We start from the raw sequence: 54455 nt of genomic DNA on the forward strand, positions 1-54455 counted from the left end.
GGCCTCCAGGATCGTTCCGCTCAGGTTGCGGTTCGTTGCCGCCACCGTCACCACCTCGGCCACGTCGTCCGCCGTGGCCACGCGGCGGGACGGGATCGAAGCCGCCGTCTGCGCGAAGAACCCTTCGCGCACCTCCGCCGGGAAGCCGCTCCACCACGCCGTGTCCACCACCCCCGGCGAAACCGCGTTCACCCGCCGCGGCGCGAGCTCGACCGCCAAGGGCTTGACCAGCGCCTCCACCGCCGCGTTGAGCGCGCCGATGCCCGCCGTCCCCGGCATTGCCGCGTGCGCGCTGATCGCGCCGAGCAGCGTGATCGACCCGTCCGCGGCCAGGTGCGGCAGCACTGCCTGGATCGTGGTCAGGTGCGCCCAGAACTTCGCGTCGAACGCCCGCCGCAGCATCGCCAGGTCCAGCGACGCGATCGGGCCCATCCCTTCGGCGCCGGACAGGCTCACCACCAGCACGTCCACCGTCCCGAGTGACGCGGCCAGCGCGGCCATCGCCGCCGCGTCCCCGCCGTCGGCCTGGTGCCCCGTCAAAGACGGGTCGCCGACCGCGACGTCGTCGAGGCGCTCCTTGCCGCGCCCGGTGACGTGGACGTCGTAACCCCGCTCGCTCAGCCGCCGCGCGGTCGCCAGGCCGATGCCCGAAGTGCCGCCGGCGACAAGTGCGATGCTCATGCTCGTTCCTCATTTCGAACCGGTACGTCTCGTTTCGAAATCGACGCTACCATCGGATCCCATGACCGACCAGTCCCGTCCCGGCCGCAAGCGCAGCGAACAGAGCCGGCTGGCGATCCTCACCGCCACGCTCGACCTGGTCGCGGAGGCGGGCTACGGCACGCTCACCGTCGAGGGCATCGCCGCGCGCTCCGGCGTCGGCAAGCAGACGATCTACCGCTGGTGGCCGTCGAAGGCCGACGTCCTCCTCGACGCGCTCGCGACAAAAGCGGACCTCTTCGTGCCGATCCCCGACGAGGGGTCGTTCCGCGCCGACCTCGCCGGCTTCCTGGACAGCACGTTCGAGCTGGGCGGGAAAGCCCAGGTCGCGGACACCCTGCGCGCACTGATGGCGCAGGCGCAGCTCGACCCGGAGTTCGGCGGCCGGTTCCGCGAAGACTTCCTCAACCGGCGCCGCGAGGCGCTCGGCACCATCGTCGACCGCGCCCGCGAGCGCGGCGAGCTGCCGGCGGGAGTCAGCGCCCGCACGGTGATCGACGTCGTGTTCGGCACGCTCTGGTACCGGCTCCTCGCGACGCGGGAGCCGATCGGCCGCGGCCTGGCCGGCGAACTGGTGGCGCTACTGGCCGATCACGGCGCTTCGACGGCCGAGATCCGGTAGTGCGCCACCGACGCGTCGAGAATCTGGACCGCCTGCTCGTCCGAAGGCCCGGAGCCGCGGAAGCGCTCGAGGTCCTCATCGGACTCCCAGCGCTCGTAGACGGTGATCCGGCCGGGATCGAGCAGGTCGGCGCCCAGCGAGTACTCCAGGCAACCCGGCGCTTCCCGGGCCAGCCGGACGGCTTCGGCGCAGTCCTCGAGATAGGCGTCACGGCTCTCGGGAGCGACGGCGAGCCAGCCGGACACGATGATCATGACGGGTTGATCCGGTCGGGCTTGATCGTCAGCAGCAGCCGCGTCTGGTCGCGCCCGCCCCACCACGGGTACGGCCCGCCGAGGTAACGCTGCGCCAGCTTCTCGATGTGCTCGACGGCGCCCTCTTCGGTCATCTCCAGCACCCGGCCGCGGATCGCGAAGTAGCGCGACGGCCGCTCGCGGTCGGCGACGTTCAGCGCCACCCGCGGGTCACGCTCGATGTTGCGCTGCTTCTGGTGACCGAGGACGGTGTTGACGAGCAGGTGCGTGCCGTCGGTGTCCACCCAGGTCTGGGTGAGCTGCGGCGAGCCGTCCGGCATCAACGTCGAGAGGAAGCAGAGGCTGGGCTCGCGCAGCAGCGCGAGCAGGTCGCCGGGCAGTTCCACAGTGGTCTCCCGCTAGAGCTGGTCGGGCGCCGCGATGCCGAGCAGGGAGAGCCCGAGCGCGAGCGTGTGCGACGTCAGCGTAGTCAACCGCAGCCGGGACGCGCGCAACTCCGGGGTGGACGCCTTCAGGACCGGACATTCCTCGAAGAACCGGGAAAAAGCGACCGCCGTCTCGTAAAGGTATGTACAGAGCTTGTGCGGCGCGTAGCTGCTCGTCGCGCTCTTCAGCGCTTCGCCGAACCGAAGCAGCTTCAGCGCCAGAGCGCGCTCCGCCGGTGCTTCCAGCAGCACCTGCGTGCCGTCGGGCAGGCCGCCCGCCTTCCGGAGGATCGACTGCGTCCGCGCGTGTGCGTACTGGAGGTACACCGAGGTGTTGCCCTCCTTCGCGAGCATGCGGTCCCAAGCGAAGACGTAGTCGCGTTCGCGGTCCCCGGACAGGTCCGCGTACTTGACCGCGCCGATGCCCACGGCCCGCGCGACCTCGGCCTGGCCCGCCGCGTCGAGCTCACTGCGTTCGGCGACGACCGCGGCGGCCTGCGTCACGGCTTCGGTGAGCAGGTCGGCCAGCTTGATCGTGTCGCCGGCGCGGGTGCGCATGGTCTTGCCGTCCGCGCCGAGCACCGTGCCGAACCCGATGTGCTCGGCGTGCCCGGTCAACCAGCCCGCTTCCCGGCAGGTCGCGAACAGCATCGCGAAGTGCTGGGCCTGCGGCGTCCCGACGACGTAGAGCAGGTCGGTGGCGCCGCGTTCGGACGTCCAGTACCGGACGGTCGCGAGGTCGGTGGCGGCATACCCGTAACCGCCGTCCCGTTTGCGGACGATCAGCGGCAGCCGGTCACCTTCGCGGTTGCGGAACCCTTCGGGGAACACGCAGACCGCGCCGTCGCTGATCTCGGTCAGCCCGGCCGCTTCGAGGTCGTCGACCACCGCGGCGAGCAACGGGTTGTAGAAGCTCTCGCCGTAGATGTCCTTGTCCGTCAACGAGATCCCGAGCAGCGCGTAGACCTCGTTGAAGTGCCGCTTCGACTCCTCGACCAGCTCCCGCCAGACGGCGAGCGTCTCTTCGTCGCCGCTCTGCAGCAGCACGACGCGGTTGCGCGCGCGGGTCGCGAACGCTTTGTCGCTGTCGAACTTCCCGCGGGCTTCGCGGTAGAAGGCGTCGAGATCGGCGATCGCGCGATGCCCGGCGGAGACGTCGAGGAGGTGCTCGATGAGCATGCCGAACGGCGTGCCCCAGTCGCCGAGGTGGTTGTGCGCCAGCACTTCGTGCCCGGCGAAGCGCAGCAGGCGGGCGAGCGCGTCGCCGATCACCGACGAGCGCAGGTGCCCGACGTGCATTTCCTTCGCGACGTTCGGGCTGCTGTAGTCGAGCGCGATCGTCCGCGGTTCGGCCGCCTCCGGCACCCCGAGCCGCGGATCGCCGAGCATCGCGGCGACGCGCGTTTCCAGCCAGTCCGTGCGCAGCACGAAGTTGAGGAAACCGGGCCCGGCCACTTCGGGCGGGTCGGCGAGTCCGTCCAGCTCCAGCGCCTCCGCGATCAGCGTCGCGACTTCGCGCGGCGGCCGGCCGAGCCGTTTGCCCAGGCTCATCGCGAGGTTGCCCTGGTAGTCGACGCCGTCACGCGGCGACGCCTGGATCAGCGCCTGCTCCGGCGTCAGCTCGACGTCCAGTGCCCGGCCCGCGGCGGCGACCACGCGGCGCGCCAGCTCCTCGGTAACGTCGGCGTGCTGCACGGTGTCCCTCCTTCGGATCGGTCACGGAGCCCGCAGCGTAGCGAGCGCGACCCTCCGGTGACGACGGGGTTTACCGCAGCTCCGCGCCCTTGGTCTCCGGCAGCGTGAGGATCACGGCGAACGCGATCGCGGCGCCGGCGGCGACGTACCAGAAGTAGAGCGTGAGCGAGACGGCGCCGAACACCGTGATCAGCAGCGGGGCGGTGCCGCCGAAGACCGCGACAGTCAGGTTGTACCAGGCGCCGATCCCCAGCCCGCGCAGCTCGGTGGGGAACAGCTCGCTCATGATCGCCGGCGCGATCGACGTCATCGCCGTGTACAGCCCGAGCCCGACGCAGAACACCACGAGCAGCCCGCCGGCCGACGGTCCGATCAAAGTGGACAGTGGCACGATCACCACCGCGGTCGCCCCGGACCAGACGAGCAGCTGCGGCTTGCGCCCGACCCGGTCCGCCAGCGCCCCCATCGGGTACTGCAGCACGATGAACAACGCCGTGGCGACCGAGAGGGCGAGGAAGACGACGTCCGCGTCGGCGTGCCGGTTCTTCACCGCGAAGGACGTCAGCGCGCTGAAGAACGTGTAGTAGCACAGCGTCGAGAGCATCGAGAAGCCGACGAGCCGGCCGACGGCCTTCGGGTGGTGCGTCAGCGTGGTCAGCAACGGCCGTTCGAGCTTCTGGGCCTTGGTCTTCGTCTGCTCGAACAGCTCGGTCTCGGCGAGGCTTCGCCGCAGCCACAGCCCGACCAGGCCGAACACCCCGCCGAGCAGGAACGGCAGCCGCCAGCCCCACGACGCCAGCTGCGCCTTGTCGAGCGTCCGGGCCAGCACGAACCCGAGCACGGTCGCGATGAGCACGGCCGAACCGGTCGAGATGTAGAAGAACGCCGAGTACCGCCCGCGACGCGCCGGCGGCGCGATCTCACCCAGGTAGGCCGACGCGTTCGACACCTCACCGCCGAGCGACAGCCCCTGCGCGATCCGGGCGAGCAGCAGCAGGATCGGCGCGAGCCAGCCGACCTGCGCGAACGTCGGCAGCAGCCCGATCGCCACCGACCCGCCGGCCATCAGCAGGATGGTGAGGATCATGGCGGGCTTGCGGCCGCGCGTGTCCGCGAAGCGCCCAAGCAGCACTCCGCCGAGCGGGCGGAAGAAGAACGCGAGCGCGTAGGTGGCGAACGTGTTGATCAACGCGAGCGTGTCGTTCCCGGCCGGGAAGAACGCGCCGGCGAAGTAGATGCTGAACGTCGCGTAGATCGTCCAGTCGAACCACTCCAGCGCGTTGCCCGCGCTCGCCGCGAACAGCTTGCGCACCGGCAGCCGGTGCTGGACCTGCACGGTCATGGCAGCCTCCACGTCCCCCGAAGGTGGACGGGACTTTGCCACATTCGTTCGCGGTGCGAAAGATCCTGACTGTCCGTTCTCCTCTCAAGCGGTGCTCGCCAGCGCGAACGGCAGGACCGCCGGCGCCCCGGCCTTCCGCAGCAGGCGCGCGGCCAGCGTCATCGTCCAGCCCGTGTCGATGACGTCGTCCACCAGCAGGACCGGCCCGCCCGCCAGGACCCCGGCGAGGTCGGCCGGCATGCTCATCCGCCGCCACAGGTCGGCCAGCCGCTGCGCGCTGTTCGCCTGCCGCGGCGGCGGCCCCTCGGCGTCGAGCGCGCCGAGGAACTCCAGCTTGCCGATCTCGGCCAGCCGCGTCGCGAGGCTGTAGACGAGCTGCGGCCGCGTTTCCGACGGCACCGCCACCACCGCGACCGGCCGCTCCGACCACTGCCACCCGGCGAGCACCTGGACGCAGGCCTTGAACACCGAGTCCGGCACCTCGGTGTCCTTCGCCTGCGGCCCCACGAGCTCCCGCAGCCGGTTGCCCCAGCCGACGTCGGTCAGCCGCCCGAGCACCTGGCCCGGCTCGGCCTGGTCGTCGGCCGAGATCCGGCCGGACACCGGAACGTCCAAAGAGGACATCCCGGTGGGCCACTGCTTCCGCGGCGCGACCTCGACGCCGGGACGCTGCAGCCGTTCCCGGGTCGCCTCGGCGACGTCGTCCGCCACTGTCGTGTCCCAGTGCTGGCCGGTGCAGTTGTCGCACCGCCCGCACGGCGCCGCCTCGGGGTCGTCGAGCTGGCGGCGCAGGTACTCCATCCGGCAGCCGTCGGTCGCCAGGTACCCGAGCATCGCGTCCTGCTCGCGGTCGCGCGCCTCCGCGACCCGCTTGTAGCGCCCGCGGTCGTACTGCCAGTCCTCACCCGTGCTCGTCCAGCCGCCCTTGACGCGCCGCACCGCGCCGTCGACGTCCAGGACCTTGAGCACCATTTCCAGGCGCGAGCGGGAAAGCTCCACCGACGGCTCGAGCGCGGCCGTCGACAGTGGACGGTCGGCGTAGGAGAGCGTGTTCAGCACCTGGGTCACGCGCAGCTCGTCCGGGAAGGCGAGCGACCCGAAGTACGCCCAGATCGCCTTGTCCTCCTCGCCGGGCAGCAGCACGACCTCGGCGCGCTCGACACCACGCCCGGCGCGCCCGACCTGCTGGTAGTACGCGATCGGCGACGACGGCGCCCCGAGGTGCACGACGAACCCGAGGTCCGGTTTGTCGAACCCCATGCCCAGCGCGGACGTCGCGACCAGCGCCTTGACCCGGTTGCCGAGCAGGTCGTCCTCCGCCGCCTGCCGGTCGGCCGGGTCGGTCTTCCCGGTGTAGGCCGCCACCGGGTACCCGCGGTCCTTCAGCAGCGACGCGACGTCGTGCGCCGCCGCGACGGTGAGGGTGTAGATGATCCCGGACCCGGGCAGCTCGGCCAGGTGCTCGGCGAGCCAGGCCAGCCGCGCCTGCGACGTCGGCAGCCGGCACACCGCCAGCCGCAGGCTTTCCCGGTCGAGCGTGCCGCGCAGGACGAGCGTGTCACCGCCGGTGCCGAGGCCCAGCTGCTCGGCGACGTCGGTGACCACGCGGTCGTTCGCGGTCGCCGTGGTCGCCAGCACCGGCACGCCGTCGGGCAGGTCGCCCAGGAGCGTCCGCAGGCGCCGGTAGTCCGGCCGGAAGTCGTGCCCCCAGTCGGAGATGCAGTGCGCCTCGTCGACCACCAGCAGCCCGGTGCTCGCGGTCAGCTTCGGCAGCACGTTGTCGCGGAAGTCCGGGTTGTTCAGCCGTTCGGGGCTGACCAGCAGCACGTCGACCTCGCCGGCCGCGACCGCCGCCTGGACCTGCTCCCACTCCTGGGCGTTGGCGGAGTTCATCGTCGCCGCGTGGATCCCGGCCTTCGCCGCGGCCGAGATCTGGTTGCGCATCAGCGCGAGCAGCGGCGAGACGATCACCGTCGGCCCGCTGCCCTGTTCGCGCAGCAAGGCCGTCGCCAGGAAGTACACCGCCGACTTGCCCCAGCCGGTGCGCTGCACGACCAACGCGCGGCGCCGCTGCGCGACCAAGGCCTCGATGGCCGTCCATTGGTCTTCGCGCAGCTTCGCCGAATCGCCGGCCAGTGCTCGCAGGAGCGTTTCGGCGCGGTCGCGGAGGGCTGGGGTGGTGCCGGTGGTGTCCACGTCCCCACGTCTACCCCATGGCACCGACAGACCGGGAATCGGCGGCGTCGCGAACGGACCGTTCGTGTCGAATACCGGCCGTAATGTGACCTGAATCACAACGATTGCCCGGTCGGGCGAGGTGTGCGGCAGCACAGGACGTCGGCGCCCGCCGATGTATAGGCTCCTCACTCATGTCACCACGGCGGATCGGGGTCATGGGCGGCACGTTCGACCCCGTGCACCACGGCCACCTCGTCGCAGCGAGCGAGGTCCAGTCCCGGTTCGGGCTCGACGAGGTGATCTTCGTCCCCACCGGGCAGCCGTGGCAGAAGACCGACCGCCAGGTGACCAAGGCCGAGGACCGCTACCTGATGACGGTCATCGCGACCGCGTCCAACCCGGTCTTCTCGGTCAGCCGCGTCGACATCGACCGCGCGGGCCAGACCTACACCGTCGACACCCTGCGCGACCTCCACGCCGAGTACCCCGAAGACCAGCTGTACTTCATCACCGGCGCCGACGCGCTCGAGCAGATCCTGACCTGGCACAAGGCCGACGAGCTGTTCGACTTCGCGCACTTCATCGGCGTCACGCGGCCCGGCTACCGGCTCAACTCGCACCACCTGCCCAGCGGCAAGGTGAGCCTGGTCGAGGTGACCGCGATGGCGATCTCGTCGACCGGCTGCCGCGACCGCGTCGAACGCGGGGAGCCGGTCTGGTACCTCGTCCCCGACGGCGTCGTCCGCTACATCACCAAGAAGGATCTCTATCGGAAGAGCGACTGAAAGGCCGCTGGTCGGTGCGGGTACCCTTCTCGGGCGAACCCGATCTGTGAAGGAGCACCGTGGCAGCCACGTCCGAGGCACGAGAGCTGGCCGTAGCGGCCGCACACGCGGCGGCGGACAAGAAGGCCAGCGACGTCGTCGTGCTGGACGTGTCCGAGCAGCTCGTCATCACCGACGCCTTCGTCATCGCCTCCGCGTCCAACGAGCGCCTGGTCGGCGCGATCGTCGACAACGTCGAGGAGAAGCTGCGGGAGAGCGGGCACAAGCCGGTCCGCCGCGAAGGCGCCCGCGAGGGCCGCTGGGTCCTGCTCGACTACGTCGACGTCGTCGTGCACGTCCAGCACGTCGAGGAGCGCACGTTCTACGGCCTCGAGCGGCTGTGGAAGGACTGCCCGAGGATCGAGGTGGCGGGGCTCGAGGAGCCGGCCGCCGACGAGGACCCGGACGTCCCGTGAGCCCGCGGCGGCTCGTGCTCTGGCGCCACGGCGAGACGGACTACAACGCCGCCGGGCGGATGCAGGGTCACCTCGACTCGGCGCTGACGCCGCGCGGCTGGAACCAGGCCCGGTTCGCCGCGCCCGCGCTGGCCCGGTTCGCGCCGGACCTGGTGATCGCCTCCGACCTGCGTCGCGCCACCGACACGGCCACCGTGCTCACCGACGCGATCGGCGTCCCGCTGCGCATCGACAAGCGGCTGCGCGAGACGCACCTCGGCGAGTGGCAGGGCATGACCGGCGCGGAGGTCGACGAGGCCTACCCCGGCGAGCGCGACCGCTGGCGCAAGGACGCGACCTGGGCGCCGCCGGGCGGGGAGAACCGCCTCGACGTCGCCGACCGCGCGGGCGAAGTGGTCGCCGACCTGCAGCAGGCCAACTCCGACGCCGGCGACACCGTGCTGCTGGCCGCCCACGGCGGCCTGATCACCGCGCTCACCGCGCGGCTGGTGAACCTGCCGGTGGAGATCTGGCCGTCGCTGGGCGGGATCTCGAACTGCCACTGGGTCGAGCTCGGCCTGCGTGACGGCAAGTGGCGGCTGCACGCCTACAACGCGGGGATGCACGGCTAGCCGATGGGGCCGCGCCTGCTCGTGTTCGGCGATTCGCTGAGCTTTCACGGTCCTGAAGGACCCTGCGCCGCCGACGAACCGCGGCTGTGGCCCAACGTGGCCGCCGCGGCGCTGGGCGGCACCGCCGACCTGGTCGCCGGGATCGGCTGGACCGCCCGCGACGCGTGGTGGTCGCTGACCGGCGACCCGCGCGTCTGGGCCGACCTGCACCACGTCGACGCCGTCGTGCTGGCCGTCGGAAGCATGGACACGCTGCCGTCGCCGTTGCCGACCTACCTGCGCACGGGGCTGAAGTACCTGCGGCCGGACCCGGTCCGGCGCGTCGTGCGCAAGGCGTATCTCGCCGCGCAGCCGAAGCTGTCGGTCGCGTTCCGCGGCCGGCCGACCGTGCTGCCGGCCAAGCTCACCGTGCAGTACCTCGACACGGCCGTGGGTGCGCTGCGCGTCCTGCGGCCCGAGCTGCCGATCTTCGGCATGCTGCCGTCGGTGCACCGGGCCGCGGCCTACGGCGGGGTGCACACCGCGCGGCCCGCCGCGGCCGCCGCGCTGGCCGCGTGGGGCGCGCGAGCCGGAATCCCTTTGCTGGACCTCGAAGCCGTCGTGGGGGAGCACGTGCTCAGCGGCGAAGGCAACCCGGACGGCATGCACTGGGGCTGGCAAGGACACGCGGCGGTGGGCGACGCGATGTCCGTGTTGATGGCCCCGGTGCCGGCCCCCGGCCACGTAGGCTGACGGCGTGTCGGTCGCCGTAGTCACGGATTCCACCGCCCACCTGCCGGAGGGCTTCGCCGAACGGCACGCGGTCCGGGTGGTGCCGCTGCACGTCCTGGTCGACGGCGTGGTTTCGCTCGACGGCATCGAGACCGGTCCCGCGGCGGTCGCCGAAGCGATGAAGCAGCGCAAGATCGTCACGACGTCCCGGCCGACGCCGACGGAGTTCGTGAAGGAGTACCGGGCCGCCTTCGCCGACGGCGCCGACTCGATCGTCTCGGTGCACCTTTCGCGCGAGCTCTCGGGCACCTGGGAGGCGGCCGTGCTGGCCGCGCAGGAAGTCGGGCCGGACCGGGTGCGCGTGGTCGACTCGCGCACGACCGCGATGGGCCTCGGGTTCGCCGCCCTGCACGCCGCCGACGCCGCGGGCGCCGGGAAGGACGCGGCCGAGGTCGAAGCCGCCGCGGTCACGGCGGCCGGCTGCTCGTCGACGTTGTTCGTCGTGGAAACCCTGGACCACCTGCGCCGCGGCGGCCGGATCGGGCCGGCGGCGGCGCTGCTCGGCACGGCGCTGGCGGTGAAGCCGGTGCTGCACATGTCCGACGGCCGGATCCTGCCGCTGGAGAAGGTCCGGACCATGAACCGGGCGCTCGCGCGGCTGGTCGAGCTGGCCGCGGCCGCCGCCCAGGACGACGACGTCGAGCTGGCCGTCCACCACCTCGCGTCGCCGGAGCGGGCGGTCGCGCTGGCGAACCGGCTGGAGGAGGCGGTGCCGCGCTCGGCGGGCTGCGTGGTCTCCGAGCTGGGGGCGGTGATCGGGGCGCACACCGGCCCCGGGGTGCTGGGCGTGGTCGTCCAGCGGACGGTCCCGTCTCGTTAACGCCGGTCGGCCCGCGTGACTTCGGCCGCGCTGGGGGCGTTCCCGGGGTCGGTCAGCCACTGCGCGGCCACCCCGACCAGCAGTGAGTAGTAATGGGAGCCGACGACCCGGAGGTCGTCGGGGTCGGCGTCGGCGGGCAGGCCGCCGAACGCGTGAGCCAGCGTCGTGCGGGCCAGCTGCTGGCCCTGGGCGTTGATCTCCCGGATCTGCTCGTCGTGTTGCAGGTAGCTGACGCTCTCGAAGTTGACGAACCACAGCTCCCGGTTCGCCTCGATCGACGCGATGATCCGGCGCCAGCGCTCCTCGGGCCCGACCGGCTCGTCGGGGGCGCCCAGCGCGGAGAACAACAGCTCGCCCCACTCGGTGTTCAGCTCGATCAGCGCCCGCGTGAGCAGCTGGTCCTTCGACCCGAAGTGGTAGTTGATCGACGCCTGGTTGGCGCCCGACGCGGCGACCAGGTCGCGCACCGTCGTGCGCGCGTAGCCGGTCTTCAGGAGGCACTCGCGTGCCGCGGTCAGCAGATTTTCCCGGTGTCCCACGCGTGCTACCGTAGCATGTAAACGTTCGTTTTAAACGAACGACCATCACAGGCGAAGGGGACGTCATGACCACAGCACCCGCGGTCCGCACGCGGCAGCTGCGCTGCCGGTTCGAGGGCGAAGGAGGGCCGGTTGACGCGCTGCGCGGGATCGACCTGGACGTCGCGCGCGGCTCGTTCGTCGCGATCATGGGGCCGTCCGGCTCCGGCAAGACCACACTGCTGCACTGCGCGGCCGGCCTGCGCACCCCGACCGGCGGGACCGCCGAACTGGACGGCCACGACCTGTCCCGGCTGGGTGAGACGCGGCTCGCCGAGATCCGGCGCCGCCGCGTCGGGTTCGTGTTCCAGTCGTTCAACCTGCTGCCGGCGCTGACCGCGGCCGAGAACGTCGAGCTGCCGCTGCGGCTGGACGGGCGCCGGCCCGAACCGCGGCGCACCGCGGACCTGCTGACCCACGTCGGCCTCGGGAACCGCGCACAGCACCGGCCCGGCCAGCTCTCCGGCGGCCAGCAGCAGCGTGTCGCCGTCGCCCGCGCGCTCGTGACCGACCCCGAGGTCGTGTTCGCGGACGAACCGACCGGGGCGCTGGACATCCGCAGCGCGCGGGAGGTGCTCGGGCTGCTGCGGCGGCTCGCCGACCGCGGCCAGACGATCATCATGGTCACCCACGACCCGGTCGCCGCGTCCTTTTCGGACACCGTGCTGTTCCTCGCCGACGGCCTGGTCGTCGACCGGCTGGACCGGCCGAACGCGGCGGCCGTCGCCCACCGGATGGCAACGCTGGTCGAGTCGGCCGAGCGGGCGGCGAACGCGGCGGGGGTGCGCTGACATGGGTTCCCTGGCTCTCCGGCTGGCGCGCCACCACCGCGGCGCGGCGCTGGCCACCGGGCTCGTCGCCGTCGTCGGCATGGCCCTGGTCGTCGCGATGACCGCGTTGCTCGGCACCGGCCTGGCCACCGGCACCGCCGCGGCGGACCGGGCGTTCCTCGTCGAGTTCCCGCTGATCATGGGCGGCTGGGTGGTGGCGATCGTCGTGTTCGCGATGGTCTCCACCATCGGCGTCACGCTGGCGGCCCGGGCCGCCGAAGTCGGCGGCCTCCGGCTCATCGGGGCCACCCCGCGGCAGATGCGGGTCCTGGTTTCGGCCGAAACGCTCGCGATCTCGGCTGTCGCCGCTTTCCCGGGGCTCGGAGCCGGGTACGTCCTCGGATGGCTGCTCCTGCGGGGCGTCCGCGCGACCGGGCTGACGGACCCGGCGACGGTCTACGCGCCCGGGATCGCCCTGCCGGTCGCGGGTGTGGTCGTGGTGCTGGGCGCGGGTGTCCTGGCCGCTTGGATCGGCAGCCGGAAGCCCGCGCGGCGTAGCCCGGTCGCGGTGGCTGAGCCGTTGCCTTCTCGCCGGGCCGGCAACGGCCGGCGGGTGACGGCGATCGTCCTGCTCGTCGCCGGGATCGGGTCGGCGTCGGCGGTCCTGGGGCTGCCGGCCGACAGCATCGCGACGACGGCGATGACCGGCCCCGCCACGGTGCTGACGGCGATCGGGCTCGCGGTGCTCGCGCCGGAGCTGATCGCGGTCGCCAACGCCGTCCTGCGCCTTTTCCGGCCGCGGTCCCGGGGCGCGGGCGCCTACCTGGCCGCGGTCAACCTGGCCGCGGCGCCGGACCGGATGCGGCCGGTGGTCACGTTCCTGACCCTGCTCGTCGGCGTTTCGGCGGGCACGCTGGCCATGCAGGGGATCGAGAACCGGCACGTCGCGGCGGACAGCACGGCGCGCGTCCTGGCGTCGATCAACTACCTCGTGGTCGTCCTCATCGGGCTGTTCATGGCCATCGCGCTGACGAACAACCTGGTCGCGGCGATCGGCCGCCGTCACGACGAGTTCGCCGTCCTGGCGCTGCTCGGTTCGACCGGCCGGCAGGCGAAAGGCATGCTGCTGCGCGAAACGACGGCCGCGGCGGTGACGGCGATCGTGGCCGCCTCCGCCGGCGCGATGGTCTGCGTGGTGCCGTTCGCCGTCGTCAAGACGGGCGGCCTGGCTCTTGATGCCGGGCCGTTCCTGCTCAGCGCGGTCTTCGGGGCGGTGGTGGCGCTGGCGGTGACGTCGGTGGCCGGGGGCCGCGTCATCCGGCGGGCCACCGTGCCGGCAGCGGGGTGAAACCTTCCAGCATGCCATCCGGGTACGACGGAAACGGCCGGTCCCGGGCCGGGCGGAGCTGATCCATCCACAACACCCCGGTTGTCCACAGAACGCGGCGGCACCCCTGTCGGACGCCTCCCCGCGGGCCCTAACGTCGATCGTGTGTTCGAGCAGCCCGCCCGGGATCCGGGCCCACCCCTCAACGACCGGCTCGCCTGGCTGGCCGACCAGCTCACGCCCGACGCGAGCACGGTCGGGCCGGGCGGCCGGCTGGTCCGGCGCTGGCTGCCGGGCGGCCCCACCGGCGCCGGCCGCCGCCGGTGGGCGTTCGCCGGCGTCCTCGCGGCGGTCGTGCTGATCATCCTCGGCTCGGTGGCCCTCCTCGGCGGCCGCCCGGCACCCGAGCCGGCGCCCGCACTGCCGTCGGCAAAACCGGCGGCCGAGGCGCCGGCCCGGGCCGCACCCCAGGCCGGCCTCGTGGTCAGCGTGATCGGCCGCGTCCGCTCACCGGGGTTGGTCACGGTGCCCCAGGGATCCCGGGTCGCGGACGTCCTCCGAGCAGCGGGCGGCGCCGACCCGGGAGCGGACCTCCACGCGCTGAACCTCGCCCGCCGGGTGACCGACGGCGAACAGCTGGCCGTCGGGATCCCGGCTCCCGCGGCACCCTTGGCGGCCCCCGACGACCCGGCTGGCGCGAAGGTCGACCTCAACGCGGCGACGGCGGACCAGCTCGACACCCTGCCCGGCGTCGGCGAGGTGATGGCCAAGCGCATAGTCCAATGGCGCACCGACCACGGCGGCTTCACGAAGGTGGAGCAGTTGCGTGACGTCGATGGCATCGGCGAAAGCAAGTTCGCCAAGTTGCGGGAGCAGGTGACGGTCGGATGACCGCCGTCCCCGCCCGGCTTGTCCCCGCGGCATCGGCACGATCGCTTGGTGGCTGGTGGTCATCGGTCGCCGCCCGGATGACTGCCGTTCCACACTTGCAGTCCGTTTGGGCGGCGTTGGTGCTCCGGCTTGTGCCAGCCGGCCGGATGGTCTCCTGCAGCCGCTCGAACCGCACACCCGCCGGCGGGCCCAACGGCTCCCCGTCGCGGTGCCCGACGCCGATCCCGAACGGCGCCGAGCAGCAGTCATTGCAACGGCGACCGTCGGCCACCGGCTGCCAAGCAACCCGGCCAACACCGCTCTCTCCTGCGGGCGGGCGGGACTCGTGGTTGCTTCGGGCTGCGCTGGTGTACCGGCCTAGCGCGCTCTTCGGGTTCCTCGTCGGTTCGCGGGCGGTGGCTCCCACCCCGGCGACTGCCACCTTGCAGGGCTCGCGGCTGCTCTCAGCGGCCCTGGCCGGGTCACTTGGTGGCTGGTGGTCGGCGGCTGCCGTCGCGGTGACTGCCGCTCCACACGACTTGCGGTTGGTTCAGGCGGCGAAGATGTGCTTGCCTGACGCGCTTTTCGGGTTCCTCGTCGATTCACGGTCGGCGGCTACCCCGGTGACCGCCGCCTGGCAGGGCCCGCAGCGGGTCCCGGCGTGGCTTGGCGTGTTGGTCGGGCTCCTCGTCCGCGCGCGGACGCAGGTGACTGTCGCCTGGCAAGGCTTGCCGGTGGCCCGGGCGCTGGCCCGGCTCGGCGCACCAGCCAGCCTGCTCGTCGGCCCGCGGTCGACAACAGCCGCCAGCCTACTAAGACAGGAGCCGGTCGGATGACCACCGTCCCCGCAACCGACACCCGCCAAGACATGCGGCTGGTCCCGGCAGCCCTCCTGTGCTGGCTCGCGGCACTGTCCGGCCTCCTCCTCGGCTGGTGGACGGCACTCGCCGCCGGGCTCGCCTCGGCGCTCATCGCCGGCCTGGTGCTCTACCGCGCCCGCGGCCGTCCCCGCGCACTTGGCACAGCCGCGGCCGTACTCGTACTGGGCCTCGTCACAGCCGGCCCGGTCGCCTGGCAAATCCGCGACGCCCAACACGACCAACTCCGCGCGGCAGCGGCAAACGGCCTACCGGCCACCCTCCGAGTCATCGTCGCCGAACGGCCGAAGCCGGTGCGGAGCGCGGGATACGCCGACACCCAAGCCGGTGCCCGATCGGTGGTGCTCACCGCCGACGTGCGCACCGCATCAGTCGACGGCCGCCCGGTCGACTCCTCCGGGCAGGTTCTCCTCCTCGCACCGGTCGCGCAGTGGGCGACTTTGCTACCAGGCCAGGAAGTGGCCGTCTCGGGGCTGCTGATGCCGCCGCGTGGTTCGGACCTGACCGTCGCCGTGTTGTCCGTGCGCGGCCCGCCCACGGAACCCGGCCCCGCGCCGTGGTGGCAGCGGGCGGCGGCCGATCTGCGCGCGGGTCTCCACGACCTGTGCCAGAGCCTGCCGGACGAGCCCGCCGGGTTGCTGCCGGGCCTGGTCCTCGGCGACACGAGCGGCCTGTCGCCGCGGGTCGAGCAGGAGTTCGTCACCGCCGGCCTCGCCCACCTGACCGCGGTCAGTGGCGGGAACCTCGCCGTGGCCTGCGGCGCGGTCCTGCTCCTCCTGCGCCTGGTCCGGCTCGGGCCCCGGCTGTCGGCGGTGGCGGCCGGGGCGTGCCTGGCCGGGTTCCTCGTCCTGGTCGGCCCGGAACCGAGCGTGCTGCGGGCCGGCGTCATGGCGGCGGTCGCGTTGCTGGCTCTGGCGCTGGGACGGCGTGGTTCGGCGCTGCCCGCGTTGGCGTTCGCGGTCTGCGTGCTGGTGGTGGCGGATCCGGCGATGGCCACGGACTTCGGGTTCGCGCTGTCGGTGTTCGCCACCGCCGGGCTCGTGCTGCTCGCGCCTCGCTGGGCGGCCGCGCTCGTCCGCCGCGGCGTTCCGCCGGGGTTCGCCGAAGGGCTGGCGATCCCGCTGGCGGCGTTTCTCGTGACCGCACCGGTGATCGCGGGCATGGCGGGCTCGGTGAGCCTGGTTTCGGTGCTGACCAACGTCCTCGCGGCGCCGGTCGTGGCCCCGGCGACCGTGCTCGGCGTGCTGGCGACGGTCACCGGGCCCTGGTGGCCGGGCGCGGGGAAGGTCCTGGTGCACCTGGCCGATCCGGAGGCACGCTGGCTGATCACGGTGGCGCGGCACGGCGCACGAGCCCCGGGCGCGACAGTCGCGTGGCCCGGCGGCTGGGCCGGCGGCCTGCTCGCCGCCGGTGTGCTCCTCGTGCTGGTGCTGGCCGCTCGTCACCGGCGGGTCCGGCTGCTCATGGCCGTGCTGGTCGTCGGCGCGCTGCTGGTGCTCGTGCCGGTCCGGGTGATCGCGCCGGCGTGGCCACCGCGCAACTGGGCGATGGTCGAATGCGACGTCGGGCAGGGTGACGCGGTCGTCCTGGCGACCGCCGAGCCCGGACGGGCGATCGTCATCGACACCGGACCCGAGCCGGGACCGGTCGACGAGTGCCTGCACCGGCTCGCCGTCGACCGGATCCCGTTGGTGGTGCTGAGCCACCTGCACGCCGACCACATCGGCGGGCTCGCGTCGGTCTTCGACGGCCGGGCGGTCGGCGGCATCGCCGTCGGGCCGGGGCGCGCGCCGGAGTGGGCGTGGCGGCAGGTCGCCGCGGAGGCGGCCCGCCAGGCCGTGCCCCTGGTCGAGCTGAACCCGGGGGAGCGGCTGGACTGGCCCGGGCTCTCACTCGACGTGCTCGGCCCGCGCTACGTCCCTGCCCGTGCAGCCGGGCAGGACGGCACCACCATCAACAACAGCTCGGTGGTCCTCCGGGCGCAAACGGCAGCCGGCCGGATGCTCCTGACCGGCGACGTCGAACTGGCCGCGCAGGCGGACCTCCTAGCCGACGTCACAGACTTGAAAGCGGAGGTGCTGAAGGTCCCACACCACGGCTCGCGGTACTCGCTGCCGTCGTTCCTCGCCGCGGTGGCGCCGCGGGTGGCGTTGGTCAGCGTGGGCGCGGGCAACACCTACGGACATCCCAGCAAGTCCACAATGGACACTCTGGTGGCGTTGGGCGCACGGGTGACCCGGACGGACCAGGACGGAGACACCGCCGTCGTAGGCGAACCGGCGGGCCCGGCGATCTCACGCCGGGGCGAGCCCCGCGGCCCACCGCGCCGATGAGCCGGGGTGAGCCCCGCGGCCCGCCCCGGCGCACCGCCGGGGCGAAGATCAGTACCCGAGCGCCTTGTTCACCGCGGCGGCCGACGGCGGCAGGACCGCCTTGGGGCCCACGTGGTTCTCGATCGCGTCGAGGGTCTTGAGGCCGTCGCCGGTGATGAGGAGCACCGTCTCGGCGTCCGGGTCCAGCTTGCCCGTCTCGACCAGCTTCTTCGCCGTGGCGACGGTGACCCCGCCGGCCGTCTCGGTGAAGATGCCCTCGGTACGGGCCAGCAGGCGGATGCCTTCGACGACCTCTTCGTCGGAGACGTCCTCGATCGCGCCGCCGGTGCGGTTGACGATGTCGAGCACGTACGGGCCGTCGGCCGGGTTGCCGATCGCCAGCGAACGGGCGATCGTGTCCGGCTTCACCGGCTGGACGACGTCGTGGCCGCCGCGGAACGCGGCCGACACCGGCGAGCAGCCCGTGGCCTGGGCGCCGAACACCTTGTACGGGCTGGCGTCCACGAGACCGAGCTGACCCAGCTCGCGGAAACCCTTGTCCACCTTGGTGAGCTGAGAACCGGAGGCGATCGGCACGACGATCTGCGGCGGGATGCGCCAGCCCAGCTGCTCGGCGACCTCGAAGGCCAGCGTCTTCGAGCCTTCCGAGTAGTACGGCCGGACGTTCACGTTCACGAACGCCCACTTCGGGTGCTCACCGGCGAGCTCGGTGGCGAGGCGGTTGACGTCGTCGTAGTTGCCGTCGATGGCGATGAGGTCGCCGTCGTAGACCGCGGTGGTGAGGATCTTGGCGCGCTCGAGGGACTTCGGGATCAGCACGACCGACCGCCAGCCGGCGCGGGCGGCCGCGGCGGCCGTCGCGTTGGCCAGGTTGCCGGTCGAGGGACACGCGAGCACCTCGAACCCGAACTCGCGGGCCGCGGCCAGCGCGACGGCGACCACGCGGTCCTTGAAGGAGTGCGTCGGGTTGCCGGTGTCGTCCTTGACCCACACACGCTTGAGGCCGAGCTCCTTGGCGAGGCGGTCGGCGCGCACCAAGCGGGTCGCGCCGGGCTCGGTGTTCGGGATTTCTTCGATGTTCGACGGAACCGGGAGGAGCTTCTTGTAGCGCCAGATGTTCTTGGGGCCGGCCTCGATGTCTTCGCGGCGGACGCGGCCGAAGTCGTAGGCGACCTCGAGCGGCGAGAAGTCTTCGGCGGAGACGAACTCGGGGGCGAGCGGCTGCCGGTGGCCCTCTTCCTTCGACACCAGTTCGACGGCCGGTCCGAGATCCGGGGTCTTGGTGGTGGAGGTCGTGCCGAGGGTTGCGGTCATCGCGAGGTTCCTTTCCTCATCTGCCCCGCCGAAGCGGGCCGGAATTGGCACCGTGGTCGTCAGCTACCCCGCGATCGCGGGATGACGGGCTGTACGCCGGTTGCCGGGGCTTCGTCGGGCCGTTCCCTCTGCCCCTCTGGATGAGCGGTATTCGGTTGTCGGGGCGCGCCACAAACGCGCCGCCTCGAGGACACCGTACGACATGGCGTTCGGACCGTGCCATGGTGGCGGCTCCACATCACCGGAGCGGGCGCACGTTCGGAGAAGTGAGAGGATCCTCCGGTGACCGCGCAAGCCACCGCCCCGCCCCCGCTTCACCTGGTCCTGGGTGAGGAAGAACTGCTGATCGAGCGCGCCGTCCGCGAGACGCTGGCCGCGGCCCGCACGATCGACGCGACGGCCGAGCTGACCCGCGTCCGGGTGTCCGATCTCACAGCCCCTGAGCTGGCCGAACTCGTCAGCCCCTCGCTGTTCAGCGAAGGCCGCGTGATCGTCCTGGAGTCGGCGCAGGACATCTCGCAGGAGCTGGCCGACGCCGTGGCGTCCTACCTGAAGGACCCGGCGGAGGGGGTCGTGCTGGTCGTCGTGCACACCGGCGGTGGCCGCAGCAAGGCCGGCAAGACGCTCCCGGCCGTGCTGAAGAAGGCCGGCGCCGAAGTCACGGAGTGCCCGAAGATGACGAAGCCCGCTGAGCGGGAGCAGTTCGTGCGGCACGAGGTGCGCCGGGTGGGCGGCAAGATCGACCCCGCCGGCGTCGCCGCGCTCATCGACGCCGTGGGCTCCGACCTGCGGGAACTCTCCTCTGCGGCGACGCAGCTGGTCGCGGACACCGGCGGCGCGGTCGACGCCGAAGCGGTCCGGCGCTACCACCGCGGCCGGGCCGACGTGACCGGGTTCGCGGTCGCGGAGCGGGCGGTCAGCGGTGACCGCGCCGCCGCACTCGAGTCGTTGCGCTGGGCGATGCAGCTCGGGGTTCCGCACGTCCTGGTCGCCGACGCGCTGGCCGACGCCGTCCGCACGATCGCCCGCGTCTCCGGCGCGGGCCGCGGTAACCCCAACCAGCTGGCCGGCGAGCTGGGCATGCCGCCGTGGAAGATCCGCAAGGCGCAGGGCCAGTCCCGGGGCTGGAACCAGGACGGGCTGGCCACGGCGATGCGGGTGGTCGCGCGGCTCAACGCCGAGGTCAAGGGCGTGGCGGCGGACCCGGGTTACGCGCTGGAACGAGCCGTGCTGGAGGTGGCGGCCGCCAAGGGCGACCGCTGACATGAAGAAAGCCCCGGCCGAGGCCGGGGCTTCTCCAGAAACAGCTTGCTCAGAGCGCGTTGACGCGCTTCGCGAGCGCCGACTTCTTGTTGGCGGCCTGGTTGGCGTGGATGACGCCCTTCGAGACGGCCTTGTCCAGCTTCTGGGCGGCGTCGCGCTGCAGCTCGGCAGCCTTGGCCTTGTCGCCGGCGTCGGCGGCTTCGCGGACCTTGCGGATCGCGGTCTTCACCGAGGACCGGATCGCCTGGTTGCGCTGACGCGCCTTCTCGTTCGTCGTGATGCGCTTGATCTGCGACTTGATGTTGGCCATAGGGCAACTCCTGTTTCACTCGGTGAGATTCGCCGCCGCGCTGAAGTGGCCCTGCTCGAAAGCAGGTTTCCTCCATGACGGAATGCCGCACGGGCAGCGAGCGATAACTCTAACAGCCCGGCTCCCGGCCTCGTCCGCCGGGACCTGCGCGCAACCGATCATGGGGAGTACGGTGGAGGGCGGTCAGTGCCTAGGGTTCCGTCGCCGGTCCGCACACGCCGCACCACACAACCAGGACCGGCGGGTCTGGTCCGAGCGGCACCATCGGCGGGCCCGGACGGCCGGTCGTTCATCTGACGGGGCAAAAGCCTGGAGGACCCGGTTTTCGCGCGCGCGAAAACCCGAAAGGGTCCCATGAACGCCACCGCCCTGTCCTTCGTCCTCGTCGCCGCGGTCGTGCATGCGGCGTGGAACCTGGCCGCCAAGCGGATCTCCTCCGGCGGCACGCAGTTCGTCTGGCTCTACTACACGGCTTCCGCAGTCTTCCTTCTGCCGGTGACGGTCGTGCTGCTGGTCGTGGAAACGGACCGTCCACAGTGGAGCTGGCTGCTCGCCGCCGTCGTGACGGCGGTGCTGCACATCGCCTACGGGATCGTCCTGCAGCGCGGGTACCGCGTCGGCGACCTCTCCGTCGTCTACCCGGTCGCGCGCGGCACCGGGCCGCTGCTGTCGGTGCTGGCCGCCGTCCTGGTGCTCGGCGAGCGGCCGGGCTGGCTCGGTCTGCTCGGCGCGTTCCTCGTGATCACCGGGGTGCTGGTGATCAGCACCGGCCGCAAGGCGGGCGACCCGCAAGCGGTCAAGGCCGGGATCTTCTACGGCCTGCTGACCGGCGCCGTCATCGCCGGCTACACGCTCTGGGACGCACACGCGGTGACCGGCCTCAGCGTGCCGCCGATCGTCTACTTCGGCCTCGGGTCGGTCCTGCAGAGCGTGCTGCTCGTGCCCGGTGCGCTGGCCGACCGCGGGGAGGTGCGCCGGATCTGGAGCGAGCAGCGTCGTGAGGTGCTGGTCGTCGCGGTGCTGTCGCCGATCGCGTACGTCCTGGTGCTGTTCGCGCTCACCATGGCGCCGGTCAGCCTGGTCGCGCCCGCCCGGGAGGTGAGCATCGTGCTCGGCGGCCTCGCCGCGTGGCTGGTGCTGGGCGAACGCGACGCCGTGCGGCGGCTCGCCGGCTCCGTGATCGTGCTGTCGGGGATCGCCGCGATTGCGGTCGCCTGAGCGCGTCCGGTAGGGATGGTCTGATGGAAGTCCTGAAGAGCAGGCTGTTGATCCGCCCGCGTGACGTCGCCGCGACCACCGGGTTCTACCGCGACACCCTCGGCCTGGCCGTGGAGCGCGAGTTCCCCGGCGGCACCGTCTTCTTCCTCGGCCACGGCTCCCTGGAGGTCTCCGGCGAGGGGACGGCGGGCGCGTCGCCCGACCTGGTGCTCTGGGTGCAGGTCCGGGACCTGGCGGGCACCCTGGCCGAGCTCAAGGGGAAAGGCCTGGAGCCGGTGCGCGACGCCCAGCGCGAGCCCTGGGGCCTGGACGAGGCCTGGATCGCCGACCCGGACGGCACGCGGATCGTGCTGGTCGAGGTGCCCGAGGGCCACCCGATCCGCACCGACACCCGCTAGGCGGGCTTGACGGCGCGCAGCTGCGCGGCCAGCGCGGTGAAGCCGGGCGGTTCCCAGGTCCACGTCTGCAGGTCGGCGAAGCCCGCGGCGGCGGCCTCGTCGGCTAGCACGTGCCTGCTCACGGGCAGCCACTTCTCGTGCGCGGACAGCAGCAGCCGCCCGCCGGGCCGCAGCACCCGGAACAGCTCGGCGAACCCCGCGGCGCGGTCGTCCCAGAGCATGACGTTGTTCACGGTCAGCACGACGTCGACGGACTCGCCGGGCTCACCGGTGTGCGCGGCCGACCCTTCCCGCAGCTCGGCGCGGTCGCCGCAGCGCTCGTGGCAGAGCGCCAGCATCTCGGGCGAGGGGTCGACGCCGACGACGCGCCCGGCCAGCCGCGACGCGGCTTCCAGGCCGACGCCGGGGCCTGGCCCGACGACCAGGACGGTCTCGTCCGGCTCGAGCTTGGCCAGGTTGACGACGCGGTGTTCGGTGGCGGCGTTCCCCCGGGCCATCAGCAGGCCGCCGAGGCGGCCGAGCGCGCCGGAGGGGTGACCGAACGTCCGGTCGAGGACACGGGCGAAGCCGCTGGTCTCCGGCTGGGGAGGGGGTGCCGGCTGGTGCGAAGTGCTCATACTTCGAGGGCACCACGGATCACAAAAGCCCGCATCGGGGATGACCCCCACCCGCACCCGGAGGGCCATGGGACCATAGAGGTGGCCATCCCCGACTTTCCGAGGACTCATTCGAGTGACGACGTTCGCCGACACGACCTTCACGCCTCCGGAGCTCATCCGGAACTTCTGCATCATCGCGCACATCGACCACGGCAAGTCCACCCTGGCCGACCGCATGCTGCAGCTCACCGGCGTCGTGGAAGAGCGGGCCATGCGCGCGCAGTACCTCGACCGGATGGACATCGAGCGGGAGCGCGGGATCACGATCAAGGCCCAGAACGTCCGGCTCCCGTGGCAGGTCGACGGGCAGGACCACGTCCTGCACATGATCGACACCCCCGGCCACGTCGACTTCACCTACGAGGTCTCTCGGGCGCTGGAGGCGTGCGAAGGCGCCGTCCTGCTGGTCGACGCCGCGCAGGGGATCGAGGCCCAGACGCTGGCCAACCTCTACCTCGCGCTGGAGAACAACCTCCAGATCATCCCGGTGCTCAACAAGATCGACCTGCCCTCGGCCGACCCCGACAAGTACGCGGGTGAGCTGGCCCACATCATCGGCTGCGAGCCCGACGACGTCCTGCGGGTCTCGGCCAAGACCGGTATGGGGGTCGGCGCGCTGCTCGACGAGGTCGTCAAGCAGGTCCCGGCGCCGCAGGGCGACGCGGACGCGCCGGCCCGGGCGATGATCTTCGACTCGGTGTACGACACCTACCGCGGCGTCGTCACCTACATCCGCGTCGTCGACGGCAAGATCACGCCGCGCGAGAAGATCAAGATGATGTCGACCGGCGCGACGCACGAGCTGCTCGAGGTCGGGATCATCTCGCCGGAGCCCAAGCCCAGCAAGGGGCTCGGCGTCGGCGAGGTGGGCTACCTGATCACCGGCGTGAAGGACGTCCGCCAGTCCAAGGTCGGCGACACCGTGACGTCCGAACGCCACGGCGCCAAGGAGGCGCTGGCCGGCTACCGCGAGCCGAAGCCGATGGTCTACTCCGGACTGTATCCGGTGGACGGTTCCGACTACCCGGAGCTGCGCGAGGCGCTCGACAAGCTCCAGCTGAACGATGCCGCGCTCGACTACGAGCCGGAGACGTCGGTGGCGCTGGGCTTCGGCTTCCGCTGCGGCTTCCTCGGCCTGCTGCACCTGGAGATCACGCGCGACCGGCTCGAGCGCGAGTTCGGCCTCGACCTGATTTCGACGGCGCCGAACGTGGTTTACCGCGTGGTGCTGGAGGATCGCAGCGAGGTGGTCGTGACCAACCCGTCGGACTGGCCGAGCGGGCTGAAGATCTCCGAGGTGCACGAACCGGTTTCGAAGGTCAGCATCCTCGCGCCGTCGGAGTTCGTCGGCACGATCATGGAGCTTTGTCAGACCAAGCGCGGGACGCTGCTCGGCATGGACTACCTGTCCGAGGACCGGGTCGAGCTGCGGTACAACCTGCCGCTGGCGGAAATCATCTTCGACTTCTTCGACACGCTGAAGTCGCGTACGCGCGGCTACGCGTCGCTCGACTACGAAGAGGCCGGCGAGCAGGTCGCCGAGCTGGTGAAGGTCGACATCCTGCTGCAGGGCGAAACCGTCGACGCGTTTTCCGCGATCGTGCACAAGGACGCGGCCTACGGCTACGGCAACCGAATGGCGACGCGGCTGCGCGAGCTCATTCCGCGCCAGCAGTTCGAGGTGCCGATCCAGGCGGCCATCGGCTCCCGGATCATCGCCCGCGAAACGATTCGCGCGATCCGCAAGGACGTCCTGGCCAAGTGTTACGGCGGTGACATCTCGCGAAAGCGGAAGCTGCTGGAGAAGCAGAAGGAAGGCAAGAAGCGGATGAAGACCGTGGGCCGGGTCGAGGTCCCGCAGGAGGCCTTCGTCGCCGCTCTGTCCACTGAGGACTCGGGTAAGGGCAAGAAGTAACTGTTCTCCTGATGTGACAGTGGCGCCCATATTCACTCCGACTAGTGAATATGGGCGCCGAACCCGTGTTCGACGCGGTTTCTGTCGGTGCTGTCTGGTGTGCTCTGGTGCGAAGAGCGAAAGGAGAGCACCATGACGGTCATGGCGGACATCGAGCATCCCGGCGATTCGGGCCCCCTGACGGTGCACGACCTCGGGGGGATGCCGTATGACAGCCGACGTTACGAGCTCATCGACGGGGTGCTCCTGGTGACCCCTGCGCCGGGAAGACGACACCAGACGATCGCGGTATGGCTCTGGAGAGCGCTCGTCGATTCCTGCCCGCCCGAGTTCGACGTAGTCGTCGCGCCGTTCGCGGTGCATCACGGTGACAAGATCGAGCTACAGCCGGACGTCCTGGTCGGCCGGGACGAAGACTTCACCGACAAGGATCTCCCGGTGCCACCGGTGCTGGCGGTCGAGGTGCTCTCACCCAGCACGGCGATCCACGACCTCAACACCAAGAGGGTGGTCTACGAGCGGCTCGGGACGGGCAGCTACTGGGTGATCGACCCGGCGGAGCCGGCGTTGACGGTGTTCGAGCTGGACGAGGACGGCTGCTACCAGCAGGTGGCCAAGGCGGCGGGCGACGAGGCGGTCGAGCTCGAGCGGCCGTTCCCGGTGCGGATCGTGCCGCGGGAGCTGCTGGGCCGGCTCGCCTGAGGCAGGCGGGCCGCGCACGAGGACAGGCTGGCCGCGCCGGCTGGGAGGCGCTGGCCATGCCGGCGAAGCTGCCCGGCGTGCCTGAGGCCTGCGGGCCGAGCACCAGGACAGGCTGGCCGCGCTGGCCGGACCCGGCCGGGAGGCGCTGGCCATGCTGGCGAGGCTGCCCGGCGGGCCGCAGGCCGCGCTGCCTGTGCGGCCGGGAGCGTTGGCGGATCGCGGCGCTGGAGGACCGGGTCATCGACTCTGCCCGGCGGCCCTGTTTCGCCGCCGACGGAGTGAGCGCGCAGTTCGTTTGCCGCGCCGTCGAATGCGGCGCAGCTGCGGAGCCCCGTCAGTGGTGGCGGATGCGTGGTGCGCCGCGGAGCTGGGAGTGCAGCTGTCGGTGCCGCAGCTCCTTCCGGAGCCGCTCGATCACCGCCGTGAACAGCGCCGGGTCGAGGATCGCCGTCTGCTCGAACTGGCGCCTTCCCGCCGGGGCCGGGTGCAGCTTGCCGCGCGGGGCGTAGCACTGCACCGAGCTCTCCACTCCTTCACCGGTGACCAGGTCCAGCCAAATGGCGTCGCGCAGGTGGCCGTCGCCGAAGCGGGCTGAGCGGCGCACCGTCACGTCGGCGATCTGGGACCACGGGACCACCCGGGTGCTGAGCGTCCCCGCGGGCAGGCGGATGCCCTCCTCGCCGAGCGTGAGGTCGCGGAGGCCGTCGAGGCCGCGCTTGAGCATGCGAGCACGGGAGGCGCGGAACACGACCACCGCGACGAGCACGGTGGCCGCGTAGGCGCCGCCGATCAGCCACGGGGACAGGCCGCGCACCAGCCCCAAGGCGAGCGCTCCGCCGAAACCGGCGTCGGCGACCGCGAGCACGCCGATCAGGACCTTGACCGGCGTGGTGACGCGGGACGGGGACTCGGGCAACGGGACGACTCCTGGGGCCGGGCGGGTCAGGGGTTGCCGATTATCCGGTCCGCCCGCACGAACACCGCAACCCGGCGCTCCGCGGCCATCACACGGTCGTACTCGTCCCAGTCGTCGTGCGTGCCGGTGGCGGCGATGAAGACGTCGCGCAGCAGCTTCGGCAGGCCCGCGGCGTCGAAGGCGGGGTCGGGGTCGTCCGGTCCGATGAGGTGGGTGGCGCCCGTGACGGAGACCCAGTTCCAGCCCCGCCGGAAGGTCAGCGTGGCGTGCCCGGCCCGGCGCAGCAGCAGAAGCTTGTGCGCCTGCCCGACGGCGACGTAGGCGACACCCGGGACACCGGTCACCGGGTCGTCGAAGACGCCCGCGTTGACCACGGAGGAGTGCACCGTGCCGTCGGCGCGCGTCGTGGCGACGGTGGCGAGGCCGTGCTCCTGCAGCGACAGCGTCCGAACCTGCTCGAGATCAACGCTCATGCCTCAACTTAACCTGCCCGCCCGGCGCGATGTTCCGGTTTCACCGGGTGAAGTGCGGTGCTAACCGTCCGCACAGCCCGGCGGGATCGCCGTGCGGAGCGCCGGGCCAGTCGACGTCGGTCCAGCCGCGCTCCTCGGGCGTGCCCCGGTGCCGGACGAACAGGTGCTGGTGGAAGTGAACCCCGGCCACCGATCTCCCGGCGACGAAGGTGTGCACGGACAGCGGATCGAGCTCGGTCCGCAGCGCCCGCGCGCCCACACACGCCGCCCGCGCGACGTCCAGCGCCTCGGGCTCGGTGAGCTCGTCCAGCCCCGCGACGTGCCGCCGGGGCTCGACGAAGAGATAGCCCAGGAAGGTGCCGGGCTGATGGGTCACGACCAGGAGTTCGTCAGCCCAGACGACGGGGCTCACCAGCGGCCCGGCCCCCCGGTGCTTGGCACAGATCGGGCACGGCTCCGGCATGGCCGCAGACTAGCGACGCACACCGGAGCCGCACCAGGTTCACTGGCCCGGGTGGTTCGGACCTGCGGTCAGGGCGCGAGCAGGCCGCTGGTCACGACCTGGAACGGGACCCAGTTCGTGCCCGGCCCGGTCTGCCAGGTGTTGTAGAGCCGGCCGTCGGCGCCGCGCGCGAAAGCCACCAGCCCGCCGGTCGAGGCGGTTTCGACGTCGGGGACGCCGGAGGGGGTCAGGCCACCGCCGCCGATGGTGGTCCAGGGCTGCCAGGCGCTGCCCGGCGCCGTCTGCCAGGTTGTGAGCAGTACGCCATTGGTGTTGATCGCGAACGCGGAGAACCGGCCATCGGGTTCCCGGTGGATCGCGGGAGAACCGGCGAGGCCACCGCCACCGACGACGGGCTGCAGCGGAACCCACGTCGAGCCGGGGGACGGTTGCCAGGTGTTGTAGAGGAGTCCGTCGGTGCCTCGGGCGAAGAGGACCAGGCCGCCGGTCGATGCGACATCCACCACGGCCCGGCCGGACAAGGGCGTGCCGCCGGCGATGACCGTCCACGGCTGCCAGGCGCTGCCGGGCGCCGATTGCCAGGTGCTGAGGAGAACGCCGTTGGAGTTGATGGCGTAGGCGGAGAGTCTTCCGTCCGCTTCGCGGTGGATCGCCGGCGTGCCGGTGAGACTGCCGCCCGGGGTGACTGCCTGCAGGGGAACCCAAGTCGACCCGGCCGACGGCTGCCACGTGGTGTAGAGGCTGCCGTCGACCCCTCTGACGAACACCACGAGCCCACCGGTCGACGCTCGCTCGACCACGGGAACGCCGGTGACACCACCGCCGCCGATCACGGTCCAGGGCTGCCACGCACTTCCGGGAGCTGTCTGCCACGTCGTCAAGAGAGTCCCGGAGGTGTTGACCGCGTAGGCCGAGAAGCTTCCGTCGGACTCCCGGTGGATGGCCGGCGGCGCAGCGAGTCCGCCCCCGGACGTGACGAGCTGGAACGGTGTCCACGCCGATCCGGGGCCGGTTTGCCAGGCGTTGTAGAGCTGCTGGTCGGTGCCCCGGCCGAACACGACCAGTCCGCCGGTCGTGGCCTGCGCGGCCGGCTGCATCGACTCCTGCGCGGGTGTGGCGGGCGGCGGTGCGGCGATGTCCTTGAAGTGGATGTAGCCGCTGACGGAGTTCGCCGCGATGGTCCGCTCGCTGTACACCCCGGTCAGGGAATGGTTGTACTCCTCGATAGTCACCGTTCCGCCGGAGCCGACCGCCTCGACCCAGGCGACGTGACCGCCGGCCCACCAGGCCACGGATCCGACGGCCGGAGTGGAGTTGACGGCGTAGCCGCGGGCCTGGGCGTCCGTCCCCCAGCCGGAAGCGTTGTCGTGGAACGGGATCTCGAACCCGTTGCGCGCGTGCAAGCGCCACGCCACGAAGCTCGTGCATTCCCGGTTGTACATGCCCCAGGAGTCGAACACCGAGTCCATCGCCGCAGCGCGCCACGCGGCCGGGTAGTCGTCGGTTCCCGCCTCCGCGGCCGGGCCGATCAGCAGTGCGGTCACCGCCAGGACCACTGCCGCCGAAGCTCGTGCGAGCCGCCGCCGTGACGTCGAGGAACGGGGGACGAAGGGTCTGGCCATCGTGCACCTGCTTTCAGCGCCTTGTATCCCGACGCCACCGGGGAACCGGGACTGCGCACGATGAGTCGTTCTTCGCTTTCCTCGCGCACGGGAACGGGGAAATTTCCACCGTTCGGCTCAGCAGCGTCGGTTTTGAGGTGCGCCGGTGCGGCCGAAAGACTGATTTGAGGGCTGGGCCCGCCTCCGCGAGACGGGCCCAGCGATGCTCAACAGGCGCCGTTGTCGGTCCACACTCCCCACTGGCCCGTTGTTCCCGGCTCCTCACCCTGGGTCCACCACTTCGCCGTCCACTTGTGGCCGTTGTGGGACACCACGTTCCCGCCCGTGTACACCTGCGACGCCGTCCAGGCTGCGTCCGTGCATGTGCCCGGGTTGGTCGTGCCGCCCGTGTCCCACGTGACCTGGGATGACCGGTAGAAGTTGATGCCCTGGGCCACCCAGCGGGGTGCCTGGGCGCCCAAGCGGGTGCGGAACGCCGTCCAGTCGTGCGTCGACCACGGGGACCAGCCCAGCTCCGCGTGCGCTGCCAACCGGGGGAATGCCAGGTAGTCGATGTCCGCCGGGGTCACCACCGTTTCCGCCCACAGCGGCGACTCCACGCCGCGGACCGCGGACTCGCCCACGCCCGACAGGTACGCTCCCGGGTTCCAGCCGTACGCGTCCTGGACCTCGATGTAGCCCGCCCACGACAGGCCGATCGGGGACGAGCTGTTGTACTTCATGTCCAGGTACGCCTTGTTCGCCGGTGACAGGATCACCTTGCTGCCACGGGAAACCGCCGCCGAGACGCCCGCGTCCGACGTCGTGGTTCCCCAGAACTGCGGGGAAGCCGACGCCGGCAGTGTTGCCTTCGCGATGTCGTGCCAGCCGACCACCGACTTGCCCGTTGCCGCGACCAGGGGCAGGACCTTGTTCACGAACGTCAGGTAGTCCGAGGCCGACGTCGAGGACGCTTCGTCGCCGCCGATGTGGAGGTACGGGCCCGGGGTCAGGGCCGCCAGTTCGCGCAGGACGTCCGCGATGAACGTGTACGTGATGTCCTTCGAGATGCACAGCGAGCTGTACCCGACCGCCGTGTCCGTCCGCAGCGCGGGTGCGACGCCGTTACAGTTCAGCTCCGCGTACGACGCCAGCGCCGCGTTCACGTGCCCCGGCATGTCGATCTCAGGGATGACCGTGATGTGTCGCGAAGCCGCGTAGTTCACGATGTCCGTGTACTGCGCCTTCGTGTAGTAGCCGCCCGCGCCGCCGCCGACCTGGGTGCTGCCGCCGTACGTCGTCAGACGCGGCCAGCTGTCGATCTGGATGCGCCAGCCCTGGTCGTCGGCCAGGTGCAGGTGGAGGTTGTTGATCTTGTACTGGGCCAGCTGGTCGATGTACCGCTTGACCGTCGACACCGGGTGGAAGTGCCGCGCGACGTCGAGCATCGCGCCGCGGTAGCCGAAGCGCGGGTAGTCCACGACCGTCGCGCCCGGGACGGTCCACGGTCCTTGCTGCACCGACGCGCTCTCGACGCGGCCCGGCAGCAGCTGCCGCAACGTCTGGACGCCCGCGAAGAGCCCGTCGGCCGTCGTGGCCCGGACGGTGACCGACGACGCCGTCGACACCAGCTGGTACCCCTGCGCGCCAACCGACGCGGGTGCGCCGGAAAGCAGGAGGGCGATGCTGTCCGAGGGCACGGACGCGGGCGCGTCGGACACCGGCAGCGCGTAGCCCGTCGACGGGCGCAGCACCCCGGCGAGGTAGTCGCCGACCTGCTTGGCCGGCGCCGACCCGGCCTCGGTGACGATCTTGGTCGACGCCACCAGCGGGAACGTCACTCCCGCCGCCGGGGTCACCGACACCGGCACCGGGACGATCGACTGCAACGCGGGGGTGGCCGCCGCGGCCGGGGCCAGCTGGGCGGCGGTCGTGCCGGCGCCGATCAGGGCGAGCACGGCGAGTGCGCGGCCGAGCCGTCGCGTGCGGGATGGCTTCACCGGGGACCTCCTGGCGGGAAGGGCGCGACCTCGCCGTCACGCCTGCCGGGATCGTCGCATTTCCGCCGGTCATGGTCTAGACCAGTTTGGGTGGTTGTCAATCCGGCCGAAAGCAGGCCGCCCCGCGAGCGGCCGGTGACTGTGGCCACGAAACCATTCGGCCGTGACTGTGGCCGGATCGGCAACGAACGGCACAGTAAGCTCGCCCGGTGACGCGGGACTTCGTGGCGGGTTCGCCGTTCGCGCTGCTCTCGAGCGCCGAGACGGCCGCGTGGTACGCGTACATGAAGGTGCACCTCCGCCTGGAGTACGAGCTGAACCGGCAGCTGCGCGCCGACAGCGGGATCTCGCTCGCCGACTACCACGTGCTGGTCGCGCTGACCAGTGCGGCGGACGGCCGGATGCGGGTCACCGACCTCGCGGTCCGCCTCGGCTGGGAGCGCAGCCGGCTCTCGCACCACCTGAAGCGCATGCGCGAACGCGGCCTGGTCGCGACGGGCGTCAGCCCCGAAGACCGCCGGGCCACCGACGTGACGCTGTCCGAGGACGGCTGGGCGGCGCTGCGCCGGGCGGCGCCGGACCACGTCGAGTTCGTGCGCACGGCGTTCCTGGACGCGCTCGGGGAGGACGGCCTGCCGCAGCTGGCGGGCCTGCTCGAACGCGTCTACGACTCGCTCGTCGAGCACGGCAGCCTGCCCCGGCCGGACGACCACCCCTGACGGTTACGTGACATGTCACGTAACATGGCGCCGAGCCTAGGAGGGTGCGAGATGGCGACGGTGGCCGAACTGATGCGGGCGAACCTGCTCGAGGTCTTCAACGAGCGTGACGACGAGCGGCGTGCGAAGGCGATCGCGGCGACGTATGCGGCCGATGTCACCTTCGCCGATCCCGAGGGGATGGCGACCGGGCACGAGGAGCTGAACGCCAAGGCGAAGGGGCTGCTGGAGCAGGCCCCGGGGTTCGTGTTCGCGCCGGCCGGGCCGGTGCTGGTGAACCACGACCTGGGCCACCTCGCCTGGGAGCTCGGCCCGGAAGGCGCGCCGCCGGTCGTGCGCGGGATCGACGTCGCCCTCGTCGAGGACGGGCTCATCACCAAGCTCTACACGCTGTTGCTGCCCGCCTGAGTACTACGCTCGGTGGCATGTTCGACGAGCTGACGTTCCCGGTCGTCGCCGCGCCCATGGCGGGCGGGCCGACCACGCCCGAACTGGTCGCCGCGGTCACCGAAGCCGGCGGCTTCGGGTTCCTCTCGGCGGGCATGCTCACCCCCGCGGCGCTCGCCGCGCAGATCGACCGCACCCGCGAGCTCACCGGCCGCGCGTTCGGCGTCAACCTCTTCGTCCCGCAACCGGACACCGGCGCCGACGTCAGCGCCCACCGAGAGCGGCTCGAGGTCTTCGCCCGCGAGTACGACGTCGAGCTCGGCGAGCCGAAGTGGGACGACGACGCGTACGCGGCGAAGCTGGACTTAGTGCTTGAGAAGCGGATCCCGGTGGTGTCGTTCACCTTCGGGCCGCCGAGCCCGTCCGACGTCGTGCGGCTCAAGGAAGCCGGCAGCACGGTCGTCGTCACCGTGACCACGCCGGAAGCCGCACGCCGGGCGGCGGATCTCGGCGCCGACGCGCTGGTCCTCCAGGGGTTCGAGGCCGGCGGGCACCGGAGCCTGTTCACCGACGACGCGCACCTGCCCGGCGGCGGCCCGGAGTACGGCGTCCTCGCGCTGCTGCGGCTCGTCGCCGGGCAGATCGACCTGCCACTGGTCGCCGCCGGTGGCCTGGTCCACGGCGCGGACGTGGCCGCCGTGCTCGCCGCCGGGGCCGTGGCCGCCCAGCTGGGCACCGTTTTTCTGCGCGCGGACGAAGCCGGCACCTCCGAGGCCCACCGCAAGGCGCTGGCGCTCGCCGAACGCGAGACGGCCTTCACGCGGGCCTTCAGCGGACGTCCGGCGCGCGGGCTGGTCAACAGGTTCATGGACGCGCTGTCGGAAGGCGCGCCCGCCGCGTACCCCCAGTTGAACAGCCTGGCCGGGCCGGTGCGCAAGGCGTCGGCGAAGGCGGGTGACCCGGAAGCGATCTCGCTGTGGGCCGGCCAGACCTACCCGCTCGCCTACGACGCCTCGGCCGCCGTGATCGTCGAACGGCTGAAGGTCGAGGCGCGCGACGCCGCCGCGCGCCTCGACCGGATCCGCTAGGCCTCCGGGCCGGTGCGGTTCAGCACCGAGTGCCGCCGGCTGTAGGCGAAGTAGACGATCATCCCGAGCACGAACCAGACGGCGAACCGCAGCCAGGTCGCCGGCTGAAGGAACGTGATCAGCCAGATCGAGAAAACGACGCCGATCGCGGGCACCACCGGCATGCCCGGCGTCTTGAACGTCCGCGACAGATCGGGACGCTTGTAGCGCAGCACGATCACCGCGACGCAGACGACGACGAACGCGAGCAGGATGCCGATGTTCGTCAGCTCGGCCGCCTCGCCGATCGGCAGCACGCCGGCGATGACCGCGGACGCGCCGCCGAGGAGCCAGGTCATCCGGCTCGGCACCTGGCGCTTCGGGCTCGTCTTGCCGAACCACGGCGGGAGCAGGCCGTCGCGGCTCATCGAGTAGCCGACGCGGGTGGCGCCCATCATGAACGTGAACAGCACGGTGAGAATGCCGACGATCGCGCCGATCGCGATCACGGTCGCGAGCCCGTCGAGGCCGACCGACTTGAACGCCGTCGAGAAGCCGCTCTTCGGGTCGATCTCGGTGTACTTCTGCATGCCGGTCAGCACCAGGCAGGCCAGCACGTACAGCACCATGGAAATGCCGAGCGAGTAGAGGATCGCCTTCGGCATGTGCCGTTGCGCGTCCTTGGACTCCTCCGCGGCGGTGGACATGGCGTCGTAGCCGAAGACGGCGAAGAAGACCGTCGCCGCTCCGGTCACCGCGCCGCCGAAGCCGGCCGGGGCGAACGGCGTGTAGTTGCCGGTCTTGACGTAGAAGAAGCCGACCAGGATGACCACCAGCACGATCAGGACCTTGATCCCGACCATCGCCGTCTCGAACCGGGCGGCGCTGCGGATGCCGCGGTTGAGCAGGTACGCGATCAACAGGCACAGCAGCATCGCGAAGAGGTCGACCTTGTGCCCGGGCCCGGTGCCGGGCGCGCCCAGCATCCACGCGGGCAGGTCGAGCCCGAGCTGGCCGAGCAGGAAGCTGAAGTAGCCGGAGATGCCGATCGCCACCACCGCCACGATCGCGGTGTACTCCAGCAGCAGGTCCCAGCCGATGAACCAGCCGACGACCTCGCCGAGCACCGCGTAGCCGTAGGTGTAGGCCGAACCGGCCTTCGGGATCATGCCCGCGAACTCGGCGTAGGAGAACGCGGCGGCGGCGCTGGCGACGCCGGCGATGAGGAACGAGATCAGCACCGCCGGGCCGACGCCGGCGATGCCCGCCGAGTCGTCGCCGTGCGCGACGCTGCCGGCCAGGGCGAAGATCCCGGCGCCGATGATGCCGCCGATGCCGATGGCGGTCAGCTGCCACAGTCCCAGGGTGCGTTTCAGGCCACCGGCTTCGCTGGTGTCCTGGATCTGGTCGATCGGCTTGCGCCGGAAGATGCCGGAGCTGGAGCCCAGGCTTGGAGCGGACATCTTCGTCTCCCGAACGTCGGTGGACGAGCCCGGATCACGGACCCAACGGGGGAACCTACCGCCAACTCCGCGTGAAGACAGTGTGAGCCGCTCAGCCCGCCGCGGTGTCCTCGCTCACGGCTTCCGGCGCCGCCGCGACGGCGCGCTTGGCCTGGGTGGTCCGGACCGCGCTCGCGGCGAAGTAGGTGAGCAGCTCGGAGACCTCCACCGGGTCGTCCAGCTGCGGGCAGTGCCCCCAGTCCTCGCGCACCAGCAGCCGGCTGTGCGGCACCAGGGTGTGCAGCTGGCGCCCGGACGCGGCGGTGACGAGCTTGTCCTTGCCGCACGCGACGACCAGGAGAGGCACCTTCACCGAGTCGAGGCGGTAGGCGTCGGCGAGCTCCGCGACGAGCTGCCGGGCCTGCTCCAGGCGGCTCTTCGTCGCGCGGTAGTCCGGGAACAGCGCGGTGAAGCGCTGGACCTGCGTCGCGTCGGCCGCGCCCGAGTTCGCGTAGAGCAGCCGCGGGACGACCTGCTCGGCGACCTTGCGCACGAGGAAACCCGGCACCGGGACCGGCAGCGCCGAGTACAGCCGCAGCGGCAGCGGGTACCGCGCGACCGTGCGGATCAGCCACGAGTCGACGAACCCCGGCGCGGCGATCGACACGACCCCGGAGATCGGCAGACGGCTGTTCTGCGCCGCGCGCAGGCTCATGGTGCCGCCGAGGGAGTTCCCGGCCAGCACGACCGAGCCGAGCACGGCCTGTTCGCGGACGACGGCGGTGGTGAACGCGTCGAGCTGGGGCAGCATCGGGCCGGGCCGCAGCGGCTGGGCGTCGCCGAAGCCGGGGAGGTCGACGGCGATCGCCGGGACGCCGGCGGCCGCGAGCTGCTCGAGGGCGGGGCGCCAGGTGTCGGCGCTGTCGCAGTAGCCGTGCAGGAGCACGAGCCGCGGGGCGCTGGGCCGCACGTGCGGCGTCGCCGCCCGCCGCCGCAGTGAGCGGCGGGGGAGCTCCGGGTCCGGTGCGAGGTCACCGACCTCGAGCACGCGGGTGCGGACGCCGGCGTAGCGCCGGAAGGAAACCCGGATCGGGTCCGGGTCGCTGCTGGGCCGGCCGCCCGGTACAGCCGGAGCGGGCCGCTTCGTTGCGGTCATGACTACAGATTAGCTTGCCACCATTGGGTTTTGGTGGAATTTCGGTGCTAACGACCAGATCTCGGTTCGAGTACGTTGACAATTCACGAGATGGGCGGTACAAGCGGTGACCTGGGCGGGCTCCGGCCGGATCCGCCCAGGTCAGCGCCCTAACGGGTGAAAACGATCTTGCCTGCGGTGTCCCCGTCGAGCATCGCCTGGAAGCCCTTGGCCGCTTCCGCGAACGGCAGTTCCGCGCCGATCTGCGGCCGCACGCCGGTCAGGTCGAGGTAGGCCAGCAGGTCCGCGAGCTCGTCACGGGTGCCCATGGTCGACCCGGCGATCCGCAGCTGGAGGAAGAACACACGCTGGAGCTCGGCGTTCGCGTCGGGCCCGCTGGTCGAGCCGGAGACGACGATGATGCCGCCCGGCTTGAGCGACTTCACCGAGTGTGACCAGGTCGCCTTACCGACCGTCTCGAACACGGCGTCGACGCGCTCGGGCAGCCGCGCCCCCGATTCGAACGTCTGGTGCGCGCCGAGGCCGGCCGCGAGCGCGCGCTTCTCCTCGGTGCGGCCGGTCACCCAGACCCGGAACCCGGCCTCGCGGCCGAGCTGCACCAGCGCCGTCGAGACCCCGCCGGAGGCGCCCTGCACGAGCATCGTCTGCCCCGGCCGCAGCCCGGACTTCACGAACAGCATCCGGTACGCGGTCAGCCACGCCGTGCCCATGGTCGCGGCCTCGGCGAAGCTCAGCCCGGCCGGCTTCGGGACGACGTTGCGCGCGGGCACGACGACCTGGTCGGCGAAGGTGCCCTGGTGCTTCTCGGTGAGCAGCGTGCGCTTCGGGTCGAGGGTGTCGTCACCCTGCCAGCCCGGCGCGTTGATCACGGAGTGCACGACGACCTCGGAGCCGTCGTCGAGGGTGCCGGCGCCGTCGCAGCCGAGGACCATCGGGAACTGGTCCGGCTTGATCCCGACCCCGCGCAGCGTCCACAGGTCGTGCATGTTGAGGCTGGCCGCCTTGACGTGCACCCGGACCCAGCCGTCCGGCACGTCGGGTTCGGGTCGCTCGCCGACGACGAGCGAGTCCAAGGGGCTTTCGGCGTTGGGTTCCTGCGCGTACACGGCGAACATGTCTGGCAACGTACCGCCCCTACGGCGCGGGGGCAGCAGACCGCGCGTAGGCTCACACCGTGTTCAACGGGCTTGCCGACTGGTGGGACGGGGTCGAGCTGTGGCTCGCCCAGGCGTGGTTCCCGGTCCAGTTCGTGCTGGTCATGGTGGTCGTCGTGCCGCTGTGCCTGGCCGCCGCCTGGATCCTCGACAAGCTCGTCGGGCTCTTCGCCCGCCGGCTCACCCCGGGCCGTGACGACGACCGCTCCGACACCTCGTCCTAGGCTGGCGCACCATGTTCAACCGAAGGCGGATCACCGCCGCGCTGATCGGGCTCCTCGTGCTGGTGCTGGGGGGCTGGCTGGTCAAGGACGCCGTCGGCGGCGACAAGCCGGCAACCCCCTCGCCGGGCCCCGGCACGTCGGCGAGCGCGCCCGCCCAGGGAGGCGCGGCCCTGCCCGGCGCCGACTCCGGGCTGCCGCTCAAGCCGTTGTCGACACTGCCCTCGCAGGCCGGCGACACCTGGAAGCTGATCCAAAAGGGCGGCCCCTACCCGTATCCGCGCAACGACGACGTCGTCTTCGAGAACCGGGAGAAGCGCTTGCCCCGCAAGCAGTCCGGTTATTACCACGAGTACACCGTGAAGACCCCCGGCAGCGCCGACCGCGGCGCGCGGCGGCTGATCACCGGGCAGGCGCACGAGCTGTTCTACACCGGCGACCACTACGCGTCGTTCGTCGTCGTGGACCCGGCCCGATGAGCGCCGGGGAGCAGGCGAAGGCCGCCGCGGAAGAAGCCTTCGCCCGGGGCGCATACCCGCACCTGGTGAACTCGCGGGCAACCGTCGACAAGGCGAGCACGCTGACCGCGTTCGCCGAAGCACTGTCCTTTCCGGACTACTTCGGGCACAACCTGGACGCGCTCTACGACTGCCTGACCGACCTTTCCTGGCTGCCGCAGGGGGAGCACGTGCTGATCTGGCCGGGCTCGGACGCGCTGCGCAAGGCCGAACCCAAGACGTACCTGGCGATCCGCAGCGTGCTTTCCGACGCGCAGCGGGCGCTGGGCCCGAGCGGGCCCAGCGCCGGTTCGTGGCGGCTCACCGTCGTGCTGCCGGACGCCTGAGCCTCAGTCCTGCGGGACCCAGTTCGGCTTGCGCTTCTGGGCGAAGGCGAGGATGCCCTCCTGGCCTTCCTCACTGGCGAAGAACTTCGCGGACAGGCCGAGCATCTCCTCGAAGCCTTCCGACGGCGTCGCCGCGCGCGGGCGGCTCAGCAGCGCCTTCGTCTCGGCCAGGGCCTTCGGCCCGCCCTGCGCGAGCGCCTTGACGAACCGGGCGACCTCGCCGTCGAGCTCGTCGGCCGGGACGGCGGAGTTCAGCAGGCCGATCTCGACCGCGCGGCGGGCGTCGAACGTGTCGCCGGTCAGGAAGAGCTCGTGCGCCGCGCGGGCGTTGAGCCGGGGCAGCACGGTCAGGGAGATCACCGCGGGCACCACGCCGATGCGGACTTCGGAGAAGGCGAACGTCGCCTCCGGCACCGCCACGGCGATGTCGCACGCGGCGACCATGCCGATGCCGCCGGCGCGGGCGGGGCCGGCGAGCCGGGCGACCACCGGCTTCGGGCTGGTCCACAGCTGGTCGAGGATCTTCGGGAACTCGTTCACGCCCTGGTCGCCCACGCCGGCGCCGCGGGCCTCCTTGAGGTCCATCCCCGCGCAGAACACCGGCCCGGTGTGGGTCAGCACGACCACGCGCACGGCGTCGTCCTGGGCGGCCTTCGTCAGCGATTCCGCGAGCTCGCGGCGCAGCTGGGACGACAGCGCGTTGCGGTTGTGCGGGGAGTCCAGGGTGATCGTGGCGGTGCCGCCCACCACGTCGTAGTGCACCAGTTCGTCAGCCATGACCGACACCCTTGCACACTCCCCGCAGGCCGCCGGTGTTACGCGGGGCACAGCCGAAGTCACGGAAGGACTCGTCGCCCATTCCCCCATGCGGCCACCCTACGGGCGATTTCGCGCCCGCAGGGTGGCCTTGTCCGGCGTGCTCAGCCGATGGTCGTCGTGGTGAAGACCGGGCTGGGGTTGGGGAAGCAGGCGGTCGGGGCGGTGATGTCGCCGATGAAGGTGCCCGCCACCGCCTTGAAGGTCAGGCCGGGGTCGCTGTAGCTGGTGCCGGACAGCTTCGTCTCGATCGTGCCCGACGAGCCGGCGGTCAGGTGGACGGTGATGGTCGGCAGCTCGAAGGTGGCGCCGCCGGCGATCGGGCCGGGGAAGCTCAGGGTCGCGACGCCGTTCGCGACGCCGATGGCCGGCGCGGTGCTGCCGAGGCCGGACCCGCCGGCGAGGTCGGCGCCGACGTAGGTGGAGTTGGCGGGGACCGGGAACTTCAGGGCGAAGGTGTTGATGTTCTTGACGGTGTTCCCGGCCACCTCGCTCGGCACCTCGTTCGGCGCCGGGTCGATGACCACGTCGAAGGCGCCGCCGGGCGCGACGGTGGCGGGCGCGGTGACGTCGGCGTCCTGGTTGAGCGACGCCTGCTGCGGCCCGACGATCGGGGCGTCGGCCTGACAGTCGAAGGCGATCGTCGTGGCCGCCTGGGCCGGGGCGGCGAGGGCGATCGGGAGGGCCGCGGCCGCGGTCAGAGCAGCCAGCCGGGAAAAGTGAAGCGCTTTCATCTGTATCCACCTACCTGCGGTTTTGGAGGGGAGGAGAGAGCGTTTAGAGAGTTACCGGCAAGTTAAGTAGCACGTCAAGGATTTTCCGTTCCCAGGCACGCTGGGTAACATAAATGTGAATTAGACTCGCCTTTTGGCGGTGGTGATGCTGACGCGATCGCCCCGCGCTACCGACAGTGGTTCAGTCCACGGGGAGGCTGCACTGGCGCACGAGGCCGAACGTCAGGACGAACCGGTGGGCGCGCAGCAGTTCGGGCGCTGACGTCGCGGCCGGGGGCCCGCTCGAACGCCGGGTTGTGGACCGCGCGTTCGGTTGGTCTCGTAGTAGCCGAGCGCGGTCCGGAGGCGGCCGTCGCGGTCGGACCAGCCGAGCTTGCGCGCGGCGACGTCGACGGCGCGGAGGAGGTCCGGCAGGTCGCCGTCGAACCCGGCTTGGCGGACGTAGTCCGTCTCGCACGTGATCGTCCAGGGTTCCGGCGCACCGGAGGAGGTGGCGCGGTCGGCTTCGCACACTTCACGGACGCGGGCTTCGGTCCACTGGCCGCCGGGGAGCTCCTGGCTCAGCTGCGCGAGCGGGGTCTCCGCCCACCGGTCGCCGATCTCGCGGTTCGCTCGCGCGGCCGCGGACTGCGCGGCGGCCTCGTACTCGGCTCGTGTGTGCGACGGCCCGCATCCCGTCGTCCCGCTCGCGCACCCGACGAGAACCACCGCACCGAAGACGAAACGCCCCCACGCCATGCGTCCACCATGGCACGGACCGCCGGTCAGGCGTACTGGCGGAGCAACCCGCTCATCGCCGTGGCGTAGCGGCTGATGACAACGTCGGCGACGCGCGGATCGTCGGCCAGCGGCTCCGCGACGAACGCGCGCGGGTCGGCCTCGCGGGCCAGCCGGGCGATCCGGTCCGGCAGCAACCCCGGCGCCAGGAACCACGACGCCACGACCAGGTGCCGCACACCCCGGTCCCGCAACCGGGCCGCCGCCGTGGGGATGTCCGGCTGGGTCGCCGACGCGAACGCCTCGCTCACCGGCACACCCAACCGCGACTCCCACCGCGAAGCCAGCGAGGCGACCACCGCGTTCGCCGAAGCGTTGGACGAGCCGACCGCGCTCAGCAGCACGCCCGTCCCGCGACGGCGCGGCGCGGCGGCCAGCCGGTCCAGGGCCACCGCCTCCAGGGCCGGGTCCGCGCCCAGCACGTCCGACACCTCGACGCGGAAACCCGGGCACTCGGCAACGACCTGCTCGATCAACGCCGGCAGGTCGACGCGGGCGTGGAACGCGCTGCCCAGCAGCAAGGGCACCACGACCGCCGTCCGGTGGCCGGCCGCGTGCACCGACCGCAGCACGTCCGTGAGCCGGGGTTCCGACAGGTCCAAAAAGGACTCGTGCACCGCAAGCCCGGGCGCCTGCGCGCGCACGACGTCGACGAGCGCCCGCACGGTCGCGGCCGAACGGGGGTCGCGGCTGCCGTGCGCGACGGCGACCAGGGGAGGCGTCACGAGAAGCGCTCACCGACCAGGCCGGCGGCGAGCGTGTCGCCGTCCTTCGGGTCGATCACCAGGAACGCGCCGGTGCGCGGGCTGACGCCGTAGTCGTCGACGCTCAGCTCTTCGGCCAGCGTCAGCGTCACCAGCCCGATGTCGTTCAGCTCCAACGCGGCCGGAGCGTCCACACTGGACAGCTGCTGCTCGTCGAACCGCGCGTGCAGCTCGCCGGCCAGCGCCTGGACCGTGCGGGCGCCGTGCTTGACGAGCACCCGCGCCCCGGGCTTCAGCGGCTTCGACGACAGCCAGCACAGCGTGCCGGTGATCTCGTCGGTCACCCGCGGCGGCGCGTCCGCGGCGGCGATCAGGTCACCGCGGGAGATGTCGATGTCGTCGGTGAGCAGCAGCGTCACCGACGTCCCGGCGCCGGCCTCGGCCAGCGGGCCGTCGGCGGTGTCGATCTGCTCGACGCGGCTGCGGATGCCTTGGGGCAGCACGACGATCTCGTCACCCGGGCGCACCGTGCCCGCCGCGATCTGGCCCGCGTAACCGCGGTAGTCCGGGTACTCGGGCGTGCGCGGGCGGATCACGTACTGCACCGGGAAGCGCAGCGCCTGGTCGTGCGGGTCCGGCGCGACCGGCACCTCTTCGAGGTGCTCCAGCAGGCTCGGCCCGGCGTACCACGGCGTCCGCTCCGACCGCGTCGCGACGTTGTCGCCCTCCAGTGCCGACACCGGGATCGCGAGCACCGAACCGCGCTCGTAGCCCAGCGATTCGGCGTGTGTGGCGAACTCCTCGGCGATCACGGTGAACGTCGCCTCGTCGTAGCCGACCAGGTCGATCTTGTTCACCGCCAGCACCAGCTGCGGCACCCCGAGCAGCGCCAGCACCGCCGCGTGCCGCCGGGTCTGCTCGATGACACCCTTGCGCGCGTCGACCAGCAGCACGGCCAGCTGCGCGGTGGACGCGCCGGTCACCGTGTTGCGCGTGTACTGCACGTGCCCCGGGGTGTCGGCCAGCACGAACGACCGCTTCGGCGTCGCGAAGTAGCGGTACGCGACGTCGATGGTGATGCCTTGCTCGCGTTCCGAGCGCAGGCCGTCGACGAGCAGCGACAGGTCCGGTGTGGACAGTCCCTTGTCGACGGACGCGCGGGTGACCGCGTCCAGCTGGTCCGCGAGCACCGACTTGGTGTCGTATAGCAGCCGCCCGACCAGCGTGGACTTGCCGTCGTCGACGCTCCCGGCCGTGGCCAGGCGAAGCAGCGAGCTCATCAGAAGTACCCCTCACGCTTGCGGTCTTCCATGGCCGCCTCGGACATCCGGTCGTCGGCGCGGGTCGCGCCGCGCTCGGTCAGCCGGGACGCCGACACCTCGGCGATGACCTCTTCGACGGTGGCCGCGGTGGATTCGATCGCGCCGGTGCACGAGCCGTCGCCGACCGTCCGGTAGCGCACGGTCCGCTCGGTGACCTCTTCGCCCGGGCGCGGGCCGCCCCACGGGCCTTCGGCCAGCCACATGCCGTCGCGCAGGTACACCTCGCGCTGGTGCGCGTAGTAGATCGACGGCAGCTCGACCTTCTCGCGGGCGATGTAATTCCAGACGTCGGCCTCGGTCCAGTTGGACAGCGGGAAGACGCGGACCTGCTCACCCGGGCGGTGCCGGCCGTTGTAGAGGTTCCACAGCTCGGGCCGCTGCCGCCGCGGCTCCCACTGGCCGAAGGCGTTGCGGAGGCTGAAGATCCGCTCCTTGGCCCGGGCGCGCTCCTCGTCGCGGCGGCCGCCGCCGAACACCGCGTCGAACTTGTTCTCCGCGATGGTGTCCAGCAACGGCGTGGTCTGCAGCGGGTTCCGCATGCCGTCGGCGCGCTCCTCGAGCCGCCCGTCGTCGATCCAGTCCTGGACCTTCGCGACGACCAGGCGCAGCCCGTGCCGCTCGACGACGCGGTCGCGGAACTCGATGACCTCGTCGAAGTTGTGCCCGGTGTCGACGTGCAGCAGCGGGAACGGCACCGGCGCCGGCCAGAACGCCTTGATCGCCAGGTGCAGCAGCAGCGTCGAGTCCTTGCCGCCGGAGAAGAGGATCACCGGGCGGTCGAACTCGCCGGCCACCTCACGGAAGATGTGGATGGCTTCGGATTCCAGAGCGGCCAGGTTGTCCTGTGCCGCGTCGGTCGCGGGCTCCAAGGTCGTCATGCGTCCCTTCCCTCAGCCGTGCAGTCCGCACTCGGTCTTGCTCTGCCCGGCCCAACGGCCGCTGCGCGGGTCCTGGCCCGGCTCCACGCGAGCCGTGCAGGGCGCGCAGCCGATCGACAGGTACCCGATCGAGACCAGCGGGTTCTCCAGGATCGAGTGCTCCTGGATGTAGCCGGTGAACTCGTCGTCGGTCCACGCCGCGATCGGGTTGATCTTCACCAGCCCGTTGCGGTCGTCCCAGGTGACGATCGGGGTGTTCGCGCGGGTCGGCGCGTCGACCCGGCGGACGCCGGTCACCCACGCCGAGTAGTTCGCCAGGGTCTTGCGCAGCGGCACGACCTTGCGCAGGTTGCAGCACAGCGTCGCGTCCCGGTCGTGCAGCTTCGCGCCGTACTCGGCGTCCTGCTCGGCGACGCTCTGCTCGGCCTGGGCGTTGACGATCCGCACGTCCGGGTAGACGGCCTGCACCGCGTCGCGGGTGCCGATCGTCTCGGGGAAGTGGTACCCGGTCTCCAGGAACAGGACGTCCACATCGGACTTCACCTTCGTGGCGAGGTCGATGAGCACGGCGTCCTGCATGTTGGACGCGACGATGAAGTCGTCGCCGAACGTCTCGGTCGTCCAGCGCAGCGCTTCTTCCGCGGTGGCCTCGGCGAGCTCCTTCGAGGCACGCTCGGCGAGGGTCTTGTAGTCGGCTGTGGCGGTCATCGGGACACCTCCGGGAGGGACAGTCCGAGGAACTTCACCGAGAAGACCCGGCGACAGGCGGAACACAGCCAGCCGCCGTTCTCTTCCGGCCGCAGGTCTTCGTCGCCGCAGTACGGGCAGTGGTACGGCACCGCGCGTTCGGTGGAAGTCACTGCAGGGCGCTCTCTTCGGCCCGTGCGGCCCACTGCGGGAACCGCTCGCCGGGTTCGCGCCCGGTCACGTAGTTGCGCACGACGCGTTCGACGTACCCGGTCAGCTCGCCCGAGGTCACCTTGTGGCCGCGCAGCTTCCGGCCGAACCCGGCGTCGAGGCCGAGGCCGCCGCCGAGGTGCACCTGGAAGCCTTCGACCTGGTTGCCCTCGCCGTCGGTGACGATCTGGCCCTTCAGCCCGATGTCCGCGGTCTGGATCCGCGCGCAGGAGTTGGGGCAGCCGTTGAGGTGCACGCTGACCGGCGTGTCGAGGTCCGCCTGGATGTCCGCGAGGGACTTCTCGAGGTCGGCGACGAGCTGGTGCGCGCGGGCCTTCGTCTCGACGATGGCGAGCTTGCAGAACTCCAGCCCGGTGCAGGCCATCACCCCGCGCCGCCATGGCGACGGCTTGGTCTCGAGGCCGATTTCGCTCAGCTCGGCCTCGAGGGAGGGGACCTGCGCTTCGGGGACGTCGAGCACCACGAGCTTCTGCTGCGGGGTGAGCCGCACCCGGTTCGACCCGGCCCGCTCGGCGGCCTTCGCGACCGCGACGAGCGTGGCGCCGGACGAGCGGCCGGCGATCGGCGCCGCGCCGACGTAGAACTTGCCGTCGAACTGCGGGTGCACGCCGACGTGGTCGATCGGCTGGGCGGGCTGTTCGGGCGCCGGGCCGTCGATCAGCTCGCGCTTGAGGTACTCGTCCTGCAGCACCTGGCGGAACTTCTCCGCGCCCCAGTCCTTGACCAGGAACTTGATCCGGGCCCGCGAGCGCAGCCGCCGGTAGCCGTAGTCGCGGAAGATCGAGATGACGCCTTCCCAGACGTCGGGGACCTCGTCGCGCGGCACCCAGGCGCCGAGGCGCTGGCCGAGCATCGGGTTGGTGGACAGGCCGCCGCCGACCCAGAGGTCGAAGCCGGGCCCGTGTTCGGGGTGGTTCACCCCGACGAACGCGATGTCGTGGATCTCGTGCGCGACGTCGGACTGGCCGGAGATCGCGGTCTTGAACTTGCGCGGCAGGTTCGCGTACTCCGGCTTGCCGATGTAGCGGCGCTTGATCTCGTCGATCGCCGGGGTGCCGTCGATCACCTCGTCGGCGGCGATGCCCGCGACCGGCGAGCCGAGGATGACCCGCGGGCTGTCGCCGCAGGCCTCCATCGTGGTCATGCCGGCGTTCTCGAGCTTCGCCCAGATCTTCGGGACGTCTTCGATCCGGATCCAGTGGTACTGGATGTTCTGCCGGTCGGTGATGTCGGCGGTGTCGCGCGCGTAGTCCTGCGAGATTTCGCCGAGTGCGGTGAGCTGGCCGGTGGTCAGCGCACCGCCGTCGAGCCGGACCCGCAGCATGAAGTAGCGGTCGTCGAGCTCTTCGGGCTCCAGCGTCGCGGTGCGGCCGCCGTCGATGCCCGGCTTGCGCTGGGTGTAGAGGCCGAACCAGCGGAACCGGCCGCGCAGGTCGCCCGGGTCGATCGCGTCGAAGCCGCGGTGGGCGTAGATGTTCTCGATCCGCGCCCGCACGTTGAGCGGGTGGTCGTCCTTCTTCGACCGCTCGTTCGGGTTCAGCGGCTCCCGGTATCCGAGCGCCCACTGCCCTTCGCCGCGCTTCTGCTTGACGCGCGCGGGGCGGGCGGGGGTCTGGGGCGTGGCCATGGCGGCGTCCTCCGAGAGGCTCTTCGTGGCGGCGGAGGGCCACCGGCTCGCGGGGGCTTCTCCGGCGCCGGCTGTCCAGGTTCGTGGCAGGTGGTGGCGATCGGTCAGTCAGCGAACGGGTGCGCAGAGGGCGCTGGCGACCCGCAGGAGGTCGACGTGGCGGCGGGCCACGAGGAGAACACCGGCATGAGTCACAGCGTCAGCGTGCCACGCGTCCACAATGTGGTCCAGGGCTGACCGCATGCTGGGAGAAGCGTCACCTGCCTGCGCAAACAGTGTCAACCACCGCCCTTGCGCAGTTCAAACCACTACGTCTAAAGTACTACGAGCTCAGTGGTTCGGAGGAAGGAATCCAGGGGATGCAGGTCAAGGGTTTCGGGGCGGGGTACCTGGTCGACGACGTCGCCGCGACCACCCGCTTCTACGCGGACGTCGTCGGGCTGCCGGTCACGGTCGAGCTCGACTGGTTCGCGAGCATCAACGCCGGGGCGCCCGGCTACGAGATCAGCTTCGTCCAGCGCGGTCACGAGTCGGTCCCGCCGGCCTACCGCGCGAGCGAGACGGCCGGGCTGATGTTCGGGCTCGTCGTCGACGACGCCGCGGCCGAGGCGAAGCGGCTGGTGGACGCGGGGGTCGAGCTCGTCACCCCGGTCGTCGACGAGGTCTACGGGCAGCGGCACTTCTACTTCGCCGATCCCAACGGCGTTCTGCTCGACGTCATCGAGATGATCGCGCCGGACCCGGACTGGGCGGCGGCGAACCTCCCGGCGTCGTAGGGGACAATCCGGGGGTGCCCGTACTGCGTTCCGACCCCGCCACCTCGATCGATCCGGCCTTGCCGGAAAGCGCGCTGAAGGGGCTCGGCAGCAGAGCGTTCGGGGTCTACGTGCACGTCCCGTTCTGCGCGACACGCTGCGGTTACTGCGACTTCAACACCTACACCGCGGGAGAGCTCGACTCGGGCTCGTCGCCGCAGTCCTGGCTCGACGGGCTGCGGCGCGAGCTGGAGCTCGCCGCGAAAGTCCTGGTCGTGCCGCCCGCCGCCGACACCGTGTTCGTCGGCGGTGGCACCCCGTCGCTGCTCGGCGCCGACGGCCTGCGCTCGGTGCTCGACGCCGTCCGCGACGTCTTCGGGCTCGCCCCGGGCGCCGAGGTGACCACGGAGTCGAACCCCGAGTCGACGTCGCCGGAGTTCTTCGCCGGCATCCGGGACGCGGGGTACACGCGCGTGTCGCTCGGCATGCAGTCGGCCGCGCAGCACGTGCTGAAGATCCTCGACCGCGTGCACACCCCGGGCCGGCCGGGCAAGGCCGCCGCCGAGGCCCGCGCGGCCGGGTTCGAGCACGTGAACCTCGACGTGATCTACGGCACGCCCGGCGAGCGCCCCGACGACCTGCTCGCGACGCTCGACGCCGTGCTGGCCGCGGGGGTCGACCACGTGTCGGCGTACGCGCTGATCGTCGAGGAGGGCACGGCGCTGGCCCGCCGCGTGCGCCGCGGCGAGCTGCCCGCGCCGGACGACGACGTGCTGGCCGCGGACTACGAGATGATCGACGCGGCGCTGTCGGCGGCCGGGCTGCGCTGGTACGAGGTGTCGAACTGGGCGGCGTCCGACGCGGCCCGCTGCCGGCACAACCTCGGCTACTGGCGCGGTGACGACTGGTGGGGCGCCGGGCCGGGCGCGCACAGCCACGTCGGCGGCGTGCGCTGGTGGAACGTCAAGCACCCGGCGCGCTACACCTCGTTGCTCGCCGCCGGCGAATCGCCCGCGGGCGGGCGTGAGGTGCTCACCGAAGACGACCAGCACCTCGAGCGGATCATGCTCGAACTCCGCGTCGCCGAAGGGCTTCCGCTCGACGTGCTCGACGAGCCGGGGCTGGTCGAAGCGCGGGCGGCCGCGGCCGAAGGCCTGCTCGACCCGTCCGCTTTGGACTCGCGGGGCCGCGCGGTGCTCACCGACCGCGGACGGCTCCTCGCGGACGGCGTCGTCCGCCGCCTGGCCGGCTGACGGGATTAAAACCGGGAACCCGGTCGTTGCTTGTATTCAGCAACGACTTAGAGGAGGGCCCATGGCGCGCGCGATCAGGTTCGACGAGTACGGCGACGTGGACGTCCTGCGGGTCGCGGAGGTGCCGCGGCCGGCGCCGGGGCCCGGGCAGGTGCTCGTCGAGGTGCGCGCCGCCGGGATCAACCCCGGTGAGGCCGCCATCCGCCAGGGGTTGATGCACGAGCGCTTCCCGGCGACGTTCCCGTCCGGCCAGGGCAGCGACTTCGCCGGCGTGGTCGCCGAGCTCGGCGACGGCGTCGAGGAGATCCAGGTCGGCGACGAGGTCATCGGGTTCGTTGAGACGCGCTCGAGCCACGCGGACTTCGTCGTGGCCGAGGCGGAGAACCTGACCCCGCGCCCGGACGGCGTCGAGTGGGAGGTCGCCGGATCGCTCTTCGTCGCCGGGACCACCGCGTACGCCGCGGTGCGCGCGGTCTGCCCGCGCGAGGGCGAGACCATCGTCGTGTCGGGCGCGGCGGGCGGCGTCGGATCCCTGGTGGTGCAGCTGGCGAAGCTGTCCGGCGCGACGGTGATCGGCCTCGCCGGGGAGGCGAACCACGACTGGCTGCGCGAGTTCGACGTGCTCCCGGTGGCCTACGGCGACGGTGCGCTGGAGCGGATCCGGGCCGTCGCGCCCGACGGCGTGCACGCGTTCATCGACACCTTCGGCTCCGGATACGTGGAACTGGCCCTGCACCTGGGCATCCACCCCGGGCGTATCAACACGGTCATCGACTTCGCGGCGGCCCAGAAGTACAACGTGAAGACCGAGGGCAACGCCGCGGCGTCGTCGGCGGAAGTGCTGCGCGAGCTGAGCCTGCTGGCGGCCAAGGGGCTGCTGGAGGTGCCGGTCGCCGCCGTCTACCCGCTCGCCGACGTGCGGGACGCCTACCGTGAGCTGGAGAAGCGGCACACGCGCGGCAAGATCGTGCTGCGCCCCTAGTTCTTCGCCGCGAGGACCTTCAGACCGGCCAGGTACGTCTCGAGGGCGAACTCGAGGCGTTCCTGCGCCGTCTCCGCGGAGAAGAACTCGCCGATGTGCAGCATGTTCGGGAAGGCTTCGGGCGGCAGTGACCGCATGTAGGCCACCATCTGCTCGCCGCGTTTCGCCGTCTCGGCCTCGTCGATGTCGCCCCAGGTCCAGCCGCTCGCTTCGTAGGCGTACGCCTTGGCGTACAACGACAACGCGTCACCCGCGAAGGTCGCCTGCCGGAGCGTCAGGCCGCCCGCGCGCAGCAGGGCCAGCATCGCCTCGCCCTGACGCAGCGAGCTGGGGGTGACCGGCACCGCGATGTCCCACGCGACGCGGGCGATCCCGGGGTGGGCGACCATCACCCGGATCTGGTCGCGGACCAGCTCCTTCACCTGCTCGTCCCAGCGCGCCGGGTCCGGCTCCGGCAGCGCGGCTTCGGCGAGCACGGCGTCGAGCATCAGCTCCGCCAGCTCGTCCTTGTTGGCCACGTGCGCGTAGAGCGACGCGGGCCCTGTCTCCAGTTCCTGGGCGACCCGTCGCATGGTCACCGCCTCGAGCCCCTCCTCGGCGAGGATCCCCAGCGCCGTCTTCACGATCAGGTCCTGGGAGAGCGCGGGCTTCGCGGCGCGACGACGGGGGGCGCTGCGCCACGGCGGCGGGGGAACGGTCACACGAACACTGTACTTGACGCGAACGTCGTTCGTAAGTAGAACTGTGTTCGTCGAACGAACGCCGTTCGCGAAAGGGGACTTCTCATGACCACGACCACCGCCGAAGCCGACGTCCGCGCCGTGCTGGGCCGGCTCACCGACGCGTGGAACGCCGCCGACGCCACCGCGTACGGGCGGCTCTTCACCGAAGACGCGGACTACATCACCTTCTTCGGGATGAACTTCCCGGGCCGGGACGCGATCGAAAGCTCGCACCGCGCCCTGTTCGAAGGGCCGCTCAAGGGCTCGAAGCTGACCGGGCAGCTCGGCGTCACGGCGAAGGTGCGGTTCGTCCGCCCGGACGTCGCCGTCGTCGTGGTGGGCGGCGGCTCTTCGCTCAACGGCTCCGACACCGCCGACGAAGGCCGGGAATCCACGGTCAGCTTCGTGCTCGTCGAGGAGGACGGCGAGTGGCTGATCACGGCGTTCCAGAACACGCGCGTCTCGGATCCGCGCGGGTGAAAACGCTTGCGAAGGCCTCGGGGGTCGTCGCACGGCCGCCGGCGGAGGTGTTCGAAGCGGTGCGGCGCCGGGTGACCGGAGGCGGTCACCCGATGAAGACCGAAGTGGACCCCGAGCGCGGGTTCGTCGCGGTGCAGGGCGGCTGGTGGTACCGCGGCGAATACCGCGTCACGCCGGATCCCGCGGGCGCCCGGGTCGAGCACCGGGTCGTCAACGCGGCTTCGTGGTGGCGCTGGGGAGTGCCGCTGGCGAACCGGTTCTTCGTCGGGTTCCGGGCGAAGACGGCTGCCGGTTTTGCCCGGATGCTGGAAGAACTGGGTTCGGGCGGGTAGGCGTCGGCCGTCCGGGGCGCGTAGGGTGACTTAGGTAAGCCTTAGTACGAGCGAGGAGTTGGCCGATGGCCGAAGCACCCCGGCGGTCCGGACGGCCCGCGGTGAAACTGCGCGTGCTGCGCACCGAGCGGCTCACCCCGCACATGCTCCGGATCGTCGCGGGCGGTGAGGGCATCGCCGACTTCACCCCCAACACGTTCACCGACGCCTACGTGAAGGTGCTGTTCAAGGTCCCGGGGGTCGAGTACCCGGAGCCGTTCGACGTCCAGGAGTGCCGGGCCACGCTGCCGCGGGAGCACTGGCCGCGGATGCGCTCCTACACCGTCCGGGCGTTCGACCCGCAGGCCGGCGAGCTCGTCTTCGACTTCGTGCACCACGGTGACGAAGGCATCGCCGGCCCGTGGGCCGCCGCGGCGCAGCCGGGTGACGAGCTGCTGCTCTCCGGTCCCGGTGGCGCGTACGCGCCGGGTTCCGAGGCGGACTGGCACCTGCTGGCCGGCGACGAAAGCGCGTTGCCCGCGATCGCGGCGTCGCTCGAAGCGCTCCCGGCCGGCTCCGTGGCCCACGCCGTGATCCTGGTCGAGGACGCGGCGGAGGAGCAGGAACTGCTCACGAAGGCGGACGCGCAGATCACGTGGCTGCACCGCTCCGCCGGGGACGACGTCGCCGAGGCGGTGCGGGCGCTGCCGTGGCGCGACGGCGTCGTGCAGGCGTTCGTACACGGCGAAGCGGGCTTCGTGCGCGAGCTGCGCCGGTACCTGCTCGACGAGCGCGGGGTGCGGCGCGAGCTGCTGTCCATTTCGGGCTACTGGCGGCTGGGCAAGAACGACGAAGCCTGGCGCGAGGAGAAAGCGGCCGAGCGGGCGCGGGAGAAGTAACCTCGCGGCATGGCAGAACTCAAGGTGGACGTCGACCCGGCCGAAGCCGGGTTCGACGCGGCGCGGCTTTCGCGGCTGGACACGCATTTCGACCGGTACGTCGAGGATGGACGGTTGCCGGGCTGGCTCGCGGTGGTGAGCAGGCACGGCCGGATCGTGCACGTCGGCAGCGGCGGCCACCGCGACGTCGAAGCCGGGGCGCCGGTGGAGACCGACACGCTGTGGCGCATCTTCTCGATGACCAAGCCGGTCACCTCGGTCGCGGCGATGATCCTCGCCGAAGAGGGCCTGCTGGAGCTGGACGACCCGATCTCGCGGTGGCTGCCGGAGTTCGCTTCGCCGCAGGTGTTCGTGAAGGGGTCTTCGCTCAGGCCGCTGACCGAGCCCGCCACGTCGCCGATCCGGGTGTGGCACCTGCTGACGCACACGGCGGGCCTGACGTACGGCTTCCACCACGGCCACCCGGTGGACGCGATGTACCGCGCGGCGGGCTTCGAGTGGGGCACGCCGCCGGGCCTGGACCTGGCCGCGTGCTCCGAACAGTGGGCGAAGCTGCCGCTGCTGTTCCAGCCTGGGAGCGAATGGAACTACTCGATCGCGTCGGACGTGCTCGGCCGCCTGGTCGAGGTGGTGTCCGGGCTGCCGTTGGACGAGTTCTTCGCGACGCGCATCTTCACGCCGTTGGGCATGACGGACACGGGCTTCTGGACGTCTGCCCCGGACCGCCTGGCGGCGTTGTACATCCCGGACCCCGCGACGGGCCGCGCGACCCGGAACGAGGCGTTCGGCAGCCTGGGCAAGTCCCGCCCGGACTGCTTGTCCGGCGGCGGAGGCCTGGTGTCGTCAGCGGCGGACTACTGGCGGTTCACGGAGATGCTGCTGCGCGGCGGAGCTCTCGACGACGTCCGCCTGCTGTCCCCGCGGACCGTGTCGTTGATGGCCAGCAACCACTTGCCGGGCCACGTCGATCTGGAGTCCTTCGGGCGCCCGCTGTTCGCGGAGATGCCGTTCGACGGGCACGGGTTCGGGCTCGGGTTTTCGGTGCTGGAGGACCCGGTGAAGGCCAGGACGCTGTCGTCGGCGGGGGAGTTCGCTTGGGGCGGGGCGGCTTCCACCGCGTTCTGGGTGGATCCGGATGAGGATCTGACCGTGGGGTTTTATACGCAGCTGTTGCCTTCGAGTACTTATCGGTTGCGGTCGCAGCTGAGGCAGCTGGTTTACCAGGCGCTGGTGGACTGAGCGGCGTCGGCGCCGCGGTGAGATACCTCGTCGCGGCGCCGCGTCCGGCCTCCAGTCGCCGCCGCGCGCGGAAGCCGCCCCGCTCTCGCGCCCATTGGTTCTCGAGGCCCGTCATGGACTCCGCTCGAAAAACGAAAACCCCGAAGCCCGCCTCACCTGTTCCGCGGCGACGTGCGCCGGCGCGGCCGGGTGGTCGGCCAACCTGACCTCCGCCTCCGCCACTCCCTCCGCGATCACCTTGCGCCCCCGGGCGAAGTCCAGCAGTTCCGACACCGGCCGGTTGTCCGCCGAAAACACCGCAGTGAACCGGTCGAACCCCCGCTCCAGTGCCGCCAGCCCCAGCATGTGCAGCATTGCCGATGCCAACCCCACCCGGCGCCAGGCCGGGGCCACCGCCACCGCTATCTCCGCCACCCTTCGGCCCGTTGCCTCGTAACGCGCTATCGCCACGCCCGGGCCTTCCTCGCTGCGGGCCACCAGGGCGAACCGGCGCTCGTAGTCCAGGACCGTCAGGCGCTCCAGGAGCTGGGGCGTCACCCTGGGCGCTGTGCCGCAGAAGCGGCGGCGCAGCGTCTCCGGGTCGGCCGTGCGGATCGCTTCGCCCAGCTCCGGCGCGTCCTGCGGGGTGAGGGGGCGGACCCGCACGCGGCGGCCGTCGCGGAGGAGGAGCGTTCGGTCGAATCCCGGCGGCGGCTGCGTCACCGGGTCACCCTAGCGGCTGCCCTTTCGGGCAGTGCGGACTTCCGCCGGACGAGTACGTTGGGAACAAAGGGGTTTCCGGGGGGAAGGGCGGCCATGCGGCGGATCGGGATCGTCGGAGCGGGGCAAGCGGGACTGGTCCTCGCCATCGGGTTGCGGCAACGGGGTTACGACGTCACCGTGTTCGCCGAACGTCCCGCCGCCGAGGTGCGGGCGGGGCGGCTCGTCTCGAACCAGTGCCTCTTCCACCCCGCGCTCGAACGCGAGCGTGAGCTCGGCATCAACTTCTGGGACGCCGACGCGCCGCCGGTGCGGGAGGTCGCCTTCGCGGCCGCCGGGGAGACCGGGGATCCGGCCATCTCCTGGCGGGTCGCGCTCGACCGGCCGGCGCAGTCGGTCGACCAGCGCGTCAAGGTCTCCGACTGGCTGGCCGAGTTCGAACGCCTCGGCGGCGACCTGCGGATCCGCCGGGTGAGCCCGGCCGAGCTCGACGAGTGCGCCCGCGAGTTCGAGCTGCTCGTGGTCGCCGCCGGGCGCGGGCCGCAGTTCGACGCGCTCTTCCCGCGGGACGACGAGCGTTCGCCCTACCGCGAGCCGCAGCGCGCGATCGGTGTGTGCTACGTCGCCGGGCCGGTGGACGCCGTTCCCGGGCTCACCTTCGGGATGTCGCAGGTGGGCGAGTTCTTCCTGCTGCCGGTGTTCTCGGTCCACGGCTCGGTCCACGGCCTCGGCTTCTTCGGCGTGCCCGGCGGTCCGCTCGACGTCTGGGACGGCGTCACCGACGTCGAGCAGCACCACGAGACGGCCCGGAAACTGCTGCGCACCCACTACCCGTGGCAGGCCGGCTTGCTCGACCACACACAGCCGGCGGCGCCGGGCGACCTGCTGCACGGCCGGATCACGCCGGTCGTGCGCCACCCCGTGGGCACGCTGCCGTCCGGGGCGAAGGTCCTTGCGATGGGTGACACCGCGGTGACCAACGACCCGGTCGGCGGCCAGGGCGCCAACATGGCCGCCCGCGCGGCCCGGGCGTACCAGGAGGCGATCGTCGACCACGCCGACCGGCCGTTCGACGAAGAGTTCATGTACGGCACCTTCGCCCGCTACTGGCGGCACGCCCGGCACGCGACGCTGTTCACCAACGACCTGCTGGCCCCGCCGGCCGACCACGTGCTGGCCACTTTGGACACCGCGCAACGGGTTCCCGAAGTGGCGCACCGGTTCGCGCACCTCTTCGAGAACCCCGCCGACTACGAGGGCTGGCTCGCCGACCCCCGGGCGTCGTACGGGTTCCTCGAAGAGGCGACGGCCCGGCTCGTCGCGACGCGCTAGCCGAACGGGCCGTGGTCCGGGGCGCAGACCGTGCCCCGGGCCGGCACCGAACCGGCGACGAAGTAGCGGTCCAGCCACCCGTCCACGCACGCGCTCTTGCCGCGCGAGCCGTGGCCGTACGTGTCGAGGCTCAGCAGCCGCGCGTTGCCCAGGAGCCGTTCCGTCCGCTGTGCCCCCGCGTACGGCGTTTCCAGGTCACCCTGGCGGTTGGCGAGGAGCAGGATCGGGGCGGTCGGGCGGTTCCACGGCCCGGTGTAACGACCGGGATCCGCGACGTCCCAGGTTGCGCAGGGGAGCGTCTTGTAGACGTCGTACGGGCCGAAGCCGCGCCCGACCTGGTCCGCGCGCCGG

General features: G+C 71.6%; 60 protein-coding genes and 1 riboswitch (2 of these 61 only partly in view). Of the genes, 29 read left to right on the top strand and 31 right to left on the bottom strand.

Annotated features, from left to right (window positions below; all coding sequences use genetic code 11):
- On the bottom strand, positions 1-681 hold the 5' portion of the coding sequence (locus ACZ63E_RS06215; protein WP_465334785.1) for an SDR family oxidoreductase. It extends 33 nt beyond the left edge of the window; only the first 681 of its 714 coding nucleotides appear in the window; it begins with the start codon at positions 679-681; the stop codon falls past the left edge of the window.
- A gap of 61 nt (positions 682-742) precedes the next feature.
- Here ACZ63E_RS06215 and ACZ63E_RS06220 point away from each other — a divergent pair, with 61 nt between their 5' ends.
- Complete coding sequence (locus ACZ63E_RS06220; protein WP_465334787.1) at positions 743-1342, top strand: TetR/AcrR family transcriptional regulator; 600 nt, start codon at positions 743-745, stop codon at positions 1340-1342.
- On the opposite strand, the gene ACZ63E_RS06225 is transcribed toward ACZ63E_RS06220, so the two are convergent.
- From ACZ63E_RS06225 to ACZ63E_RS06245, 5 genes are all read right to left on the bottom strand, one after another.
- Positions 1312-1596 carry a putative quinol monooxygenase gene (locus ACZ63E_RS06225; RefSeq protein ID WP_465334789.1) on the bottom strand — a complete coding sequence of 95 codons (285 nt, stop codon included), beginning with the start codon at positions 1594-1596 and terminating at the stop codon, positions 1312-1314. The genes ACZ63E_RS06220 and ACZ63E_RS06225 overlap by 31 nt on opposite strands.
- The gene (locus ACZ63E_RS06230) at positions 1593-1982 is read right to left on the bottom strand and encodes a PPOX class F420-dependent oxidoreductase (RefSeq protein WP_465314538.1); all 390 of its coding nucleotides are present in this window, start codon (positions 1980-1982) and stop codon (positions 1593-1595) included. Before ACZ63E_RS06230 ends, ACZ63E_RS06225 begins: the two co-directional genes overlap by 4 nt.
- Before the next feature lie 12 nt (positions 1983-1994).
- The gene (gene argS / locus ACZ63E_RS06235) at positions 1995-3716 is read right to left on the bottom strand and encodes an arginine--tRNA ligase (RefSeq protein ID WP_465334791.1); all 1722 of its coding nucleotides are present in this window, start codon (positions 3714-3716) and stop codon (positions 1995-1997) included.
- A 70-nt stretch (positions 3717-3786) separates the two neighbouring features.
- Entirely contained in the window at positions 3787-5058 is a 1272-nt protein-coding gene (locus tag ACZ63E_RS06240; RefSeq protein WP_465334793.1) for an MFS transporter, read from the bottom strand.
- An 84-nt stretch (positions 5059-5142) separates the two neighbouring features.
- Entirely contained in the window at positions 5143-7254 is a 2112-nt protein-coding gene (locus ACZ63E_RS06245; protein ID WP_465334795.1) for a RecQ family ATP-dependent DNA helicase, read from the bottom strand.
- Positions 7255-7451: 197 nt separating this feature from the next.
- Between ACZ63E_RS06245 and nadD the strand changes: the two genes are divergently transcribed.
- The 5 genes from nadD to ACZ63E_RS06270 are packed head-to-tail and all read left to right on the top strand — an operon-like array spanning position 7452 to position 10678.
- Entirely contained in the window at positions 7452-8021 is a 570-nt protein-coding gene (gene nadD / locus ACZ63E_RS06250) for a nicotinate-nucleotide adenylyltransferase (RefSeq protein WP_465335502.1), read from the top strand.
- Positions 8022-8080: 59 nt separating this feature from the next.
- On the top strand, positions 8081-8476 hold the full coding sequence (rsfS, locus tag ACZ63E_RS06255; protein ID WP_465314534.1) for a ribosome silencing factor: 396 nt from the start codon (positions 8081-8083) through the stop codon (positions 8474-8476).
- The gene (locus tag ACZ63E_RS06260; RefSeq protein WP_465314533.1) at positions 8473-9087 is read left to right on the top strand and encodes a histidine phosphatase family protein; all 615 of its coding nucleotides are present in this window, start codon (positions 8473-8475) and stop codon (positions 9085-9087) included. The genes rsfS and ACZ63E_RS06260 overlap by 4 nt, the downstream gene beginning before the upstream one ends.
- Before the next feature lie 3 nt (positions 9088-9090).
- Positions 9091-9819, top strand: a complete 729-nt coding sequence (gene octT / locus ACZ63E_RS06265; protein ID WP_465314532.1) for a diglucosylglycerate octanoyltransferase — start codon at positions 9091-9093, stop codon at positions 9817-9819.
- 4 nt (positions 9820-9823) lie between these two features.
- Positions 9824-10678, top strand: a complete 855-nt coding sequence (locus tag ACZ63E_RS06270) for a DegV family protein (protein WP_465334797.1) — start codon at positions 9824-9826, stop codon at positions 10676-10678.
- Here the strand turns inward: ACZ63E_RS06270 and ACZ63E_RS06275 are convergent.
- The gene (locus ACZ63E_RS06275) at positions 10675-11217 is read right to left on the bottom strand and encodes a TetR/AcrR family transcriptional regulator (RefSeq protein ID WP_465314530.1); all 543 of its coding nucleotides are present in this window, start codon (positions 11215-11217) and stop codon (positions 10675-10677) included. The genes ACZ63E_RS06270 and ACZ63E_RS06275 overlap by 4 nt on opposite strands.
- A gap of 65 nt (positions 11218-11282) precedes the next feature.
- On the opposite strand from ACZ63E_RS06275, the gene ACZ63E_RS06280 reads away from it, so the two are divergent.
- The 4 genes from ACZ63E_RS06280 (at position 11283) to ACZ63E_RS06295 (ending at position 17434) form a co-directional block, all read left to right on the top strand.
- On the top strand, positions 11283-12047 hold the full coding sequence (locus ACZ63E_RS06280) for an ABC transporter ATP-binding protein (RefSeq protein ID WP_465334799.1): 765 nt from the start codon (positions 11283-11285) through the stop codon (positions 12045-12047).
- A gap of 1 nt (position 12048) precedes the next feature.
- On the top strand, positions 12049-13374 hold the full coding sequence (locus ACZ63E_RS06285; protein ID WP_465334801.1) for an FtsX-like permease family protein: 1326 nt from the start codon (positions 12049-12051) through the stop codon (positions 13372-13374).
- Between the two features lie 144 nt (positions 13375-13518).
- The gene (locus ACZ63E_RS06290; RefSeq protein WP_465334803.1) at positions 13519-14244 is read left to right on the top strand and encodes a ComEA family DNA-binding protein; all 726 of its coding nucleotides are present in this window, start codon (positions 13519-13521) and stop codon (positions 14242-14244) included.
- 811 nt (positions 14245-15055) lie between these two features.
- Entirely contained in the window at positions 15056-17434 is a 2379-nt protein-coding gene (locus tag ACZ63E_RS06295) for a ComEC/Rec2 family competence protein (protein ID WP_465334805.1), read from the top strand.
- A gap of 48 nt (positions 17435-17482) precedes the next feature.
- Here the strand turns inward: ACZ63E_RS06295 and thrC are convergent, their stop codons facing one another.
- Positions 17483-18748, bottom strand: coding sequence for a threonine synthase (gene thrC / locus ACZ63E_RS06300; protein ID WP_465334807.1), 1266 nt, complete (start codon positions 18746-18748; stop codon positions 17483-17485).
- A gap of 13 nt (positions 18749-18761) precedes the next feature.
- A riboswitch (SAM riboswitch) is annotated at positions 18762-18895 on the bottom strand.
- A gap of 135 nt (positions 18896-19030) precedes the next feature.
- On the opposite strand from thrC, the gene holA reads away from it, so the two are divergent.
- Positions 19031-20011: a DNA polymerase III subunit delta gene (gene holA / locus ACZ63E_RS06305; RefSeq protein ID WP_465334809.1), complete on the top strand. Its 981-nt coding sequence runs from the start codon at positions 19031-19033 to the stop codon at positions 20009-20011.
- Positions 20012-20060: 49 nt separating this feature from the next.
- On the opposite strand, the gene rpsT is transcribed toward holA, so the two are convergent.
- Positions 20061-20321: a 30S ribosomal protein S20 gene (gene rpsT / locus ACZ63E_RS06310; RefSeq protein ID WP_284742036.1), complete on the bottom strand. Its 261-nt coding sequence runs from the start codon at positions 20319-20321 to the stop codon at positions 20061-20063.
- A 354-nt stretch (positions 20322-20675) separates the two neighbouring features.
- Here rpsT and ACZ63E_RS06315 point away from each other — a divergent pair, with 354 nt between their 5' ends.
- Together ACZ63E_RS06315 and ACZ63E_RS06320 are read left to right on the top strand one after the other, a co-directional pair.
- Positions 20676-21539: a DMT family transporter gene (locus ACZ63E_RS06315; protein WP_465334812.1), complete on the top strand. Its 864-nt coding sequence runs from the start codon at positions 20676-20678 to the stop codon at positions 21537-21539.
- Between the two features lie 23 nt (positions 21540-21562).
- Positions 21563-21937 (top strand): VOC family protein, encoded by a 375-nt coding sequence (locus ACZ63E_RS06320; protein WP_465334813.1) that lies wholly within the window; start codon positions 21563-21565, stop codon positions 21935-21937.
- On the opposite strand, the gene ACZ63E_RS06325 is transcribed toward ACZ63E_RS06320, so the two are convergent.
- A complete protein-coding gene (locus ACZ63E_RS06325; protein ID WP_465334815.1) occupies positions 21934-22554 on the bottom strand; it encodes a class I SAM-dependent methyltransferase in 621 nt (206 codons plus the stop codon). The genes ACZ63E_RS06320 and ACZ63E_RS06325 overlap by 4 nt on opposite strands.
- Before the next feature lie 115 nt (positions 22555-22669).
- On the opposite strand from ACZ63E_RS06325, the gene lepA reads away from it, so the two are divergent.
- Both lepA and ACZ63E_RS06335 read left to right on the top strand, forming a co-directional pair.
- Positions 22670-24511 carry a translation elongation factor 4 gene (gene lepA / locus ACZ63E_RS06330; RefSeq protein ID WP_465334817.1) on the top strand — a complete coding sequence of 614 codons (1842 nt, stop codon included), beginning with the start codon at positions 22670-22672 and terminating at the stop codon, positions 24509-24511.
- A 132-nt stretch (positions 24512-24643) separates the two neighbouring features.
- Complete coding sequence (locus ACZ63E_RS06335) at positions 24644-25213, top strand: Uma2 family endonuclease (RefSeq protein WP_465334819.1); 570 nt, start codon at positions 24644-24646, stop codon at positions 25211-25213.
- A gap of 334 nt (positions 25214-25547) precedes the next feature.
- Here ACZ63E_RS06335 and ACZ63E_RS06340 read toward each other — a convergent pair whose 3' ends face one another.
- From ACZ63E_RS06340 to ACZ63E_RS06360, 5 genes are all read right to left on the bottom strand, one after another.
- Positions 25548-26129, bottom strand: a complete 582-nt coding sequence (locus ACZ63E_RS06340; protein WP_465334821.1) for a hypothetical protein — start codon at positions 26127-26129, stop codon at positions 25548-25550.
- A gap of 26 nt (positions 26130-26155) precedes the next feature.
- Positions 26156-26602, bottom strand: coding sequence for a pyridoxamine 5'-phosphate oxidase family protein (locus ACZ63E_RS06345; RefSeq protein ID WP_465334823.1), 447 nt, complete (start codon positions 26600-26602; stop codon positions 26156-26158).
- Between the two features lie 40 nt (positions 26603-26642).
- The gene (locus ACZ63E_RS06350) at positions 26643-27065 is read right to left on the bottom strand and encodes an HIT family protein (protein WP_465334825.1); all 423 of its coding nucleotides are present in this window, start codon (positions 27063-27065) and stop codon (positions 26643-26645) included.
- A 68-nt stretch (positions 27066-27133) separates the two neighbouring features.
- A complete protein-coding gene (locus ACZ63E_RS06355; protein WP_465334827.1) occupies positions 27134-28687 on the bottom strand; it encodes a DUF8189 domain-containing protein in 1554 nt (517 codons plus the stop codon).
- Positions 28688-28893: 206 nt separating this feature from the next.
- The gene (locus ACZ63E_RS06360) at positions 28894-30666 is read right to left on the bottom strand and encodes a family 20 glycosylhydrolase (RefSeq protein ID WP_465334829.1); all 1773 of its coding nucleotides are present in this window, start codon (positions 30664-30666) and stop codon (positions 28894-28896) included.
- Between the two features lie 209 nt (positions 30667-30875).
- Here ACZ63E_RS06360 and ACZ63E_RS06365 point away from each other — a divergent pair, with 209 nt between their 5' ends.
- Genes ACZ63E_RS06365 through ACZ63E_RS06375 form a run of 3 tightly spaced genes read left to right on the top strand, consistent with a single transcriptional unit; the run spans position 30876 to position 32860 of the window.
- Complete coding sequence (locus ACZ63E_RS06365) at positions 30876-31385, top strand: MarR family winged helix-turn-helix transcriptional regulator (protein WP_465334831.1); 510 nt, start codon at positions 30876-30878, stop codon at positions 31383-31385.
- A gap of 51 nt (positions 31386-31436) precedes the next feature.
- Complete coding sequence (locus tag ACZ63E_RS06370; RefSeq protein ID WP_465334833.1) at positions 31437-31793, top strand: nuclear transport factor 2 family protein; 357 nt, start codon at positions 31437-31439, stop codon at positions 31791-31793.
- A gap of 17 nt (positions 31794-31810) precedes the next feature.
- Complete coding sequence (locus tag ACZ63E_RS06375; protein WP_465334835.1) at positions 31811-32860, top strand: nitronate monooxygenase; 1050 nt, start codon at positions 31811-31813, stop codon at positions 32858-32860.
- On the opposite strand, the gene ACZ63E_RS06380 is transcribed toward ACZ63E_RS06375, so the two are convergent.
- The 3 genes from ACZ63E_RS06380 to ACZ63E_RS06390 form a co-directional block, all read right to left on the bottom strand.
- Complete coding sequence (locus tag ACZ63E_RS06380) at positions 32857-34302, bottom strand: amino acid permease (RefSeq protein WP_465314512.1); 1446 nt, start codon at positions 34300-34302, stop codon at positions 32857-32859. The genes ACZ63E_RS06375 and ACZ63E_RS06380 overlap by 4 nt on opposite strands.
- A gap of 91 nt (positions 34303-34393) precedes the next feature.
- Entirely contained in the window at positions 34394-35437 is a 1044-nt protein-coding gene (locus tag ACZ63E_RS06385) for an alpha/beta hydrolase (protein WP_465314511.1), read from the bottom strand.
- 149 nt (positions 35438-35586) lie between these two features.
- Complete coding sequence (locus ACZ63E_RS06390; RefSeq protein WP_465314510.1) at positions 35587-36552, bottom strand: quinone oxidoreductase family protein; 966 nt, start codon at positions 36550-36552, stop codon at positions 35587-35589.
- A gap of 59 nt (positions 36553-36611) precedes the next feature.
- Here ACZ63E_RS06390 and ACZ63E_RS06395 point away from each other — a divergent pair, with 59 nt between their 5' ends.
- Genes ACZ63E_RS06395 through ACZ63E_RS06405 form a run of 3 tightly spaced genes read left to right on the top strand, consistent with a single transcriptional unit; the run spans position 36612 to position 37656 of the window.
- Positions 36612-36815, top strand: a complete 204-nt coding sequence (locus tag ACZ63E_RS06395) for a hypothetical protein (RefSeq protein ID WP_465314509.1) — start codon at positions 36612-36614, stop codon at positions 36813-36815.
- A gap of 11 nt (positions 36816-36826) precedes the next feature.
- Positions 36827-37291: a guanyl-specific ribonuclease gene (locus ACZ63E_RS06400; RefSeq protein ID WP_465314508.1), complete on the top strand. Its 465-nt coding sequence runs from the start codon at positions 36827-36829 to the stop codon at positions 37289-37291.
- On the top strand, positions 37288-37656 hold the full coding sequence (locus ACZ63E_RS06405) for a barstar family protein (protein WP_465334837.1): 369 nt from the start codon (positions 37288-37290) through the stop codon (positions 37654-37656). The genes ACZ63E_RS06400 and ACZ63E_RS06405 overlap by 4 nt, the downstream gene beginning before the upstream one ends.
- A 3-nt stretch (positions 37657-37659) precedes the next feature.
- Here the strand turns inward: ACZ63E_RS06405 and ACZ63E_RS06410 are convergent, their stop codons facing one another.
- The 10 genes from ACZ63E_RS06410 to ACZ63E_RS06455 all read right to left on the bottom strand — a co-directional run bounded on the left by ACZ63E_RS06410 (position 37660) and on the right by ACZ63E_RS06455 (position 45675).
- Entirely contained in the window at positions 37660-38433 is a 774-nt protein-coding gene (locus ACZ63E_RS06410) for an enoyl-CoA hydratase family protein (RefSeq protein ID WP_465334839.1), read from the bottom strand.
- Positions 38434-38576: 143 nt separating this feature from the next.
- Positions 38577-39206 carry a cyclase gene (locus ACZ63E_RS06415; RefSeq protein ID WP_465334841.1) on the bottom strand — a complete coding sequence of 210 codons (630 nt, stop codon included), beginning with the start codon at positions 39204-39206 and terminating at the stop codon, positions 38577-38579.
- Between the two features lie 222 nt (positions 39207-39428).
- Positions 39429-39944 (bottom strand): hypothetical protein, encoded by a 516-nt coding sequence (locus ACZ63E_RS06420; protein ID WP_465334843.1) that lies wholly within the window; start codon positions 39942-39944, stop codon positions 39429-39431.
- A 26-nt stretch (positions 39945-39970) separates the two neighbouring features.
- On the bottom strand, positions 39971-40708 hold the full coding sequence (locus tag ACZ63E_RS06425) for a sirohydrochlorin chelatase (protein WP_465334845.1): 738 nt from the start codon (positions 40706-40708) through the stop codon (positions 39971-39973).
- Entirely contained in the window at positions 40705-41967 is a 1263-nt protein-coding gene (locus ACZ63E_RS06430; RefSeq protein WP_465334847.1) for a sulfate adenylyltransferase subunit 1, read from the bottom strand. Before ACZ63E_RS06430 ends, ACZ63E_RS06425 begins: the two co-directional genes overlap by 4 nt.
- Complete coding sequence (gene cysD, locus ACZ63E_RS06435; RefSeq protein WP_465334849.1) at positions 41967-42887, bottom strand: sulfate adenylyltransferase subunit CysD; 921 nt, start codon at positions 42885-42887, stop codon at positions 41967-41969. Before cysD ends, ACZ63E_RS06430 begins: the two co-directional genes overlap by 1 nt.
- Positions 42888-42899: 12 nt before the next feature.
- Positions 42900-43595, bottom strand: coding sequence for a phosphoadenylyl-sulfate reductase (locus ACZ63E_RS06440; protein WP_465309471.1), 696 nt, complete (start codon positions 43593-43595; stop codon positions 42900-42902).
- Positions 43592-43747 carry an Insertion element protein gene (locus ACZ63E_RS06445; RefSeq protein WP_155545716.1) on the bottom strand — a complete coding sequence of 52 codons (156 nt, stop codon included), beginning with the start codon at positions 43745-43747 and terminating at the stop codon, positions 43592-43594. Before ACZ63E_RS06445 ends, ACZ63E_RS06440 begins: the two co-directional genes overlap by 4 nt.
- Positions 43744-45432 (bottom strand): nitrite/sulfite reductase, encoded by a 1689-nt coding sequence (locus tag ACZ63E_RS06450; RefSeq protein ID WP_465334851.1) that lies wholly within the window; start codon positions 45430-45432, stop codon positions 43744-43746. Before ACZ63E_RS06450 ends, ACZ63E_RS06445 begins: the two co-directional genes overlap by 4 nt.
- Before the next feature lie 108 nt (positions 45433-45540).
- The gene (locus ACZ63E_RS06455; RefSeq protein WP_465334853.1) at positions 45541-45675 is read right to left on the bottom strand and encodes a putative leader peptide; all 135 of its coding nucleotides are present in this window, start codon (positions 45673-45675) and stop codon (positions 45541-45543) included.
- Positions 45676-45791: 116 nt separating this feature from the next.
- Between ACZ63E_RS06455 and ACZ63E_RS06460 the strand changes: the two genes are divergently transcribed.
- From ACZ63E_RS06460 to ACZ63E_RS06470, 3 genes are all read left to right on the top strand, one after another.
- Positions 45792-46208, top strand: a complete 417-nt coding sequence (locus ACZ63E_RS06460; RefSeq protein WP_465334855.1) for a VOC family protein — start codon at positions 45792-45794, stop codon at positions 46206-46208.
- A gap of 23 nt (positions 46209-46231) precedes the next feature.
- The gene (gene hemW, locus ACZ63E_RS06465; RefSeq protein WP_465335503.1) at positions 46232-47440 is read left to right on the top strand and encodes a radical SAM family heme chaperone HemW; all 1209 of its coding nucleotides are present in this window, start codon (positions 46232-46234) and stop codon (positions 47438-47440) included.
- 61 nt (positions 47441-47501) lie between these two features.
- Complete coding sequence (locus tag ACZ63E_RS06470; protein WP_465334857.1) at positions 47502-48422, top strand: NADP-dependent oxidoreductase; 921 nt, start codon at positions 47502-47504, stop codon at positions 48420-48422.
- Here the strand turns inward: ACZ63E_RS06470 and ACZ63E_RS06475 are convergent.
- The gene (locus tag ACZ63E_RS06475) at positions 48419-49123 is read right to left on the bottom strand and encodes a TetR/AcrR family transcriptional regulator (RefSeq protein WP_465309484.1); all 705 of its coding nucleotides are present in this window, start codon (positions 49121-49123) and stop codon (positions 48419-48421) included. The genes ACZ63E_RS06470 and ACZ63E_RS06475 overlap by 4 nt on opposite strands.
- An 84-nt stretch (positions 49124-49207) precedes the next feature.
- Between ACZ63E_RS06475 and ACZ63E_RS06480 the strand changes: the two genes are divergently transcribed.
- The 4 genes from ACZ63E_RS06480 (at position 49208) to ACZ63E_RS06495 (ending at position 52073) form a co-directional block, all read left to right on the top strand.
- Positions 49208-49624, top strand: a complete 417-nt coding sequence (locus tag ACZ63E_RS06480) for an SgcJ/EcaC family oxidoreductase (protein WP_465334859.1) — start codon at positions 49208-49210, stop codon at positions 49622-49624.
- A 92-nt stretch (positions 49625-49716) separates the two neighbouring features.
- Entirely contained in the window at positions 49717-49956 is a 240-nt protein-coding gene (locus tag ACZ63E_RS06485) for a hypothetical protein (protein WP_465334861.1), read from the top strand.
- Positions 49957-50021: 65 nt separating this feature from the next.
- The gene (locus tag ACZ63E_RS06490; RefSeq protein WP_465334863.1) at positions 50022-50834 is read left to right on the top strand and encodes a siderophore-interacting protein; all 813 of its coding nucleotides are present in this window, start codon (positions 50022-50024) and stop codon (positions 50832-50834) included.
- A gap of 9 nt (positions 50835-50843) precedes the next feature.
- Positions 50844-52073, top strand: coding sequence for a serine hydrolase domain-containing protein (locus ACZ63E_RS06495; protein WP_465334865.1), 1230 nt, complete (start codon positions 50844-50846; stop codon positions 52071-52073).
- 111 nt (positions 52074-52184) lie between these two features.
- Here the strand turns inward: ACZ63E_RS06495 and ACZ63E_RS06500 are convergent, their stop codons facing one another.
- A complete protein-coding gene (locus ACZ63E_RS06500; protein ID WP_465334867.1) occupies positions 52185-52775 on the bottom strand; it encodes a GNAT family N-acetyltransferase in 591 nt (196 codons plus the stop codon).
- 93 nt (positions 52776-52868) lie between these two features.
- Here ACZ63E_RS06500 and ACZ63E_RS06505 point away from each other — a divergent pair, with 93 nt between their 5' ends.
- Positions 52869-54104, top strand: a complete 1236-nt coding sequence (locus tag ACZ63E_RS06505; protein WP_465334869.1) for a styrene monooxygenase/indole monooxygenase family protein — start codon at positions 52869-52871, stop codon at positions 54102-54104.
- Here the strand turns inward: ACZ63E_RS06505 and ACZ63E_RS06510 are convergent.
- Positions 54101-54455, bottom strand: partial view of an alpha/beta hydrolase gene (locus ACZ63E_RS06510; protein WP_465334871.1) — the end only. The gene runs 1091 nt beyond the window's last position; only the last 355 of its 1446 coding nucleotides appear in the window; the start codon falls outside the window, past its right edge; it ends in the stop codon at positions 54101-54103. The two genes, ACZ63E_RS06505 and ACZ63E_RS06510, sit on opposite strands and share 4 nt — an antisense overlap.

The sequence above is a fragment of the Amycolatopsis sp. NPDC104819 genome (assembly GCF_055583145.1).

Bases quoted from the DNA above. Each gene is read 5' to 3' on its own strand.
- ACZ63E_RS06220 (WP_465334787.1), top strand. From the start codon at position 743: ATGACCGACCAGTCCCGTCCCGGCCGCAAGCGCAGCGAACAGAGCCGG.
- ACZ63E_RS06225 (WP_465334789.1), bottom strand. From the start codon at position 1,596: ATGATCATCGTGTCCGGCTGGCTCGCCGTCGCTCCCGAGAGCCGTGAC.
- ACZ63E_RS06240 (WP_465334793.1), bottom strand. From the start codon at position 5,058: ATGACCGTGCAGGTCCAGCACCGGCTGCCGGTGCGCAAGCTGTTCGCG.
- nadD (WP_465335502.1), top strand. From the start codon at position 7,452: ATGGGCGGCACGTTCGACCCCGTGCACCACGGCCACCTCGTCGCAGCG.
- octT (WP_465314532.1), top strand. From the start codon at position 9,091: ATGGGGCCGCGCCTGCTCGTGTTCGGCGATTCGCTGAGCTTTCACGGT.
- ACZ63E_RS06280 (WP_465334799.1), top strand. From the start codon at position 11,283: ATGACCACAGCACCCGCGGTCCGCACGCGGCAGCTGCGCTGCCGGTTC.
- ACZ63E_RS06285 (WP_465334801.1), top strand. From the start codon at position 12,049: ATGGGTTCCCTGGCTCTCCGGCTGGCGCGCCACCACCGCGGCGCGGCG.
- ACZ63E_RS06295 (WP_465334805.1), top strand. From the start codon at position 15,056: ATGACCACCGTCCCCGCAACCGACACCCGCCAAGACATGCGGCTGGTC.
- thrC (WP_465334807.1), bottom strand. From the start codon at position 18,748: ATGACCGCAACCCTCGGCACGACCTCCACCACCAAGACCCCGGATCTC.
- rpsT (WP_284742036.1), bottom strand. From the start codon at position 20,321: ATGGCCAACATCAAGTCGCAGATCAAGCGCATCACGACGAACGAGAAG.
- ACZ63E_RS06315 (WP_465334812.1), top strand. From the start codon at position 20,676: ATGAACGCCACCGCCCTGTCCTTCGTCCTCGTCGCCGCGGTCGTGCAT.
- ACZ63E_RS06320 (WP_465334813.1), top strand. From the start codon at position 21,563: ATGGAAGTCCTGAAGAGCAGGCTGTTGATCCGCCCGCGTGACGTCGCC.
- ACZ63E_RS06325 (WP_465334815.1), bottom strand. From the start codon at position 22,554: ATGAGCACTTCGCACCAGCCGGCACCCCCTCCCCAGCCGGAGACCAGC.
- ACZ63E_RS06335 (WP_465334819.1), top strand. From the start codon at position 24,644: ATGACGGTCATGGCGGACATCGAGCATCCCGGCGATTCGGGCCCCCTG.
- ACZ63E_RS06345 (WP_465334823.1), bottom strand. From the start codon at position 26,602: ATGAGCGTTGATCTCGAGCAGGTTCGGACGCTGTCGCTGCAGGAGCAC.
- ACZ63E_RS06350 (WP_465334825.1), bottom strand. From the start codon at position 27,065: ATGCCGGAGCCGTGCCCGATCTGTGCCAAGCACCGGGGGGCCGGGCCG.
- ACZ63E_RS06355 (WP_465334827.1), bottom strand. From the start codon at position 28,687: ATGGCCAGACCCTTCGTCCCCCGTTCCTCGACGTCACGGCGGCGGCTC.
- ACZ63E_RS06370 (WP_465334833.1), top strand. From the start codon at position 31,437: ATGGCGACGGTGGCCGAACTGATGCGGGCGAACCTGCTCGAGGTCTTC.
- ACZ63E_RS06375 (WP_465334835.1), top strand. From the start codon at position 31,811: ATGTTCGACGAGCTGACGTTCCCGGTCGTCGCCGCGCCCATGGCGGGC.
- ACZ63E_RS06380 (WP_465314512.1), bottom strand. From the start codon at position 34,302: ATGTCCGCTCCAAGCCTGGGCTCCAGCTCCGGCATCTTCCGGCGCAAG.
- ACZ63E_RS06385 (WP_465314511.1), bottom strand. From the start codon at position 35,437: ATGACCGCAACGAAGCGGCCCGCTCCGGCTGTACCGGGCGGCCGGCCC.
- ACZ63E_RS06390 (WP_465314510.1), bottom strand. From the start codon at position 36,552: ATGTTCGCCGTGTACGCGCAGGAACCCAACGCCGAAAGCCCCTTGGAC.
- ACZ63E_RS06400 (WP_465314508.1), top strand. From the start codon at position 36,827: ATGTTCAACCGAAGGCGGATCACCGCCGCGCTGATCGGGCTCCTCGTG.
- ACZ63E_RS06405 (WP_465334837.1), top strand. From the start codon at position 37,288: ATGAGCGCCGGGGAGCAGGCGAAGGCCGCCGCGGAAGAAGCCTTCGCC.
- ACZ63E_RS06410 (WP_465334839.1), bottom strand. From the start codon at position 38,433: ATGGCTGACGAACTGGTGCACTACGACGTGGTGGGCGGCACCGCCACG.
- ACZ63E_RS06415 (WP_465334841.1), bottom strand. From the start codon at position 39,206: ATGAAAGCGCTTCACTTTTCCCGGCTGGCTGCTCTGACCGCGGCCGCG.
- ACZ63E_RS06420 (WP_465334843.1), bottom strand. From the start codon at position 39,944: ATGGCGTGGGGGCGTTTCGTCTTCGGTGCGGTGGTTCTCGTCGGGTGC.
- ACZ63E_RS06430 (WP_465334847.1), bottom strand. From the start codon at position 41,967: ATGAGCTCGCTGCTTCGCCTGGCCACGGCCGGGAGCGTCGACGACGGC.
- cysD (WP_465334849.1), bottom strand. From the start codon at position 42,887: ATGACGACCTTGGAGCCCGCGACCGACGCGGCACAGGACAACCTGGCC.
- ACZ63E_RS06440 (WP_465309471.1), bottom strand. From the start codon at position 43,595: ATGACCGCCACAGCCGACTACAAGACCCTCGCCGAGCGTGCCTCGAAG.
- ACZ63E_RS06450 (WP_465334851.1), bottom strand. From the start codon at position 45,432: ATGGCCACGCCCCAGACCCCCGCCCGCCCCGCGCGCGTCAAGCAGAAG.
- ACZ63E_RS06455 (WP_465334853.1), bottom strand. From the start codon at position 45,675: ATGCGGTCAGCCCTGGACCACATTGTGGACGCGTGGCACGCTGACGCT.
- ACZ63E_RS06460 (WP_465334855.1), top strand. From the start codon at position 45,792: ATGCAGGTCAAGGGTTTCGGGGCGGGGTACCTGGTCGACGACGTCGCC.
- ACZ63E_RS06470 (WP_465334857.1), top strand. From the start codon at position 47,502: ATGGCGCGCGCGATCAGGTTCGACGAGTACGGCGACGTGGACGTCCTG.
- ACZ63E_RS06480 (WP_465334859.1), top strand. From the start codon at position 49,208: ATGACCACGACCACCGCCGAAGCCGACGTCCGCGCCGTGCTGGGCCGG.
- ACZ63E_RS06485 (WP_465334861.1), top strand. From the start codon at position 49,717: ATGAAGACCGAAGTGGACCCCGAGCGCGGGTTCGTCGCGGTGCAGGGC.
- ACZ63E_RS06490 (WP_465334863.1), top strand. From the start codon at position 50,022: ATGGCCGAAGCACCCCGGCGGTCCGGACGGCCCGCGGTGAAACTGCGC.
- ACZ63E_RS06495 (WP_465334865.1), top strand. From the start codon at position 50,844: ATGGCAGAACTCAAGGTGGACGTCGACCCGGCCGAAGCCGGGTTCGAC.
- ACZ63E_RS06505 (WP_465334869.1), top strand. From the start codon at position 52,869: ATGCGGCGGATCGGGATCGTCGGAGCGGGGCAAGCGGGACTGGTCCTC.